Genomic DNA, 57,671 nt, shown 5'->3' on the forward strand with positions numbered 1-57,671 from the left:
GCTTACTTACAATCAAGCTTAGCAAGTCAAACTCAAAAGCAGTTTGATAAAAAAATTGAGCCGAGTGAAGAGGATTTATTCTTTGACGCGGCCGAATTTGGTTTTGAAAATTCTTTTTTAGGTTTGTAATAAATATGCCTTGATGCAGTGCTATATTGCATCAAGGTTTTAATTTTAAAATCTTCTAATGAGCATAAATTAGCAAAATCCAGGATGTAAACTTACAGGATTGTACACCAGGATGTAGGTTCAGGCTCAATATTATTGTCCTGCCGGAACGTAGCAATCCATGCTAAAGAACTTAATTGCTCAAGCTCAGCATAATTTCTCATGAACTCTTCTGAGGGATAAGTGTATATGGATAATCCTGTTTCTATGAGTTGGTGCATAAGTTTTAATTGCTTTATGGGACAGGACAATAGATAAGAGTTTAGTAACATTAGACCGTACCGATAGGCCAGGGCACTGGTATGTTGCAGATTTTGATCCTGATGTTGTGAAAGGTTGGTGCTGGCATCTGCCCATTCCACTAAAAGCCTTATTGCTTCTGCAGCTGTTTCATTATTATGAAGATAATTATATAACAGTTTATCCCATGCCTGTAACTTACTAAACACCACACACCATTGTTTTAAAGGGATAGTTTCAGGAGATGTTCTTATTAACTCATAGGGGGAAGGGAGAACTAAAAACAGTTTTAACGGTGCATCTAAATCCAATCCATACTCTTTTAAAAGTTCTACTAAGGCTATAGGCATCGGGGTAATAGGTTCTGTTGCTCTACAAAAGGCTTCACAAATAAATCGGGCTTCTGGTCTTAATGACATTTCGCCTGTATTAGAAGGTATAAATAATATCTTTTTTAAGCCCTCATAAACTATCTTTTGGTTTGCTTCATTATCGGCTACAGACCAAAGACCTAATAGACGGGCATAGGTTTCTGCCTCTTTAAGTGGGATCGCATCTACTTCATTTTTTATACTGTCATAAAACTGCTGAAAGTAAGCCTGTTTTTTTTCTTCCGGTAAAGGGAAGTTGAAATCAAAGAAAAACTTTTTGAGACAATCTTTAAACCCATATTCCTTAATCCATACGTCTACTAGATCCAAACATTGTGGAAGTATGCGAACAGATAAAAATGCCCAAGCTCTATGACGCTGTTTACGGCCAAGATTTCCATGAGATAAGTAATGAGAAGCAATGAACTCTAATGAGGGTCTATCTAAATAAGGCAGCAGCTTTAACCCTAATTCTGCATGCTCATTGGAAAGCTTAACACCACTCTTAAAATAATTTAGAAAGTTGCTAGTAAGTTGATTAATCGATGCTTTATCAAGGTAAGGTAGAGCGGCGATGATGAATTGATTAGGAAAAGGTTTCCAGTTCTTGCCGTTCTCCGCGTAATTAGTTAAAAAATACATGGCATGTTTATCAAGGCATAAGGCTCTTTTTTCATCAGACATTGACTCTAGAAAAAGATCTAAAGCTTTATTAAGTAATCTAAGATTAAATTTTTTATATGCCTTATAACCTGCTAAATCAGCATCTCTTAACAAGCTGAGCGAAAGGAGTTCATCCAAAATTAGGAACTTATCCTCATCTGAAAGCAAATTAAGCAGAGCATGGGTGTTTTTCAATGAAATCATGGTTAATAAAAGGGGTGCTTTTTTGAGAGCCGTACTAACCGCAGACAGTAATTGTTCATCTTCTTTAAAATAAAGAAATTCAATTATGTCATTTAGAAGCCACGTGCTTTGGCATTGTTCAGGAGGAATGTTGTGTATCGCTTCTTCCGTTAGATGTGCTATTTCTTCCGATAATGAAGAAAATAACTGTGCGCGTTGAAACTCATCCAGGCAGGGAAAAAGCCAAGGCCTGGCTGTACGCCAATCGGGTATAAAATAAGAATATCCTTTTCTCTTATTCATTAGTTCAAAGACTAATGCCTGCTCCCATGTACTTAACACAGGTAAATAGCTTTTTAACTTGTCATCATCTGGAATTAGTATACTCTCAGTATCCTTTAACCATGAGGCGAGAACAAATCTTTGTAATGCCCTAGCCTCAGCAGTAGATTGTTCAAAAAGTGCATCAAGAGCATCAGACTGAATCCAACCACTACCTGAAAGTGCTAAGCGATAAAGAGTCTTAGGTGCTAAAGCACTTTTCAATTGAGCCAAATCGTTCTTCTGTAAAGCTAACATCAGAGCGTCTCTTCCAGACTGGAAAAAACCAGGATCCATAGCGCGCCTTTCTGTTCTAATTTTAATCAGTTTAGCACAGATTCTCTATAGATGTAGGTATGCGGACTGACCTGATTCTTTAAATGCTGATAAGCACAAAATAGATCTTTGTGATTACAAAGTGGGCATTTTTTAAGGGTGCTACTATACTAAAGATACGCGCAAGGATTGCATAAGTAGTAATTAATGTGAGTTCAAAACAAGGATAGGTTAGCGAATGGAATTAACTCATTGGAAACAGGATGTGTCCGTAAAGAGTGTCGTACCATTTAAATCAGGTATTAGAGAAGGAACTGAGTTACACGAATCGGCTTATCCCTTATTAATTGCCTATTTTCATGCGCTTCGTAAGTATAATTCAATATATAATAAAATCGATGAGCTTAATGAAAACACTCATACGCGTAATAAATATAATTACACTTGTGAACATAATTTATTATTCTTCCTTATTAGCACAGAACAATTTAAAAAGATTCGGGAATTATTTCAAAATCACAGGGCAGAATTGGCTCGAGCCTGCTTAGCGCTACATCATATTAAAAAGCGAAAACACCATAAAAAGAGAGCAGCAAATCATTATTTTTTTCAACACTTAAATGCAGCCAATGAAGAGTTATCTAGGTCAGCGTGTAAGAGTGATGAAGCATCTATGCTCATGGACAATCCACACCTGTTTTTCAATAAATGTAGCCTTAATTCAACGCAGCATAACCAAGATTTAGGATGCTTGGCAGATTCCGCATCCTTTGATTACGCTGGGTGCATCAAGGCCACAATTAAAATTACACTGCCATAGATGGAGCAGTAGCCAATTCCACCTCATCTGCTACTTTTCGGATAGAGATATCTGCAGCTAATAGACTATTTCTTCTCAGACCTTCACTAACCGTAACACGGTCGGCTGGTACCTGCCAGGCGGGTTGCGAGGTCGTTGGGATTTGCACAGGTAAAGCGGTTTGTGGCGTTTGAATCGGTGCTCTCCCTGGATTGAGAATGGCTTCTTCGTCCGCAATAGTTTGCTGTTGTGCCGGAGTGAGTGGCAACAGCTTGCCCTCGTAAAAAAAAGGCAGAAGGCGTAACTTTAATACCAAAATAAAAGCATCCCATTTACTTGCCACCTCGGTATAGCCGTTATTTTTCGGATCTATAAAGGTTGCTTTCAACTGAGAAGGAGATAAGGTATTAATTTGGCTTAAATGGGTACGGCGATAAACCTTATTGTCTTCACCAAGAATTATTAGCGGCTGAGGTTGCCGATATTTATCATCAATATCTGGCATGCTTTCTAACCCGCCATATTGAGTCTGCCGTGGGATTTTTCCACCTGCGAATACCCTATGCAGATCTTCTAATGAACTTTGCATACCTGCAATACAGGCTAATTTATTAAAATGGTTGTTGGGGGCATCAAAATCACCATCTCCGCCAGCTTCAACTGGAGGGTCTTGAGGATTTGGAGTTGGATCATAAGGTTTTTTGGTATAAACCGTAATTCGGTTTAATTCATCATGTAGATTATTAACTAAGATACTTCCAAAGGTACCAAAGCGCTCAGGCAATACGGCTCGTAAGTCACCCATTAACGCGCCATGACCTGCAGCAAAATGGTCTGTGTAATAATGGAAGCAAAAATACTCCATACTCAAAGCGAGTGCTTGATAGCGATAAGATAGATCTTGCAACTTTTCTGTTGTTAACCCATTCGTGTTTTCTAAGATGCCGCGAACGATATTAAATTCTGCATTATCCGATTGATAATCTGGATTATCAGCGAGGAGTGTTAACTCATAAGAAATACGGGCATATTGAAGAGCCAGATGATGTCCAATCGTATAAGCTCGTACTGACCATGGAGTAAAATGGGATAAATTCCGATTGAGTATTTCACCATAGTTTTTTACGCGTAAGGCGAACATCAATTGTTGCATATAGGAATTTAAGGTTGATGAAAAGGGAATATACTTGGCACTATTAATTGCTAAAATCGTATCAATATTTTTCTGAGTTACCTCATCATTAGCGAGTCGTTTATACGAGCAAATCAGTTTTTGGGCTTGCTCATCAGTAATTGGCAGTCGATTTAATAATTGTCCGAGCGTTTCACAGGCCCCATCACTATCAAGCGCTGCTTTATTGTATTTAAAGTCCATATTCATGGGCAATTCATAAGCTACTTCCCTACCACCAAAATAATCACCGGACATACCTATAATGATTCCAACAGGTATATTGTTTAGATTAATTGATTTTGGCATGCCATTTTCATCAAGACCTTGAAGGTCTATAAGCGGAGTGCCATCGGGACCAGATTTGACATACGGGTTATTTTTGAATAGCTCCATCCGTAGTCTAGTCGCATTACCTAGTTGAATATGTTCATCTGTATCCATAGCCTCAATCTCCTTATTATTTCTATTTCTTCTCCTAAATACCGCTCTTTTTGGTGTCAATCTATCGTAATGAAATGAGCAAAACACATAGTTGTCCACTCCATAGTGGAACGTCATTCTCCAACACGTAAACTTCTCAGAATGACGTGCTCACTTCTGCGCGAAAATCTTGATGGTTTTGCAGCTTTGAATTTAGGTCCCCTTCCTTCCTAAGGCGAAGGAGGGGATATTGAAATAAAACAGAGGAGAGTATCAAATCAAAAAAGGCACGATTTTGTACGGAACCAACTCACAATATTTACTCCAATAATGACCATATTTCTCAGAGCATCGTTGATCATCACGAAAAGCACGATCGACTAAAAGAACGGTTAGAAAACAAATATAGAAGTAAGGAGAGAAATTTTCAAATAAAGCAGGTACCGACCAAAAAAATGTACCAGCGAGTTCAGGGATGTAATGAAAATGTCGGGCTACACCCCACCAGCCTGAGGCAAGCAAAATAGTTTGCTTTTTATCACCCTCGGTTGTTTGATAATGAGCCACTAAAGTAACCGGTTTTTTACCCCAAACCTTACAATCTCCATCTGTTGCGCGGGTTACTAATCTTTGCTTATCAGCAAGATAATTAATAATAATGCCGGCTGCGCCTAAAATGAAAAAGGTGGCTGCTAACCAAGGACTTAATTGGATGGGATGTAATACTAGGTACATGCTTGGTGAAGTATAGATGCAAGGAACCCATACCAGACAGCCCCAGCAAATATAAAAACCCGCGCGGTCATGCATAATATCTAGGGAGCGTAAGTAGCCCTTTTCCCAAAGATAAAATTTGCCTAAATAAATAAATTGTAAGGCTACAGAAACTAGCATTGAGTTCGAGATACCACTTAATTCGCTTTGTTTCGCGCAATAGGATATCAGGAATAAGCCCCAGCTCATCATCCCGAAGCGGCAGGTAATGAATTTTTTAATGCTAAAACCTAAAACTTTGGGATAAAGTTCGGTTCCCCAATAATAATCAAAAATAAAATTATGGGTAATACCTGAGTCTGTGCTTGATGGAGCAAAACGTCCTTTTAGATATAAGAACAAACAAAAGATAAGACTAAAAATATTTAATGCCCCAAATAATGCACCCAAATTATCATAGAGGATCGATGCTGGAAATAAATGCAAACCGAAGCTTGCTACACAAAAAAGAACCATCGTAGTAATAAATGCTAAAGGGCCATTTTCTTTATAAGTTGGCACATTACCCTTAGGGGTAATTGGGCCATCGAATGCTTTACCTGGCAGTAAACGCATTAATGCTAATTCAAAAACGATAAAAGTAAAAATAATTTTCCAGGCAGTGGCAGAACCCCAAAAATAAGGTTGCCAGACGTTGTAGATGGTTTGAAAAAAGCCTTGCTCACTCATTAAACTCCAGAGTGCCGATAATGAGCCTTTAAGCTCCGTATTGGTATACCACATTAGCATGACAAAAATAGGGCAGGTAAGAATTAACAACAACGGCCCTAGGGTATTGCGAATTTTAAAATACATATGCGTCCCTACATTAGTTATGGAGGGATAAGCGTATCATAATAGAGGAATTTTAAGCTACAATTTATGGCGTTAACTTTATAAGGATAGATATGGACAAAATTAAGTATAAAAAAGTGCTCGCTTTAGGTGTTTTTGCTCTGTTGGGAGCGTCCTTGAGTCAAGCGGCTACGGTGACTAGTGAGGTTACTAACACCGCAGGTGCAGCCCTAGGAAAAATTACTTTTGAGGACAGTAAATTTGGTTTATTAATTAAGCCTGAACTTTCTGGCCTTCCTGCTGGCGCTCGTGGTTTTCATATTCATCAACATCCTGATTGTGGTGATCATGCAATGAAAGCGGGTGGGCATTTAGATCCGGCGGCCACCAACAGCCACCAAGGTCCTTACGGTCAAGGCCATTTAGGTGATTTACCTGTATTAGTAGTTGATAATAAAGGCATGGCCAATACACCTTCGTTAGCGCCTCGTTTAACTACAAAAGATATTCAAGGTCACTCGGTTATGATTCATGAGGGTGGCGATAATTACAGCGATAATCCTGCTTTAGGTGGCGGCGGAGCGCGCATTGCTTGCGGTAAAATTCCTGGATAATGATGCATTTCTGTGAGCACGTAATCATTATTTAAGAGAGCGTGCCTCTACGTTTCAATATTCTGGGAGAAGCTTCAACGGAAGAATGATCATAGGCACTTTCTCCATGCTCGATAATGTCAATGCCCTGGATTTCCTCGCTAGGAGTGGTGCGGATATTCATGATGCTTTTTAGAAGCAATAAAATTAATGTGGTGCCTGCCACGGAAATTGCAATAGCGACTAAAACCGCGATCAATTGATGCCATAGCAATATATAGTTTCCTGCAAGCAAACCATTTTTACCCGCAGGATTTACTACCGTAGTGGCAAAGACCCCCGTTAATAAGGCACCCACCACACCAGCGATTCCATGGCAAGCAAAAACATCTGCGGTGTCATCAATTTTTTTAATATTATTTATATATAACAAAACGAGCTGAGTGATAATCGCACTGAGGCTGCCAATCGCAATTGCGCCCATTGGGGTAACAAATCCACAGGCGGGAGTAATCGCAACTAAACCAATTACCGCGGCAGCAGAAGCGCCCACAGCAGAAGGCCGAGCTCTTCTAAGCCAAGTGAGCAGAGTCCAGGAGGTGACCGATGCGCTTGCACCCAGCATAGTAGTAATGGCTGCATTAATTGCAATCCCATCAGCAGCTAAAGCAGAGCCTGCATTAAAGCCAAACCAGCCAAACCATAATAATGAGGCACCAAGCACAACAAAGGGAATATTATGGGGTTTATCTTTGTTGTGTAATGATTTAAGTCTTGGACCCAAAAATATGGCGGCAACTAAGGCTGAAAAACCTGCACTGATATGGACGACTACACCACCGGCAAAATCAATGGCGCCAATTTGTGCTAACCACCCGTTAGGCCCCCAAACCCAATGCGCTAAAGGAACATAAACGAATAAACTCCATAAACTGACAAATAAAAAATAGGCTGCAAATTTCATGCGTCCCACAAACGCTCCGGAAATAATGGCCGGAGAGATGATGGCAAACATCATTTGAAATAGCATAAATAATGGGGGAGGGATAGCGCCCTCGGCTGGATGAGCGTCCACAAGATGAGATAAGCCCAGATAGGTTAATCCGCCTATCCATTGATTATGTGCACTAAAAACTAAGGAGTACCCTACAATAGCCCATAATAAGGGGATAATAGCGAGACAAATAAAGCTCATTTTAATGGTATTCAATACATTTCTTTCAGGAACAAGTCCAGAATAAAAGAATGCTAATCCGGGTGTCATGAGCATGACTAAAGCACAAGAAATTAACATCCAGGCGATGTGTCCTGTATTCATAATTTACCTTGAAAATAAGTAGCACGGAGTAACTCATGCCAGACAAGCGAAAAATTGAATAACTATTAATCAATATAGACTAATTTTTGAGTTTACTCACCATTTTTATATGAGTATAAGCAACATCACGGACACAGCAAGTTATTTAACTAATACATTCACCATTTCACTTCGGGAGCTATAAAGGGGAGGGTATATTACAGCCATGACTAAGAAAATATATCTTTGGATTTTGGTAGATAACTAACCACACTTAGTCTATGCTGAGTTAAGAATAATTATTAATCAAAGGAGTGATACATCATGAGTTATTCTTTATTGAAGCGCACGGGAATTTTTGCTGCTGCTGCTTTGTTCTCTTTTTCCGTATTTGCTGAAGATCCTGCTGCCGCCCATCCTAAAGAAGCTGCTGATTTTCTAACAATTTGTACTAATGCTTGGATGGAAAAATCAGATGCAGCAAAAGATAAAGTGGACTTCAAAAATTTTGGAGAAAAATATTGTGCATGCGCGGCATCTCAACCTTTGGGTAATGATGAAGCAATACAAAAAGCAATTCATGTCTGTATGTCTCGCACTTTATTGCATGATGCATTGGATGCAATGGAAGACGATGTGGGTTTAAGTAAAGCACAGGAAACTGATTTTATTCAATTTTGTCAAGATCGCTGGAACCTTATTTATCCTAATCTAAGTGCAGAAGATAAAAAGGTTACTATGGCTTATTGCGAATGTGCTAAGCCCAAAGTTATGACTCTGATTAAGCAAGCAGATAATTTAACTGATAAACAATATGATGATGGAGTTAATGACATTGCTGCTGCATGTTCTGAAGATGCCCTAGCAGAAAAGCCAAAAACATCAACATCTACTCCAGCCGCTGCACCAGCAGAGGCTCCTGCTCCAGCAACTACAACTGCTCCTACAGCACCAGCAACTAATTAAGCTTGTACTGTGTAAGTGAACACCCCCTATGACTGTCGTCCGGGGGTTTTTTTTGAGCGTAAGCTAATGATCTTATATTAATTTGAGAAATATCTTACATAAAAAATGAGTTTTTGGCGCAGTGTTCTTTTAGAAAAATTCGCTATACTGTATTTGTTTGGCGCGGCTGGAATCTTGGCTGGAAATTAACCTGCAAAAGATTGCAGCTGTCGCACAAACACGAATCCGTACGTCCTTTCTTACCATTATTTATACATCGCTCTTTGACTAGGTCTTAAGTTAATACCTGGCAATCAGGCTATACTCAGGACAGAGACAACCATTTAAATATGAAATGTTGTTTCACTTTGCGGCGTTAAAAAATGAGAATTAAGCCCAGCACTAGCAAATAAATTCGTGTTAACAGGTTCGGTTTCGAGAGTAGACGTTACTTGATGGCGATGTCCTAACCGTAACATTACTGAGGGTGAATCATTCTTCAGACCAAGATCTTCAACAGAGGGGTTGTTTGCAACCGTAGCCACTATGTCTTGTTGTTTAAAACGATATAAGTTGCTTAAAACTACGGTGGTTTCAAGTACCATTAAGGCAATACCTACTGGCGGAGCTAAAGTAAAACCTACCGCAACAAATAATCCAGATGCCACTAAAGTAATCGTCGAATTATAAGTTAAGCTGATAAAATAGTTTTGAATAATATTTTGCTTTCCTTTTTGAGCCACATCAAACGCTGTGGCAATAGGGAATAATAAGCCTTCCTGAACTACGATTCCGGCATATTGTTTTGCACTGTTATCACCAATCTTTGACTCCACTGCAATTCCTATATGAGCTCCAGCAATGGCCGCTGCATCATTGGCTGCATCCCCAATCATAGCAACTTTATATCCTTTATCTTTTAAACGTTGAATATAGCTAAGTTTAGATATTTCATGATCTTTGGTGGACACCCCAACTGTATTGGCGCAAATATTTTCTTTGGAAATACCTAATAATACAGCATATCGTTCTGCGGTTTCCTGATCTGCACCTGTACAAATATGCACGCTTTTACCAAGATGCTTTAATTGCTTAATGGTGGCAATTGCATCCTCCCGCAAAGGATCCATTAGGGAGATTTGCCCTATGACAGTATTGCCGCGTACGATATAGGTAGAGCCATTTTTAGGATTATTATAGGGCTCATTAATTTGCATAATGTCATTTGCTAGAAGCATGTCCTTATTACCAATAATAAACCGTTCACCGTTGATTAAGGCTTTTATACCTGAGTGATGGTTTTTATCGATGTCGGTTATTTCCAGATGTTCATCGCTAACGTCTTCTTGGCTAAGAATATAATCGGCAATAGTTTTTGCTGCGGGATGATCTGCCTTGCTTTCTAGTAATGCGATATGAGCTAATAGCCTTTTATCACTAATTTGTAGAGCTTGTACCTGCATTTTACCTTGGGTCAGAGTGCCATTTAAATCAAAAACAACCGTATCAATATCCGCTGCGGCTTGTAATGCGGCGCCATTGCTAAATTGAATACCTTGTTCTGCGGCTTTGTTCATGCCGATTTTAACTGCCATGGGGGTAATTAAGCTCAAGGCACAAGGACATGCACTAACCAGAACGGAAATAACGCATTGTATTGCAGGTGCGATACCAAATAATGAACTAATAGCCACGCCCGATATCGTAGCAATTATGAGTAAGCCAGGAATAAAATAATCCAATATCTTATTTGCAATTAATTCAATAGGAGCTTTTTCTTCATCGGCTCTCTTTATTTCTTTAGCCATTAAAGACAGATAAGATTTTTTATAGGTTGCAGTAACACGCATTTCTAAGGACGGAATATGATCTGCTAAACGCATGCCTGATTGCACTATTGCCCCTGCTTTAAACATTTTAAGTTCAGAAGAACCATTGATTCGAGTTGTGTAAAGCAAAGCATCTGTAGTTAATACGCCATCAACAGGAATTATATCGCCTTTTTGAATAGTAATAAGATTATCAGGTACTAATTTTTTAACGGAGATTTTTTTATCGACTTCACCTCTTAATAATACTTTTGAGGGAATACAATCGCGAACATCTAATTTTTTATTAATTTGATCAATTAAGGTATGTTCGATACCTTCTCCTAAGTGCCAAAAGCCTAAAACTAGAGGAGCAGCTTCAAACATCATCGGTAAACCAGGAACCATGGTACTGGCGAGCGATACAATAAGAATACTTAAGGTGCTAATGGAGTATAAAGTGGTCATATCCCATTTGTTTTGGCGAAATGACTGCCAGGCAGACTGGTAAACGCTATGTCCTAAGTACAAGGTCATTAACGAAGTCAGTCCGGTCAGGGCATAGTAGGCGGTAATGGGAATGCTAAAGCCTCCAACCGATAAGACCAATAAACCTACTCCCCAAAGCAGGCCTAAGGTTGCTTTAAGCCAATGGTTTTCATGGTGGTGAGCATGATGATGGTGATCGTGGCTATGGCCATGATGATGACTATGGCTGTGGTGGCTATGCGCATGGTGCATTTTATTTTTCTTTTGTTTACTCATATGATCACTTAGTAGGCGGTTAGGGGTAAATGAAGTCATATCAATGTTGAAAGTGTTATAGTATAACATTTTGGTGTTGAAGGACAAGAAACATTGAATAATTTTTAGTTTAAAAGTAATTTTTGCGGCAAGATTTATACGTAGGACGTAGGTCTACTGTTAAAAAAAATATTTATTGGCATGGCTAGTTGTTTGTAATCAGTACTTTCTTAAGGGAGGGAAAACCTGGCCGCAAGCAACTAATGGCACTTAAGCTCAAGCATGAAATGTAGGCTGGTGCTAAGCATCGCGAAGCCCAGCATGGATGTGGCATTGAGCCTGGGCGCTGGGCTTCGTTGCACTCAGCGCCAGCCTACGCAAATCCCTTAGCTGAGGGCCATTAGTCGTAAGCAACTAGGCTGCCATCTGATTTTCATTATTTTGAAATTAACTTAATTAGATCCGTAACGGCAGTATTTAGAGCAATCTGTTGTGTTTCACCTGTTGCACGAGATTTATATTCCACACAGTTTTGCTCAATGTTTCGCTCACTGACTACTAGACGATGAGGTATACCAATTAAATCATGATCGGCAAACAGGGCGCCTGCGCGCTCGTTACGATCATCCAGTAATACCTCAATTCCGGCATTGCTAAGTTGTTGGTACAAAGCCTCAGCCTGCTCTTTAACCACTTGAGATTTATGACCATTCAAAGGAATGATAACGATGTGGAATGGGGCAATATTTTGGGGCCAGATGATACCATGTTCATCATGGTGTTGTTCGATTGCCGCAGCAACAACACGAGTAATCCCTAAACCATAACAGCCCATTAACATGGTTTCTAATTGGCCTTGCTCATTAATTACAGAAGCATTCATAGCTTTCGCGTATTTATCGCCTAATTGGAATACATGGCCAACCTCAATACCACGACAAGAGTGTAATGTACCTTGGCCATCTGGGCTTGGATCACCTTCTTTCACATTTCGTAAGTCGTAGGCTTGATAATTCGTAATGTCTTTATCCCAAGCGGCATGTTGGTAATGCTTATCTGCTTGGTTAGCACCACAAACAAATTCATCCATAGCAAGCGCATGGTGATCAGCAATTACCGGGATGGATAAACCAATAGGTCCTAGAGAACCAGTCGGAGCATTTAGGGTCTTTAGGATTTTTTCTTCATCAATAAATTGTAACGGAGAAGCAATAAGCGGGTGTTTCGTTGCTTTTACTTCGTTAAGCTCATCATCGCCACGTAAAACCAAAGCAACCATCGGATGCTCTTTGCCGCGGACAATTAATGTTTTAATCATCTCGTTGCTTGAAATATTTAAAAATTTGGATACTTCAGCAATGGTTTTTTGTTTGGGTGTATCAACTAATTCCATTTTTTTAGTTGTAGGATTCGTGGATTTTTCAGGTTTGAGGCTAATGGCTTGCTCTATATTAGCAGCATAATTGCTGACGTCACTATAGAAAATCAAGTCTTCGCCTGAATCAGCCAGCACTTGGAACTCATGAGAAGCAGAGCCGCCTATAGCGCCTGTATCAGCTTCTACTGCTCGATATTTTAAACCCATACGATTAAAAATACGACAATAAGCATCATACATATCTTGATAGGTTTTTTGTAGGCTTTCGATGCCTAAGTGAAAGGAGTAAGCATCTTTCATAATAAATTCACGAGCACGCATTACACCAAAGCGGGGTCTGATTTCATCACGGAATTTGGTTTGAATTTGATAAAAATTTGCAGGCAATTGCTTATAAGACTGCAGCTCATTACGCATAATATCAGTAATTACTTCTTCATGCGTGGGCCCATAACAATACTCTCTATTGTTAGAATCTTTCATGGTGAGTAATTGTCCACCAAAAGTTTCCCAACGTCCGGTTTCTTGCCAAAGCTCAGCGGGTTGTACCGAGGGCATAAGCACTTCCATCGCATTGGTGCGATTCATTTCTTCACGAACGATTTGCTCTATTTTACGCAATACTCTAAGTCCTAGAGGCATCCAAGTATAAAGGCCTGAGCCCAGTTTACGGATCATCCCTGTTCTCAACATCAACTGATGAGAAACGATTTCAGCATCGTTAGGAGTTTCTTTTAGAGTAACTAAAAACCATTGTGACGCACGCATTTCTGCTCCTGAAGTAATTTCGTAAATTCAGGCATTATATACCCAAGAAATGTCAAAATACTATTAAACCAAGGCATAAGGACTACTGTTTTTCTTGATTTTTAAGGGGAGTTACTGGAGTATTCGTTTTTTTGATACTGTCTCAATGAAAATTTTAGATTCAGTTTTATTGAGATGTTGCGCTTAAAAGGATGTACTATGATAAATTCTTCAATGAGTATTTATTATGCCCCTAATAATTACCGGTCTTTAACGCGCGTTGCGGGTAATACTATTGCTAATGATGGATTGCTAAAGGCATTAGCTAACTATGGTGCTCGCTCTACAATATCTCCTTATATAGCACAGGCTCATTTTTTTGACGAATTTAAGAATAGCTATGCGACAGGCACTTCCACTAAAACTTTTTACCCTATTACACAGGGTGATATTCCTGCGTTAAAAAAATCTGGCCTCTACATGCAGCCGGATGTTCTGATTAGTAAAATGATTTGGTCGCGGGCATTTATGAGTCCTGATTCATTTAGTATTTGTGGTCTAGTACATGCCCTAGCGGGTATGGATACTGCTGAAGAGGTTGCGCAATTAGTGCAGGCTCCTTTACAGGAGTGGGATGCAATAATTTGTACTTCTAATGCAGCCAAACGCGTGATGGAGAACTTATTTGCGCAATGGCATGATTACCTGCGAGCACGTTACAAAGAGCCTATAAAAACTAGCTTACAGTTACCTATCCTTCCTTTAGGTATTCATCCGGAAGCTGTATCTGCTCCAGAGCTCCATGAAGTGCATCGCAACAATTTTCGTAGACGATATGATATTGCCGAGCAGGATTATGTGGTGCTCTTTATGGGTCGTTTGTTTTTTTATGAAAAAGCACATCCTATACCTATGTACTTGGCACTGGAGGCTTTGGCCCAACGTATAGGCTCTCAAAGTCGTGTTCATTTTGTGCAGGCAGGGTGGTTTGATAAAGAAGAACATAAAATCCATTATCAAGAAGCAGCTCGCTTATTCTCTCCTTCAGTGAAGGTACACTTTATTAATGATTTGGATACAGAGGCAAAGAAAAAAGCCATTTGGCCTGGAGCTGATGTATTTATGTCTTTATCCGATAATATTCAGGAAAGTTTTGGGATAACCCCTTTAGAAGCTATGGCGAATAAACTACCCGTGGTTGTTTCTGATTGGGATGGTTATCGAGATACTGTTCGTCATAGAGTAGATGGTTTTCTTATCCCTACTGTTTTGCCCCCATCGGGTTGCGGAGCGGATCTCAGCTTGGGCTATTTATCGAAAGGAATTAATTGGTGGACTTATGCGGGATTAACTGCACAAATGGCTGCTGTTGACATAGGTGCTTGTGTGAATGCGCTGTGGCAACTGTATTTAAATCCCGAATTGAGACAACAAATGGGGGCTGCTGGATACAGACGTATTCAGGAAGATTTCCATTGGAATAAGGTCTTACCTCGTTATGATGCGTTGTGGGACGAACTTTCTGCAAGACGACATGCGGCAACAAATAATGATAAAACAGCGATAGCTGCTCCTCCAATGCTTGCAGATCCTTTCCATACTTTTTCAGGTCATGCCAGTGCTGTACTAAAGCCTAATTATTATTTTAAACCTGGTGAGACTTCAATTGCACAATTGGATATTTTACTATCAAATCCTTTAGGGGGTATAGGCGCACAGCAAATTGTGCCTGTCGCATATTTGCAGCAAATTGTTACTGCTGTGCAGCATAAAACAATGAGCACACAGGATGTTGTAGATTTTATTGCTGCTTTGGATAGAACCATTTCTTCAGGAATTGTTGTGCGGAGTCTAACCTATTTACTTAAGTATGATTTTATAAGAATAAACTAGGCTGACTTACAATAGCTACCATTGCGAACAATGAAGCAACCCAGTATTAAGTTATGGATTGCTTCATCACCATCCGCAATAGTTCGTATTTGCATACGATCAGGAACGCTTAGGGTGCAATATTGCTTGTAGTACCATTAGTACCATCAGTTCCAGGTGCTCCTGGGGTGCCATCTATGCCGCTCGGAGAGCCACCTGCTCCAGCCGTGCCAGCTGTGCCTGCAGTTCCTCCAGAAGTTGCGGTAAGCGTTTCGTTAAAGGTTGCGCTAATAGTTCCACTATTAGATTGTATGCCATAAGCATTACCACCATTACCACCATTGCCTGCGTTACCACCATTGCCTCCATTTCCGCCGGGGCTAGTTGTGCCTCCAGCTCCACCATCACCTCCATTGCCACCGGCACCTGCGGTACCCGCATTAAAAGAGCCACTTAACGTGATGGCATTGGTTGATATAGATGAGGTATTATTGATTGAAATACCTAGTGCACTACCGCCAGAGCCACCGTTGCCAGCATTGCCTCCATTTCCTCCTGGCCCAGAGGCAAAGGTATAAGCTGGCTGGCCAATAGCACCATTACCTCCAGATGCGCCATTACCTGCATTAATTGCTCCATTAATATTTAGTGTATTAATTGAGATAGAGGAAACTGAATTTAGTGCGAGCCCGCCAGCAAAACCTCCGTTGCCCCCATTGCCCCCGTTACCCCCATTACCTGCGTCATTTGCAGAACCGGTCTGCCCTACGTTGCCATTACCACCTAGATTACCGTTTCCACCTAATATATTAGAAATGGTAACCTGGTTCATAGTAATTAGATTGCTGTTGTTGATGGAAATTCCCCAGGCATCACCGCCATTACCACCATTAGCACCTGAGCCCCCATCACTGGAGCTACCACTGGTAGGACCGCCTAAACCACCATTACCGCCTAAACCGCCGTTACCCCCAGCAATATCTGTTATTGTGACGTTGTTAATCAGTACATTGGATGAGTTAGTGATAAAGATACCATAGGCAGCAGTCCCATCGTTTCCGGCAGTTCCATTATTGCCTGGCGAACTAAAATCACCTTGTGCTCCATCAGCGCCATTAGCGCCATTAGCCCCTGTATAGCTATAAATACTGAGGTTATTGAGTGTAATATTCTGCCCTGAGACAACGACGCCAGCGTTTTGACTGGTTCCTGCACCAGTAATATTGAAGTTAGTTAATTCATTATTTCCTGGTAAGTAGAGGCTACCTACTAAAGTGGGCCGTGCATTTCCACATAAAGAGGGAACGGTTGTATTATTGTAAGTGAAGGTTCCACCTGAACCGATAAGCTTCGTATTTGGTCCTATGTTTAATTGCCCACCTAAATCATAAGTGTAACCGGAAGCGTTATTGCAATTGCACACATAAACGTAGTTATTGGTATTTCCGCCTGAATTGGCTGCGGTTATTGCCTCTTGAATCGTGCCATAAGGTGTTTCAAAGGTGCCGTTACCCGAAGTTGATTGCCCGGCAACAAAATAAAAGTTTTCCACAGAAGTAAACGGTATACTGTATTTACTGGTGTAGGTAAATACATTGCGACGTCTTACAGAGTAATCGGTCATACGCTGATCAGCGGTTAAAGGCTCCGTACCTTCAGGGCTGCCGATGCTCATTCTCACCCCAACGGCAAAGAAGTTACCTTGATATCTATCATAGCCATCACTTAGGGTAAAGGTAAAATGATTATTATAACGGTATTCAAAGCGTCCATAACCGCCATTTATATTTTTACGATCATTACCTATGCCATTGCGATAGTATCCTGCAAAGCCTCGAAGTTTTGGAATCCATGGCACTACGCGCCCAACTTCAATATCGGCCCCACCTTCTGCATGCTCATAAGTTGTCGTTTGAATACCTAATAATTTGTTTCCTCGGAAGCTAAACCCTTCAGAACGACTACTCACAAATTTATTTCTTCTACTGGTAGGTTGATAGAAATGTGCTCGTCCCTCCCAAATGGTTCCGAAGATTTCTGTACCTAAAGTCAATTGAGTAAACATATTATGGTAATTAGTACGATAACGTCCCATAAGGGCATAACCACCAACTACATATTCATTGTTGAGTATAATTTGACGATAACCAAGGCCGATATCGCCGCCTGTTTCATGATGAGTACCTGCAAAAGCCCCATTAATATAAAACATTTTTTCTGCATCGCCAGAAAAAGGGAGAAGCGCATCGTAATAATCTTGAAGGCCATGACCACCTTGGATATTTAACGTTTGTCGTGGCTTCCAGGGCCCACCGAAAGCCCATATTGAACTCATCGGATTTACAGCGGTAGCGATCATAATGCTGGTTAAAACTAAAGAGGGTACAGGTTTAGATATTCTTCTTCTAGGGTACTGCATTGACAATCCTTGTAAAAATCGAAATTCTCTACTTTGACTACAAAGGGAAATTTTATAATGCATTTCCACTGATATTACTAGCTTTTTTATAAAAATGTTTTTTATAAATTCTCTTACCTTCCGCCTCGCTCTGTACTATGATATTGCGTTTGTAAAAAAATGTGTGAAGGATACACCGATGAAAAAATGGTTATTTGTATTTTTATTTATCTATCAAGCCGTAGCGTTTTCAGAATCTGCAGGGAAAGTTTTATTTACTAGCAAAGAAGTCATCGCTAAACGAAATAATCAACAACGAACATTAACGCGCGGATCTGCGTTTTTTGAAGGAGATACGATTAGCACGAGGGATGGTGCACTTGCCCAGCTTCAATATTCCAATGGAACTTTAGTCTCATTACAACCTAACACTGAATATTCTGTAGTTTCCTATCATAAAGCAGCTGCTGTTGGTAATTCAGCCCACTTAGCAAAAGGGGGATTGGAATCGTCAACTGCAACTTCTGATGCAAAAAGAAAATCGCTTTTGAGTACTCCTTTAGTTGCTTTAGCAATTGCAGGAACCAAGTATCGAGCTGCCATATTTTGTAATACCACGAAGTGTAAAAAATTTGCAATTCAAGTTACCGAGGGATTAGTGATTGTTGATAATCGTTATCCTCTCGGCCCAGGTCAGCAACAAAGTAGTGCCATCTATAATGCAAATACCAAGCAAATTACCTACGGCCCCATTAATTGGTCTGCCAATGGTTGGGTAGATTTCCCCTCATCTCAGGCTGGAAATGGTCCGGACTTTATTGATCCAAGTACATTAACGCAAGTTGTGAATGCAACAATTACTAATTCTGCGACGCATACTGTGACAACTACAATCCTACCAATAGTAGGTTCAGGCGCTTGCCCTTGTTGTTAGTTATCGTATTTTTTAAAAATTAATTGGTAAAGTATTACAGGAATTACGAATGAATGGAGTTATGATGAAAAAGCAGGCGTTATTTATCTCTCTGTTGTTGGCTCAGTCTATTGCCACTGCAAACCAACAGCAAGTACAAGCGCCTAATGTTTCCAGATATAGTGTGAACGGTGTTTATGCTTATAACGATTTTAATTTTAATTCGACTACTCTTACAGGCGGATTTAATCGTTATAAAGGGCATGCAAATTTTTATAGTGTAGGTGGTAATAATGTTAGATTAAATGAGTATTTTTCAGCAGGGCTTTCTGCTTACTGGATTAATACGAGCTTGAATTCGAAATTGTTACTACCTGGATTTTCTTATTCTAATACTAATCAGTCCATTACGAATAATAGCATTTATGGTCATGTACTCACGCATATTAAGCCTAGCTTCTTTGTCGATGTTGCTGGAGGTTATGGCCAAAATACCGGGCATTTTCGCACTAGTGTACAATTTCCCGGAATGAGAACAAATTATGCTACCGGCAATAATCGTGGCAATAATTGGTTTATTAGTGGAGCAGCTTTATATAGTAAACAGTTGAATAATTTTAGTCTGAATGCCAATGTGGGCGTTTTACATATGGAAGTAAATCAACGTCCTTATAATCTTGATTTTGCCAATTTTATTGCGACCCAGTTTGTTGATAAACTTCGTACTGATGCAACCTTTATTTTGGAAAATGCGGAAATAGGCTATCAAGCAACGCCAATGATTCAACCTTTTGTTAATGGTGGTTTATTACAGGTAGCAAACTTTAATAATAACCAACGTGGTGTACCGGTTGAATTTGTAGGACCTGTTCCTGGACTTAATTTGGATAAGAATGGGTATAAAGTGGGTGGGGGAGTGAACCTATCTTACAAGCAATACTCACTTCGTGTTGAACAGCAGTATTTTAAACGCGGAAGTATTTATAGCAGTAACCAGACTACGGTTTCCTTAACCGCTAATTTTGCATAAGTAAAACGTGTTTGCCTCTCAATAGCCTAATTATATAGTCTTAGATTATTGAGAGGCGCGTCATCCTTCGTTATAACTCCTCAGGATGATGTACCTTCGCATCTTTTAGCACTTTAGCGATTTTAGATGCTAGATGAGTATTCTTTTCACCGCCTAATTGTGTCAGCTCTTTGGCATAATCACTATAGTGTACAACACCACTTTGAACATTATAAATTGCACCAACAACTGCTACATCATCTTTTTCAATCATGTCTTGTAGCGTTGGGCTATGCTCATATATATTTTGTAACGTATTCGCTACGTTAAGCTCAGTAACATGTTTCACAAAATGAGTATTTTGACCATCTCGTTCGGATTTAGTTTCGGTTTCGGCATTAATAGCGGGTTTTATTTTTGCCAGTAATTGTGTGATGTGCCCTTGCTCTACACCATTACACGCCGATTGGATTGCGCCGCAACGAGTGTGTCCTAAAACAACGATTAGTTTTACACCAACAACATTACAGGCATATTCGATGCTTGCTAAGACATCTTCATTAACCACGTTACCTGCTACGCGCACACAGAAAATATCACCAAAAGTCATATCAAAAATCGTTTCCACAGGTACTCTGGAATCAATACACCCTAATACAATAGCAATGGGATGTTGTTCTTTTGCTGTATATTGGACATCAAGATGAGTTAATCTGTGAATGCGCTCATCAGCTAAAAAGCGACTATTTCCTTCATTTAAAATGCGAAGTACTTGAGCCGGAGAGAGGTTAGATTGTACATCGTAAGTGGTGACATTAATAAAGTTAATGTAATTATGAATCTTATAATGCTCTTTGAACCCGGTGAAGTTTATTGATATTTGTTTTAGAGGTGCTTGCTCCTCTTTAAATTCTTTCAATAATTCAGAAATTTCTTTATCAATATATTGGGTATAATGAGCATCAATGATCAACTGAGAACCATTAGGTATTGAGTCAAGTTCTGCAATTAGCGTCGATTTATTGAGGAACGTTACTTGCTGTGGTAGAACAAGTCGGCTGGTTACTCCCTTAGGATAAATTTCTTTAATAATATCAATACGAGCTTGGCTATTTGATTTTAATATGTAAAACAAACTCACAGCCAAACCGATTAAAATACCTACTAGAAGATTAAAGGCAATAATCCCAATTACTGTGGCGATAAATGGAATAAAACGATCGCTTCCTTGAGCGTAAATTGAACGATAAATGGCAGGCTTATTTAATTTATATCCCGTATACATAAGAATTGCTGCTAATGAGGATAGAGGGATTTTGTTAAGTGTTCCTGGAATTAACATTACAGCAAAAAGAATAAATAACCCATGTAAAATAATGGACATTTTTGTTCTTGAACCGGCTTGAATGTTAATAGAGGTTCGTACAATAACGGAGGTAATGGGGATACCACCAAGTAGACCTGCCGTCACATTTCCTACACCCTGAGCTACTAATTCGCGGTTAGGGGAGGCGTGGCGTTTTTGTTTATCCAGACGCTCTCCGGCTTTAAAATTAAGTAAAGTTTCCAGTGATGCAACAATAGCAATAATAACCGCATAAACATAAACCTGTGCATTATTCCATGCTGCCCAGTTTGGATGTATTAATTTACTAATAAAGTCAGAAATGCTTTCACTATGGGGAATATTCACCAGTTGAGGCGTATCTTGCATTAATTCGGAGTCAGCCCACATATAAATTTCATTTAAGAGCACTCCTAGAATTACCACAATAATTGGGGCGGGTATTTCTTTAAGTACTTTATTTTTGGTTTTATCAAAATAAATTAAAATAGTTAAAGAACAGAGTGTAATTATCATTGCCCCGGTATTAATATGGTTATATAAGGCAAGTAGAGGGCTTAAGGTAATAACATCGGTAGTTTCCAATAAGTGGGTTTTTAGTTCATTAAAATCGCTTGAGTGAGTAAATGCTAAGGGTAGCTCTTTAATAATTAATAAAATACCGATAGCGCAAAGTAAGCCTTGCACCACATTGGAGGGAACATAATCTGCTACAAAGCCGGCTTTTAGGCTGCCGATAATTATTTGCAGCATGCCTGCAAGCAGCAAGGCAAGTAAAAATGAGTTAAAGTCACCTATATGCGCAACAGCAGTGACGACAACGGCTGCCATCCCGGCCGCGGGGCCACTTACGCTGACTTGTGAGCCACTTAATGCGCCCACAATAATTCCACCCACTACTCCACTTATAATGCCTGAAAATAGGGGGGCTCCAGAAGCAAGAGCAATTCCTAAGCAAAGGGGAATCGCTACTAGAAAGACGACTATCCCGGCGACTAAATCAAACTTGAGATAGCGCTTGCTGTAGATTCGAAATTTTCGAACATCAAACATCGTTTCTGCTTGCATCAGATAGTATCCTTTAAAAATTATTTACTCTATTTTTCCTTCAATCTTTACCTAATTTATAGGTTCTGCCATTTTAGACTAAAGTGTAAGCGATTAAAACATAAATGTTACAGAAATGTAACTATTATGTAACCAGTTTGTTAAGATAGAAGCGATTAATTTTAAATAAATATGCAGTGCCCATTCTCCCCGATTATGTTGGATGGAATAGGTATGGCCTTGAACATAGTTAAGGGATAAATAAATAGAAAGCAAGTAACTAGTGGCACTTAAGAGAACCCTCTCCCGCGTCCAACAGCATACCCTATTTTGAGATGTTGCGCGGGAGCCTTTTCTCTTAGCCTGGCGACTATTAAGGCTCTTAGGGAAGCGCTATAGTTGCAAGCAGCAGGCTACATAGAGGGGCGTTTAAGATTCTTCCGTAGCGAATTCTTCTGAAGAAAAAAGTTCATCCGCTTCGTTCCTATTCTCAGTAATCAATTCATGCTCAAGATTTTTAAAGTTCCACATGCTTTGATCCATAAGCTGGCTTGGTTTAATGCTTTGTAATGCATGCAAAATATTGCTTGGAACTTTGGGGTTTTCCTCGGCAAGCTGGTCAATTAAACGCGCTACTTTTTTACGCATCAAATTTTCTTGTGAGCCACAAAGGTTACAGGGGATGATTGGAAATTCCTGCTCATTAGCAAAAGTAATGATATCTTTTTCTTGCACATAACTTAATGGACGAATAACAATGTGCTTTTTATTATCGCTTAACAACTTAGGCGGCATTGAGCGAACATCACCATTATATAAAATAGACATCATTAGAGTACGAATTAAATCATCACGATGGTGGCCTAATGCAATTTTATTATAACCATTTTCCTCGGCATAACGATAAATAATACCGCGGCGCAAGCGTGAGCATAAAGAGCAATAGGTTTTTCCCTCGGGGACCTTTTCTTTCACGATACTGTAAGTATCACGTGTTAAAATTTCATGTTTAATGGAGCGATCAGCAAGCCATTGACGAAGAGTTGAATCATCCCAGCCTGGTTGCGCTTGATCTAACGTAAACGAAAACAGCTCAAATTTATTACCTGAACGACGGCGTAAGTGATCAAGAATAGTTAACAGCGTGAAGGAATCCTTGCCTCCTGATAAACAGACCATTACGCGGTCACCGCGTTGGATCATATTAAAATCTGCAATGGCCTTGCCAGTATAGTGCAGTAGCTTTTTTTCTACTTGAGACGGATTGGACATGATAAAACCTTTATTTGCTTGTCTTGTTGGCTAAATTAGTGTTAACACGCATTGTTGCCAGCCATGAATTGACGAGTTGCAGATCATTAACATTTAATGAACCGGCCAAGTATTTTAAAGTCAAAACAGAATTAATCAAGTTGTATTGATCATTTGCTAATTGCTGTTGCGCTTCGAATAAACGTTGTTGTGCGTTTACTACGTCAACCATAGTACGTGTACCTACTTCAAATTGAGCTTCAGTACTTTCTAAGGAGTTTTGCTGCGAGATAATGGTTTGTCTGTCTGCTTTTACTTTGCTAATCCCATCAATAATCGTGTTGAAGGCAATACGGCTATTCACCACCACATTACGATAAGCTTGTTCCATTTGCTCGCTACTTCCTTGGAAGTTATGCTGTGCTTGGCGTGTTTGGGAACGAACTAATCCTCCTTGGAAAACAGGGAAGTTTAATGCCAAGGCTACATTTGCTTGTTTCTGGCTTTTGGGAAGTAGGGGATTACTATCAGAACCAGGAACCTGGTTAAAGGTTTGAGTACTATTCCCCTGTAAAGCAATAGTAGGCCAGTTACCTGCAGAAAGTGCTTTAACATTTTCTCTTGCCACTTCCAGGTTATATTTTGCTGCAAATAATTTATAATTTTGCTTTAAACCGGTATCAACCCAAACGTTAACGTTATTCGGCTCTGGTTTTATCAAAGGAATTTTACCATCACGCAAAGGCGCTAATGCTTCATAGACGTGGTTGGTTAATTTTCTTAAATTTTCGTACTGATTTATTTTATTATTACGAGAGGCAATAACCGTAGCTATCGATTGATCATAAGCGGCTTTAGCTTCGTAAACTGAGGTAATTGCATCCAGACCTACTTGAAAACGTTGCTGGGCCTGCTCATATTGACGTTTGTTCGCTCTTTTTTTCGCTTCGGCAAATTCTAAAGTGTCTTGCGCATAAAGGACATCGAAATAGGCTTTTGCAGTGCGCAAAATTAAGTCCTGGGCGGCATCGTTAAATGTGGCTTGAGCAGCTTTCACATAGGCTTTAGCCTGACGTACTTTCGCCCATGATGCATAATTAAATAATGCCTGCGATGCGGTCACTTGCCAGGTTCCTGAATTATAATATTGTGAATTAGCTCCGCCAAAGGCAGGAGAATTATATTCAAAATAATTACGATTTGCTTGACTAGAAAGAGAGAGCTGTGGGAGTAATGCGGCTCGAGCCTGAGGAATTGCTTCTGCGTTGGCCATGTACGTATCATAGGCATTCTTGAAAATTGGATCATTTGCAAGAGCCTGTTGATACACATCCATTAAGTCTGTTGCATAGGCAAATGAAGACAGTCCCATGGTTATGAGAGAGCAGAACAGCAGCTTTTTCATTATAAGATTCACCCTAAAAATACAGAGTCCGTCTTCCTGCGGCTTTGTGTTGATAATTGTTCTTTGATCACCCACTAACATTTAATTAAGGTGCATTGCCATTCCCATGCAGGCAGGAATGACAAATAATGCCTTATCTAAATAGTCAGCATATTCATTTTTTATGTTATTTAGAATATGAATTCTTTTGGCTTGAGCTGATCAACTAATAATGGAATTCCGGTTTCCAAAATTACTGATTTTTGCCAATTTCCTTGGTGATCTAATTGATGTAATACACCTTTCATTACAGGCAATTTTCCTTCAATGGCAAATAGTTTTCCGCCTGGTAATATTTGCAACATGTGGGTTTCAGTTAGCTTTTCTAATGCGCCAGTAAATACCACCACATCATAAGGAGCTTTTTCTAACCAACCCTGGCTGGCGTCACCAGTAATTAATTCTACATTGTCGCAGTTATGTGCTTTTAATTTGCGCGCAGCATTGGCAGTAAAATCAGAATAGTAATCTACACTAATTACGTGTTTACATAATTTGCTGAGTAACGCTGTAAAAAAACCGCTGCCAGTACCTACTTCGAGGACTGTTTCCGTGCCTTTTAATTCTAAAGACTGAAGAATGGTCCCTTCCTCTAAGGGAGTAAGCATGCGTTGACCATGTCCTAAAGGAATCTGCATATCTGAATAGGCAAACTGAGTATATTGCTCAGGGACGAATTCATGTCTTGGTATAATATTATACAAGCTTAGAATAGACTCTTCTAAAACATCGCCAGTTCGTAGCTGTTGTTTAACCATGTTAGTGCGTGCGTGTTGATAACTCATTTGCTCTACCGTGTTCATTGTGTTTAATGGGTTAAAACTCTGCGACCATCTTAGCAAAAAATTAGCTTATGTGCTAAGAAATAATGTCCGAATCCTTAATTTCGTGGTGACTGTGGTTAAAGTTTGTTATGATCCATAAATTTATCGTAATTCACTTCGAAAAAGCAAATGCATTTCTTTGCTTGAATAGGAGCGATGCAACTGTTGTTTCTAAGTAATAGATAGGAGAGAACCGTGCTTGACCAATTTAGCGATTTTTTGCAAGGCCAATTAGAACAGCTGAAAAGTGAAGGACTCTACAAATCCGAGCGTATCATTGATAGCCAACAACAGGCTGACGTGACCGTAAACCATAAAGAAGTGATTAACCTTTGTGCGAACAACTATTTAGGCCTGGCAAATGATCCACAATTAATCGCTGAAGGGCAAAAAGCACTCGAGCACTACGGTTATGGTATGGCTTCAGTGCGGTTTATTTGTGGAACTCAAACACCACACAAACAATTAGAACAAAAAATTAGCCAGTTTTTAGGGAAAGAAGATACCATATTATATTCTTCTTGCTTTGATGCGAATGCTGGTCTTTTTGAAACCTTATTGGGTGAAGAAGATGCGATCATTAGCGATGCTTTAAACCATGCCAGTATTATTGATGGTGTACGTTTATGTAAAGCTGCTCGTTATCGCTATGCCAATAATGACATGAAGGCCTTAGAGGAACAGTTAATTGCAGCCAAAGGCGCACGTTTTCGTTTGATTGCTACCGATGGCGTGTTTTCTATGGATGGTATTCTTGCAAATTTACCTGCTATTTGTGAGTTAGCTGATAAGTATGATGCGATGGTCATGGTGGATGATTCACATGCCGTTGGTTTTATGGGGAAAACAGGTCGTGGTACTCCTGAGCATTTTGGCGTTAGTGAGCGCATTGATATTATTACTGGTACCTTAGGTAAAGCTTTAGGAGGCGCTTCCGGCGGGTATACTTCGGCGAATGCAACGATTGTTGATTGGTTACGTCAGCGCTCCAGACCTTATTTATTTTCTAATACCCTAGCCCCAGTTATTGCGCATACCTCTTGCGTGGTTTTAGATAACTTAATGAAAGACAGCCACCTATCAGAGAAATTGAAACGTAACAGCAAATACTTCCGTGAAGGAATGTCAAAATTAGGTTTTAAGTTAATTCCGGGTGAGCATGCCATTATCCCAGTAATGTTAGGGGATGCAAGTTTAGCTGGCCGTATGGCTAATCGCTTGCTGGAGTTAGGTATTTATGTAGTTGGTTTTTCTTACCCAGTGGTACCTAAAGGTTTAGCTCGTATTCGTACGCAAATGTCAGCAGCGCATGAATTGCATCATTTAGATAAAGCCATTGCTGCATTTGAAACAGTAGGTAAAGAGTTTTCGGTTATATAATAGGGACATAATATTGGAGCGTCTTCGCGCTATAGCGACTGAAGGATAATTCACTATTTTGAGGTAATTAAATGAAATCGTTAGTCAAAGCTAAAAGAGAGCCTGGAATTTGGATGGAAGATGTTGCCGTCCCTGAATATGGCGTTAATGACGTTTTAATTAAAATTAATAAAACAGCAATTTGCGGTACTGATATTCATATTTATTCTTGGGATGATTGGGCGCAAGCGACTATTCCTGTTCCTATGACTGTAGGGCATGAGTTTGTAGGTGAAATCGTTGCTTTAGGTCAGGAAGTTCAAGGTTTAAATGTTGGGCAACGTGTTTCAGGTGAAGGGCATATTACTTGTGGTTATTGCCGTAATTGTCGCGCAGGTAAACGCCATCTATGTCGTAATACCTTAGGGGTTGGAGTGAATCGCCCTGGATGTTTTGCTGAATATTTAGCATTGCCTGCATCCAATGTCATCGTTCTTCCAGACAACATTACGGATGATCAAGCATCAATTTTTGACCCATTTGGGAATGCTGCTCATTGCGCTTTGTCTTTTGATGTCGTGGGTGAAGACGTTTTAATTACTGGCGCAGGCCCCATAGGAATTATGGCTGCGGCAATTGTCCGCCATATTGGTGCTCGCCATGTGGTGATTACCGATGTGAATGATTATCGACTCGATTTAGCCCGTAAAATGGGTGTTACGCGTGCGGTAAATGTTAAGTATGAAAAACTTTCTGATGTGGTGACCGAACTCGGTATGAATGAAGGGTTTGATGTGGGTCTTGAAATGTCAGGTAATCCATTAGCTTTAAATGAAATGATGAAAGCTATGACTCATGGTGGTCATGTCGCCATGTTAGGTATCCCGCCACAAGAAACCCCGATTGATTGGAATCAGGTAATTTTTAAAGGGTTAGTCATTAAGGGTATTTATGGTCGTGAAATGTTTGAAACCTGGTATAAAATGATTGCCATGTTACAAAGCGGATTAGATATTTCACCAGTAACCACGCATCATTTTCCAGTAGATGACTACCAAAATGCCTTTCAAATTATGGCATCAGGCCAATCTGGAAAGGTTATTTTAGACTGGACCTAAATTTTATAGAGTAAGTAAAGCGGAGTTTTTATGTCACAATATATTTTTACCATGAATCGTGTCAGCAAAATTGTTGAAAATCAGCGGTTTATTTTAAAGGATATTTCATTAAGTTTTTTTCCAGGCGCAAAAATTGGTGTGCTGGGGTTGAACGGTTCAGGTAAGTCCACGCTGTTACGTATTATGGCGGGAGTTGATACTCAGTTTGAAGGTGAAGCCAGACCACAACCGGGTATTAAAATTGGTTATTTAGAGCAGGAACCACAACTGCATTTGGATAAAACGGTGCGCGAAGTAGTTGAAGAGGGCGTATCCGAGATGAAGCAGCACTTAATGCGCTTTGATGAAATCAGTATGCGTTTTGCTGAGCCAATGAGTGACGATGAAATGAATGAGTTGCTTGCGGAACAAGGCGAGTTACAAAACATTATTGAAGCTGGGGGGGGCTGGGATTTAGATAGAAAGCTTGATATTGCTGCTGATGCGTTAAGATTACCGGATTGGGATGCGGTTGTTCGCAATCTATCTGGAGGAGAACGTCGCCGTGTCGCATTATGCCGCTTATTACTTTCTAACCCCGACATGTTATTACTCGATGAGCCAACCAACCATTTGGATGCCGAATCAGTAGCATGGCTAGAACATTATTTAGAAGGGTTTCCTGGTACTGTCGTGGCGATTACGCATGATAGATACTTCTTAGATAATGCCGCTGAATGGATCTTAGAATTAGACCGTGGAGAGGGCATTCCTTATAAAGGTAATTACACGGCTTGGCTTGAGCAAAAAGAAGCTCGTTTAGAGATGGAAAAGAAACAGGAAGATTCGCATCAGCGAACCATTAAGGCTGAATTAGAGTGGGTAAGAACTTCACCCAAAGGACGCCATGCTAAGAACAAAGCCCGATTGCAACGTTTTGAGGAAATGAACTCTAAAGAATTCCAAAAGCGTAATGAAACTAATGAGATTTACATTCCACCTGGTGAACGTTTAGGTGATTTAGTGTTCGAGGGTGAGCAAATTACCAAAGCATTTGGCGATCGAATCTTAATTGATAAATTTGACTTCAAATTACCAAAAGGTGGTGTTTTAGGGATTATTGGCCCCAACGGTGCGGGTAAATCAACATTTTTGAAAATGCTTACTGGTCAGGAGCAGCCTGATAGCGGTACTATTCGCATTGGTGAGACGGTACAGTTGGCCTACGTTGATCAGCTTCGTGATGAGTTAGACAATAATAAATCCGTATGGGAAGAAATTTCTGACGGCCACGACATTATGCAGGTGGGTAATTTCCAGATGCCTTCACGTGCTTATGTTGGACGCTTTAACTTTAAAGGAACGGATCAGCAAAAGAAAATGTCCCAACTTTCTGGGGGTGAGCGTAACCGCGTACATTTAGCAAAACTGCTAAAAAGTGGTGGTAACGTGTTATTACTTGACGAACCCAGTAACGATTTGGACGTTGAAACTTTACGGGCGTTGGAAGAGGCAATTCTTAACTTCCCGGGTTGCGCTGTAATTATTTCGCATGATAGATGGTTCTTGGATCGGATTTGCACCCATTTCATGGCGTTTGAAGGTGATTCCCAAATTATCTTTATTGAAGGAAATTATAGTGATTATGAGGCCGATAGAAAACGTCGTTTAGGTGATGCTGCAAATAGGCCTTCGCGAATTAAGTACAAAAAGTTAGAGTCTTAGAGCGTTTGTTTCAGGGGGCACCCTGTAGCGGACTATGTAGTTTTTTAAATTAAAATAAAGGCCAGCACAATGCTGCGCCTTTTAAGCTTAATTGATGTAAGTTAATCTTTCCTTAATAGGGAAAGGATTTATTTTTTGGAGATAATATCTAAATGAAGAAGTTATTTTGGGCAGGTTTGCTGTTATGCCTTGGGTTAACATCCTGCGTAGACTATGATGAATCTACTTTAATCACCGATGATGCAGGTTATGTGCACCGAACCATCCATTACACTAAGGATAAACGTGGTCGTAACTATTTTCCTATGAAAATTAAAGCAACTGGCGAGAAGCGCTTTGTTTTCGACCCTAAAGCTTCTGCGTGGGCTGCTTATGATGAAGAAGGTAATCGTTTATTAACTGGTGCGGGTTCTGCCGGAGTTGATGCTTGTGAGGAAAACTCAAGTCAGTCATGCAGAACGGTAACGGGCATGTTCCGCGTGTATAATAAAAAAGGTATTAACTGCCGTTCAGGTGAATACCCAGTAGATACCCGTGGTGGAGCGAAGATGCCTTACTGCATGTATTTCTATCAAGGGTTCACCATTCATGCAGCCTACGATGTTCCAGAACGCCCATCAAGCCATGGCTGTGTTCGCGTATTCCCAAGTGCGGCAAAATGGTTAAATGAAAACTTTATGAACATTGGTACTAAAGTTATTATCTTAGCTTACCCTGATCAAAATGGCGTGAACCGCTCAAAACCCCAACCATTTTAATACCCGTAAACCCCGTATTACGTTTCGCTAATACGGGGTTTACATCTCAGTAAAGCATAGTCCGTATTAGACATAGTCATAATACGGATATATCAGGCAGGTTAGCTTAATGAGGTTTTCCAACAACAGGCTGACTTTGCTGTGTATTAGGAGCATTATCAGCTGGAGGACGGGTATCAAGATTGGTATTTTCAGGATTATTTACCAATACAGGCTTTTTCGTAGTAACCGTACCACGTGGAGTCGCAATCATTTGAGTAATCCCCAAATCTCCTGTTGGTTTACGATTAACAGTTAAATCAACACTCAACAACTGGCTAACTTTTTCTTTCTCATTTTGATAAACCACCACTAAAGGTAAGGTAACCTTCCACTGATTGTCTTTGGCATCAGTAATAAATCCTTGACCATCCACATGACTGCTAACCGTTAAACTTTGTGATTTAATCGCTTCAAGATTACCTGATTTTTTCAATGCAGTGCTAAAGCCAGTCCACCCTTGCTCAGTAAAACAAGTTTGTAGCTTTTGCATTTGCGCATCTAATGTATTGGGGTCAAAGCTAAATGATTGAATCACGGCTTTCTCCGACCAAGCTAAAACCACAGATTGCTCTACAGTTTTGAGTTGAGCTGGGATTTTATAATTGCAATCAATAACGGCAGTTGGCGCAGGAGCGGGTGCTACTTGCGCTGCGGGTGTTGTTGGGGGCGTAGTAGGCCCTGGCGTTGGAGTTGCTGGTGGGGTTGGATCCGCAGCATATACTTGAGTGCTCATTAGAGTAGCTAATGCACTCCAAAGTATGGTTTTCTTCATGAAATAACTCCTTTAAATTGTGTGCAGCAATTCTGCGATAATAAGCGCCGCCAGCCTGGCTGTTTTTTGATCTTGATCCAAGGGTGGCGAAAGCTCAGCAATATCTAAACTGACTACTTTGCCACTTTGCATGATGTATTTCAAGAGTGGCAATATTTGCCATGGGGTTAACCCTAGGGGTTGTGGAGCACTTACACCAGGAGCAAAGCATTCAGCTAAAACATCCAGGCAAATGGTCAAATAAATATGATCTAAATTCAACATAAAATCATCAAGAAAAGCTAAATGCCACGCGAGGCTTTTCTCATAAATATCTTCTGCAGTTAAATAACGCGTATTTAATTCTGCAGCACGGCGAAACAAGGAAGACGTATTACCCATCTGTTGGATGCCCAGACAACAATAATCAAATTTACGCCGATTTTCTTCGCACCAGTCGGCGATCTGTGAGAAAGGAGTTCCTGAGGTCCCAAGGTGGTCTTTAGGATAAGGGCGCAAATCAAAATGCGCATCAAAATTAATAACTCCTAAGCGGGTGTAATGAGGTGCTAAACCCTGATAATGTGCCCAGGCAATTTCATGACCACCACCAAGAGCAATGGTTTGGTGGCCTTGTTGATGGCAAAAATTAATCAAACTGGAAAATTGACTTTGAGCTAATTCAAGTTCATCGTGTTCGCAGATAATGTTACCTAAATCGACATATACCTTACTATTGGAGCAAGGCAATTTTGCCAATTGAGTTTTTATTTGATCAGGCCCAAACTTCGCCCCAGGCCTACCTTGATTACGCCGGACTCCGGCATCACTAGCAAAACCAACAAAAATCGTTTTTTTCTCTTTACTAATTAAGTCAGTTTGTTGCGTAGGAAATGTTATTTTTTGAAAAAAACGCTCTGCACTGGGAGTATCTTTTCTACCCTGCCATAGTAAGGGGTCGGCATGCCGATAATTGGACAAATTTTCAAACATTAAATTCTCCCTGCATTAGCTAAGCATATTGAAAGTTATTGATTCTATAGTACTTGCACTAAAAAAAGAAATTTTACCATTTAACCCGGTTAAATATGCCAACTTAGCCTAATGTCTGGTATTATCTGTGTACACTTAGATAGCGGATACAGAGGGTATTGTGTTTATTATTACTGGCGGTGGAAGTGGTATAGGAAAAGCTTTAGCCTTATCTTTGGCCAAACGCGGTAACAATGTATTGATCATTGGACGTCGAGAGCAATTATTGAAGGAAACAGCGGCTGCCGCTCCAAACATTCAATATTTCTGTGCAGATGTTGCAACATCAGATGGCTTAGCAGCCATAAAAACGCATCTGAATTCGGTGTCTCAAATTACTGCGCTAGTTAATAATGCAGGAACTCTAAATCCTCTGAGCTTATTAAGAGATGTGGAACCGCAAGAGTGGCAAAATGCGCTCAATACCAATTTAAATGCACCACTTTATTTATCGCAAATGTTATATACCAAGTTAAATCAGGGTCGTGTATTGAATATTGGTTCAGGGGCTGCTTATTTTGCAATAAAAGGCTGGGGTGCATACTGTGTTTCAAAAGCAGCCTTAGCAATGTTGTCTAAGTGCTGGCACTTGGAATCTGAAACAGTTGCATTTGCTAGTGTTATGCCAGGCATTATTGATACGAACATGCAAGCTTTAGCTCGTAGTGATGAGAATCCAGATCATGATCAAGGCAATTTTTATAAACGACTAAAAGAGAAAGGGCGTTTGGTGGCACCAGAAACTGTTGCGGAGTTTTTGACCTGGTTATTGCTGGATGTTGATGTTCATACTTATGGTTCTAAAGAATGGGACATTTATGATACGAGCCATCACGCGGCATGGCTTAAACCGCCACATCAAGTTCTTCATTGGGATTTTTAATGTCTGTCTGCGATAAATTATTAGTTAATGCAACGACTATTGATGCTTTAGGAAATCAATTAACTCAACAGGCAATTGCTATTAATAATGGCCTCATTGCTTGGTGCGGTCCTGAAGCAGAATTACCCGCACACTTTAAAGAGGCTAAAGAACAACTTAATTGTCAGGACCAATTAATTACGCCAGGTCTGATTGATTGCCATACCCATTTAGTTTTTGCCGGGAATCGAGCTGCTGAATTTCAGATGAAATTATCTGGAGTAAGTTATGCAGAAATTGCTAAAGCGGGTGGTGGGATTATCTCTACGGTAAAGCAGACTCGTGCAGCCTCTGAGGAGGAATTAACCCAACAGTCTTTGCCACGGATTTTAGCTTTAAAAAACGAAGGGGTAACCACGGTAGAAATTAAATCAGGCTACGGTTTGGATTTAACTACTGAGCTAAAAATGCTACGTGTGGCTAAACGCCTAGGGGAAATGACTGGCTTAAGGGTCCATAAAACCTTTTTAGGAGCGCATACGGTTGGGCCTGAGTTTACCGGAAACAGCCAAGCGTATGTGGATATGCTATGCCAGGAAATGTTACCCGCTTTATCTGAGACAAACCTAATTGATGCGGTTGATGTTTTTTGTGAGTCAATTGCTTTTTCGCTTGCACAAACTGAACAAATTTTTCGTGCTGCACGTGCCTTAAATTTACCGATAAAATGCCATGCAGAGCAATTATCTAATCTTGGTGCAAGCGCGCTTGCAGCCGAATTTGGGGCTTTATCTTGTGATCATCTTGAGTTTTTAGATGAGCGCGGGGCACAGGCCTTGGCGAAGTCTAATACCGTAGCAGTATTGCTTCCCGGTGCTTATTATTTTTTACGTGAACAACATAAACCCCCGGTGGACTTATTACGCGAGGCAGGGGTAGGGATAGCTATTGCTACCGATTGTAATCCCGGCTCTTCACCCACTGCGTCATTGAGATTAATGATGAGTATGGCATGCCAGTTTTTTGCTTTATCTGTTCCTGAGGTATTGGCTGGAGTGACGACTCAGGCAGCAAAAGCTTTAGGTTTAAGTAAAAAAGTTGGTCAAATTGCTCCTGGTCTGGCTGCAGATTTGGTATTATGGTCAGCAACAGAGGGAGCTGCATTGTGTTATTATTTTGCGTATCCATTGCCTCATCAAACAATGATTGCCGGTGAGTGGATATCTATGAGGGATCTTTGACTTGGGAACTAAACTATGATGAACCAATTGAAATTCATTTTATCGGTGTTATTTATTGTTTTTTCTGTCGCTGCTCATGCAGTTACACCGGCATCACTTAAGAAAGAAACATCGACTTATATTATTGATGTAAAATACCCACAAGGCTTTAAAGACGCCAATGTGAATACAGTAGTAAAAGATTTTATTGAGCAGACGCAAAAAAGCTTTTTTAGTGAACTATCCGAAGATGAAAATGTGGCTTTAGATGTTTCCGGTAAAAGTGGGTTAAATATTACTTATTCTATTCCTTACCAGAAAAATAATGCTTTAAGTGTTCGTTTTAATGTTTCTATTTATCATCGTGGCGCGGCACATCCATTAAATACAACCGCGGTGTTGAATTTTGTTAATAATCGTCAAGTTGAACTGGCTGACTTATTCGTTAACGGTGCTGATTATTTGAAAATAATTTCTGAAATCAGCAGCAAAGAAATTACGGCGAAGGATATCTCGGACGCAAAATGGATCAAAGAAGGGACTAAGCCGGTCGCGGAAAATTATCATGTTTGGGCTTTCTCGCCAAAAGGACTTGAAATTATTTTTGATAGCTATCAAGTGGCCGCCTATGTTTATGGCCCCCAAGTAGTTTCAATTCCTTTATCTGCTATTTCAGCAATGTTGAAGCCTGAAATACAAAAAACAGTTTGGAAGTCTTAATGAGTGATACACCTTTTATAGCTGCCGATAAAAAAGTAGCCGAATTAACTTTTCGGGTCATTATTTTGGCCATAATATTGACTGTATTATTGGCCATGTCAAATGCCTATCTGGCGTTAAAGTTAGGTATTTTAACTTCTGCATCGATTCCTGCTGCCATTATTTCCATGGGAATTTTACGGTTTTTTAAAAACTCCACCGTCTTGGAAAATAATGCCGTGCAAACTGCCGCCTCAGCTGGCGAGGCGGTTGCCGGCGGTATTGTATATACCATTCCCGCTTTGATCATTATTGGTTATTGGAATCATTTTGATTATTTGACTAACTTTTTTATCGCAGTGAGCGGAGGGATTTTAGGGGTTCTTTTCTCAATTCCGTTGCGCCGAATTTTAGTTAATGATCGTAATTTAAAGTTCCCCGAGGGACGCGCTATTGCTGAGGTGTTAAAATCCTCCGTAGAAAAGGCCGGGATTAGCGATATATTAATGGGCGGCGCGATCGGCGGCTTAATTGAGTTGCTACAAACTGGTTTCAAACTTATTGCAAACAGTTGGGGATATTGGTTTGTTGTTAAGCGCTCTCTATTTGGCTTAGGCGCTGGTTTTTCGGCAACGATGATTGGTGCAGGTTATCTGGTTGGGCATGATATGGCAATCAGCATCTTTTTAGGTGCGGTCATTTCCTGGTTAATTGCGCTACCCATAGTAAGCCGTGTTTATCCTGAATTCTTAACGCATTACAATCCAGAACAAGCTGCTTCATTCTTATGGAATAGCGAGATGCGTTATTTGGGAATTGGTGCTATGTTATTTGCGGGCATGTGGACTTTTTTAAAATTAGTTAAGCCCTTATCCAAAAGTATTCAAACCTCATTTAGTACTTTTGTATCAAAAAGCCGTATGGATTTACAAGTACCGCGTACCGATAAAGACATCCCACTGCCTTATCTGCTTATGGGAATAGGAGTGATGGCTTCAATTCTATTTTTATTTTTCCAATTGGTGCTGCCTTTAGCTCAAGCGGGATTAGATAACGATTATTCGCCCACCCTGGTCTTTCTTGCAGTACTCTATGTCTTGTTTATAGGTTTTATTTTTTCGGTAATTACGGCCTATTTTTCAGGAATGGTTGGAGTTACAGCCAGTCCTGGGAGTTCGGTTGTTATTTCGGGAATGCTCTTTGCGGCATGGTTGTTATTGGTTGCCATTGATCATTTTCTACCACTGCCCTTAAGCCCCCAACAGATACAAGCAGCTGAAGCAATTACGATAATGATTGGTTCAGTAGTAACTGGAATTGCGGCTATTGCAAATGATAATACTCAGGATTTAAAAGTAGGGCAGTTGGTGGGAGCAACTCCATGGAAACAACAGCTCATGCTCTTGCTAGGGGTGGTAGTGTCTTCTTTGGTTATCCCTCCGGTAATGCAGCTTCTATTTAATGTATATGGTATTGCAGGGGTAATGCCGCATCCGGGAATGGATGTAAGTCAATCCTTACCAGCACCGACGGCTGCTTTGATGGCGGCAATCACTGAGGCAGTGTTTCAAAATTCATTACCTTGGAATATGATGTTTGTTGGTTCTTGCGTTATTTTAGCAATTATTTTCCTAAACCATGTTTTTAAAATCAAACGCTACCTTAACCTATCTATTCTTGGGGTCGCTATAGGTATGTATTTACCTCTTTCCTCCTCTTTTCCATTATTCGTTGGCGGAATGATTGCCTTATTTGTACAAAGACATTTACGCCGTGTTCAAAAAGATAAAGAAGAGCAAGTCACAAGAAAACAAAAAGGGACTTTAATTGCCTGTGGTTTAGTTGCAGGCTCAGCAATTATTGATGTACTACTCGCTATTCCCTTCTCTATTGCGCAAAATCCTGATGCATTGCAATTGGCAGGAGTTGGCTGGAAAAATGCCAGTGTTTATTTAGGTGTTTTATCTACTTTATTATTAGCTTGGTGGATTAATCGCCGCGTTTGCTCTGGAAAAATTTAAGAAAGTAGCCTGTATTAGAGAGAATTTTAATACGGGCTCAAAGGTTATATACCTTTAACGATGCAGTCAATTTTATAAGATAAGCTGGGCTTAACAGCCCAGCCTACGGGAAAATATTACAATGATTCGATACGAATTTTATGTTGTAATAATTTTTCTTTAGCTTGTTGCGCTTGCGCCAGCTTTTCCTGTTCTTTCGCAATAATTTCTGCAGGGGCTTTATCAGTAAATTTAGGGTTTTCCAATTTACCCGAAGCCAAGCTAATGTCTTTTTCCAGCTTTGCTAATTCTTTAGTTAAGCGACTTAACTCTGCCTCTTTATCAATTAAATCAGCCATTGGAATTAACAGCTCAATTTCTCCAAGGACTGCGGTTGCAGAAACAGGAGGTTTTTCACCAGCATCCAGGTAGTTAATTTGTGTTAACTTACTTAAAACTTTTAAAGTATGCTGATACTTTTCCATACGCTCTTTGAGTTCAGGAGTGTAGTTACGAACATATAATGGAATTTGTTTTCCTGGAGAAATCGACATTTCACTACGAATAGTACGTATCGCCTGAATTGCTGATTTAAGCCATTCCAATTCTTCTTCAATGGTATCATTGATGAACTCCTCATCCACTTGCGGATAGCTGCTTAGCATGATGCTGGCGTTGCCATTCTCGCTGGTAAGTTTTGAGGTACGCTGCCAAATTTCTTCCGTAATAAACGGCATTAATGGATGCAATAATTTAAGAATTTGATCCAGTACGTGGAACAAGGTTCTGCGGGTACCGCGTTTTAATGGAGCTAATGCGTGCTCATCCTGAAGAATGGGTTTGGATAACTCCAGATACCAGTCACAGTATTCATGCCAGACAAATTCATAAACAGTATTGGCTAACAAATCAAAGCGATAGGTTTCAAAATAATGATGAACCTTGCTAATGGTTCGTTGCAAACGCGATAAAATCCATTCGTCTGCGGGACTGTATTGGAAGGCACCATCTCCGAAATCAACCTGTTCTTCATCTGTATTTAATAATACATAACGAGCAGCATTCCATAATTTATTACAGAAGTTGCGATACCCTTCAACGCGACCCACATCAAAACGTACGTTACGCCCATTTGATGCTAATGAGCAGTAAGTAAAACGTAGCGCATCTGTTCCATAGGCGCTAATGCCGTCAGGGAATTCCTTACGTGTCGCCTTGATAATTTTATCGCGAACCGATTGCAACATTAAATTTGAGGTACGCTTTTCGATTAATGAATCCAAATCAATGCCATCAATGAGGTCGAGTGGATCCAACACATTGCCTTTTGATTTAGACATCTTATGACCTTCGCTATCGCGAATCAAACCGGTAATAAATACGTCTTTGAATGGAACTTTACCTGTAAACTTTAGACCCATCATAATCATACGAGCAACCCAGAAGAAGATGATGTCAAAACCTGTAACCAATACGGAAGTAGGGTAGAACTGTTCCAGCTCAGCAGTGCGCTCTGGCCAACCTAAGGTTGAAAAAGGCCACAAGGCTGAGGAAAACCAAGTATCCAAAACATCTTCGTCTTGTTTTAATAAAGTGCCTTCTTTAATTTTGTATTTAAAGCGAACATCATTTTCACTGTAACCTACATACACATTACCATTGCTGTCATACCAAGCTGGAATACGATGGCCCCACCATAATTGACGGCTAATGCACCAATCCTCAATATTTTCCATCCATTGGTAATAAGTTTTGCTCCAGTTTTCGGGAATAAAACGAATTTCCCCATTTTTCACTGCAGCAATAGCTGGTTCTGCTAATGGTTGGATTTTTACATACCATTGATCGGTTAATAATGGTTCAATGATTACATTGGATTTTTCACCACGAGGCACTTTCAGTTTATGTGCTTCAGTTTTAACCAGGAAGCCTTCTGCCTCTAAATCTTTAATAATTTGTTCACGCGCTACAAACCGGTCCATGCCCTGATATTTTAAAGGCGCATTTTTGTTAATCGATGCTTTTTTAGTAAATACATTGATTACGGGAAGTTGATGGCGTTTACCCACTTCATGATCATTAAAATCATGGGCGGGAGTGATTTTAACACAGCCACTAGCAAATTCTTTATCAACATAGTCATCGGCTATGATGGGAATGGTGCGATCACAAAGAGGTAATTGTACCTGTTTGCCAATTAAGTGTTTAAAACGTTCGTCCTCAGGATTTACCGCAACCGCAGTATCACCGAGTAAGGTTTCAGGGCGCGTGGTGGCAACAATTAATGATTCAGTAGTACCTACCACAGGATAACGAATATGCCATAAAAAGCCATCTTCTTCCTCAGACAATACTTCCAAATCAGATACTGCGGTACCTAGTTTAGGATCCCAGTTAACCAGGCGAGTTCCTCGATAAATTAAGCCTTCGTCATAAAGTTGTACAAATACTTTTTGCACTGCGGCGGATAAACCTTCATCCATGGTGAAGCGTTCTCTAGTCCAATCAACAGAGGCACCTAGACGACGCATTTGTTGGGTTATGGTATTACCTGATTCTTCTTTCCATTGCCATACGCGCTCTAGAAATTCTTCACGGGTCAAATCTTTCCTGTAAGTACCCATAGCTTCTAATCGGCGTTCAACAACCAATTGTGTTGAAATACCCGCATGATCAGTACCAGGTTGCCATAGGGTTCTGTCACCGAGCATCCGGTGATAACGAGTTAGGGCATCCATAATGGTATGTTGAAAACCATGTCCCATATGCAGGCTGCCGGTTACATTCGGAGGAGGAAGCATAATACAGTATCTTTTGCCGTCGCCTTGGGGTTGAAAGTAGTGATGGCTTTCCCACGTTTTATAACACGCGCTTTCAATGGCTTCGGGGGAGTAGATTTTATCCATGATATAAACCTGTACTGATAAAATCAGTGATAGTACCACAGGTTAGGGGGGATTTTACATGGTTCAGGGTATTTTGTGCTGGTGATTGGCAGGAAATGTAGCCCGTATTAGGCGTAGGCGTAATACGGGATGCTGAGGCGTAAATCCTCGTATTGCACTGCGATAATACGAGCTACGTTTCTAGGTACCCTCGGGGATTAGATCTTCTTCCTTTTTAGTACGATGATCTTCAGCAATATAAGTGTACATAGTAGGTACTACAAATAAAGTAAAGCAGGTACCAATTAAAAGCCCGGCAGCGATAACCAAGCCAATATCAAAACGGCTTACCGCACCGGCGCCACTAGCGATTAATAAAGGTAATACCCCAAACACCATCGCGGCTGTAGTCATAAGAATAGGCCTTAATCGAATTCCTGCCGCTTCTTCCACTGCTGCTCGCCGATCCAGATTTTTTTCTCTCTGCAATTGATTAGCAAAATCCACAATCAGGATTCCATGTTTGGAAATTAGTCCAATAAGAGTAATTAAACCAACTTGAGTGTAGATGTTAATGCTTGCCAACCCTAAGTTTAACGGAATTAATGCACCGCAAATTGACATAGGAACACTAATTAAAACAATTAAAGGGTCTCGGAAGCTTTCATATTGAGCAGACAGAACCAAGAAAATAATAATAATTGCAAAGACAAATGCAAATAACAGAGCATTACCTTCCTGCATAAATTGTCTAGACGCTCCACCATAATCAGATGAGAAGCCTTTGGGTAAGGTTTCCTTTGCTGCCTCTTGTAAGAAATGCAATCCATCACCTAAGGTTTTTCCAGGCATCATCACTGCTTGTATTGTTGCCGAGTTGAGTTGTTGGAAATGAGATGCGGCATTGGGGGCGGTTTTTTCCACTGCGGTTACTATCGTAGAAAGGGGAACCATAGTGCCATTAATACTTTTCACATAAATACGCCCCAGTTGTTCAGGTGACATACGGAAGGAGCGATCCAGTTGCGGGATAACCTGATAGCTACGTCCTTGCAAATTGAAGTAATTAACGTAATTACCGGAAAGAGCGCTGGTTAAGCTGCTTCCTACCGCTTGCATATCTAATCCCATCTCGGAGGCTTTAGAGCGGTTAATTTTTAACTCAATTTGCGGTTGGTTGAATTTCAGTGAGTTATCAACATAAATAAACATACCGCTTTTTCGCGCTTTATCAGCAAGCTGGTTAGAAACTTCAAAAAGACTTTGGAAATCATTAGTTGTTTTAATCACAAATTGCACGGGCGTACCACTTCCTCCGCCAGGTAGGGGAGGGGGGATAATAGCAAAAGTATTTAAACCGGCCACTTGCGATAATTTATCTTGCAAGGGTTGCTTTAACGCAAATTGGCTTTTTTTGCGCTCATTCCAAGGTTTGAGCACCATCCCAGAAACAGGCTGGCTGCTATTTACCGTAAAATAGTTTCCAGTTTCAGGGAAGCTTTTATAGATTTCATCAAAGGGTTTTGTAAAGGCTTCAATGTAGTTGATGGTTGCAAATTGCGGTGCGGTTCCAATTACAAAGAAAAAGCCCTGGTCTTCTTCAGGCGCAGTCTCTGCCGCACTATGGGTATAAAGATAAGGCAGCATTAAAATCACAACGATGGCAAATGGTATCATAATGATTCGGGTGTCTAGGAGACTGTGGAGCACGCGTTGGTATTTTCCTTTTAGCTTATTAAAAAAAGTATCAAGAAAATGGACGAATTTCCCACTACCAATATCTGCCGTTAGCACTTTAGAGCACATCATTGGAGAGAGTGTTAATGCAATTACTCCGGAAATAATTACCGCACAGGCTAACGTAAAGGCGAATTCTTTAAATAACGCTCCAGTTAATCCACCCATAAAACCAATCGGGGCATAAACCGCAGCCAAAGTAATAGTCATCGCAATAACTGGGGTTGCAATTTCGCGAGCGCCAATAATTGCTGCTTCAAAAGGTGTTTTACCTTCTTCGATGTGACGGTGAATATTCTCCACAACCACAATCGCATCGTCGACTACCAAGCCAATGGCGAGTACGAAGGCGAGTAGGGTCAGCAGGTTAATACTGTAACCTAACATGAGCATCAGCGTGCAAACCCCAATTAATGAAAGTGGAATGGTTACGATGGGAATAAATACGGAACGCATGGAACCTAAGAACAGGTATATAACCACAATAACAATTGCCGCAGCTTCAATAATTGTATGAATCACTTCATTTAAAGAGGCACGAATAAAGTCTGTAGCATCATAAACAATGGTGCCGGTTAATGAGGGGGGAAATTCCTTGGTTATTGAAGGCAAAAGCGTCCGCACATCGCTAATTACGGTAAGTGGATTTGCTGTTGGTGTTGGCGTAATCGAAATAAATACCGCTTTTTTACTGTTAAAGGTTACAGAAGAATCATAACTTTGCGAACCCAGTTCCACATGAGCGATATCATGCAAACGTACGATAGAGCCTTTATCGCTTTTAACGATAAGATTACTAAATTGCGAGGCATCATTCAGGTCAGTTTTAGCAGTGATACTCAGTGCTACGTATTCACCCTTAGTGTTTCCTGCCGCGGTTAAAAAGTTATTTTTTGCAAGCGCTGCGGATACATCAGCAGGAGCTACATTTAATGCCGCCATTTTTACAGGGTTGAGGAATATTCGCATGGAATAGGTAGAGCCGCCGAGAATTTCTGCTTTAGCTACGCCGTCAACGGTTTGTAATTGCGGTTGCACTACACGAGTTGCGTAATCAGTAATTTGTTGAGGAGTCATTTCTGTACTGTCTAAACTGATGTACATCAAGGCTGTTGATGAATCCGAGGCTTTTAAAATGACAGGCTGTTGTGCCTCTTTAGGAAGCTGGTTAATGGTTTGCTGCACCTTACTCATCACATCGGTAAAAGCAACTTGCGGATCAAAGTTTAATTTGATATTGAGGGTAATGGTACTCATGCCTTGGGTACTTGAAGAGGTCATATAATCTATACCTTCGGCACTGGCAACCGCATTTTCTAAGGGTGAGGTAATAAATCCGGCGATCAAATCGGCATCTGCGCCGGGGTATCCCGTCATAATGGTGATAACGGTATTATCCATACGTGGATATTGGCGAATTTGCATGTCATGCATGGCATTAAGGCCAAAAAGGAAAATGAGCAAGCTAATTACCATGGCAAGTACAGGCCGCTTGATAAAAAGATCGGTAAATTTCATAAATTATCCTGACAAAAAGTAATTCATTTTGCAGGGTTAGGATTTTAAAATTAAATCCAACCCATAAACCCCATTGGAATTAAGTCAACTTAGCTGTCATTCCCGTTAGTCGGGAGCTATTTCTTGATGGTTCCTTGTTCTTTTGAAATAGACTCCAACTCATACGGGAATGGCAACAATTCTGTGACTTAATTAGTAAATGGAAACAGCCCCTATCTTTTATTGGCCCAGTAGATTGGGAGTACTGGTTTCATTGAGTTTGACTTCATTATTGATTACAACAGGAGTACCGTTTTGTAATTTAACCTCTCCGGCACTAACAACTTGTTGCCCTGCTTTTACCCCTTTTTTAATTACTGTGTAATTTCCATGTTGTTCACCAATAGTGACAAAAACACGGTTTACAGTAAGCATATCGGAACCATCTTTATTTTTCTTACCTTCTTTATCTTTTTCAATGATATAAACCGAGTTACCGTAGAGACTGTAAGAAATTGCTGTTGAGGGCACTACTACGGTATGGGCTTTTGCTGCTTGCTCTATTTCTATTGCGGCAAACATGCCAGGAACAAAAGCATATTTTTCCACTTTATTACGCATATTGGCATCGGTATCACAAGAAACAACTAGTTTTGTGCTATTTGCGTCCTGATGCGTTTTAACCAGCGGCGAACCAGCAGGATTTTTAATTGCGCTTGCTGGGCAGTTTGCCAGAACCCCTTGTACTAGAACATTATGGGTATTGAGATCAACTTTGGAGTTAATTGCTGAAACTTTCGCTTCAAAAAGAAGATCAGGAAACTGCTCTAAGGAAAAGGTAATGGTTTGATTCGGATGCACCTTTTTATAAAGTTGCTCGGGAAGATAAAAGTCTAAATACAAAGGATCCAATGATTGCAATGAAACAATCGTTGTTTGTCCTGGATTAACAAATTGACCCACATTAACTTGGCGGATACCCAAGCGACCAGAAAATGGCGCTGTAATATGTTTTTGATTAATTTGTGCTTGCGTTTGATCCACTTTCGCCTGTGCTTGATCAAGCATGGCTTTTGCTTCATCCACATTGGAAATAGGCGTTGCTCCGCGCTTAAACAAATCTGCTTGGCGTTTATAGCTCAGTGTTTTCAGCGCCAGATCGGATTGGTTAAATTTTAAGACAGCTTGATCAATTGAATCATCCAAAGTAACTAAGGGTGCGCCTTTTTCGACGTATTGCCCTGATTCAAAATCAATTTTAACCACATTTCCTGAGGCTTGCGAGCCCACATCAACACCATTTAAGGCAACGAAATTACCTACGGCATTGAGCGTGGGAATCCAATTGATTTCTTTAGCAACAGCAGAGGCAACGGCAACGGCTGGAGGTTGGTAACTGGCAAAAAACCGTTTAATCATAAACGCCTTAATGAAATTAAAAGCAATAATTCCGCCAAAAACAACCAACAAGGCAATGCCCATGATAGTTAAACGTTTTTTCATCAAGTGCCCCTACAAATTTAAAAACGGCGTAAATATATCATGAAAGAGGGACTTTATCCTCGTAATTGGATTAATTTTATTTAATATGTTGACAACATGTTGCATTGACTATGATACTTTGTTTTTCTTTGTGACGAACAACACGCTTTGCTGCAATGGTCAAAGTTTAAGGTGTTTCTACTTAAGTTTGCACAATGTGAAGCCTGATCGTGGTTACAAAAAAAACCTATTGACTAAATACAATACTTTGCTACTATGCGGCTTTCATAACGAAAAAGGGGAAAACCATGAAGTTGAAGTCCTTGTTGTTTGTAATTTGTTTAGGCTTCTTTAGCAATCTTTTTGCAGTGACTGCGCATATGCATCCAAAGGCAGATGCCGCTGATAAAAAGTCAATCGCTAAAGAAACTATGTTTCCTGGCTATTGCCAAATCGAAATTATAAACGACAGTTTCACTGACGTTTATGTATATGGTACTTTTGATGATGGTAGCACAATCGACTTCAGTATCTATCGCTACGAAGCGCCTCATTACATTAACTTATTCTACTATTTCTACTGCCATAGCGGTATGTACTTGACAATTCAATCTCCGTACGGAGTTGTTTATTCTGGTTGGACCAATGTAGATAGTACTATTCATGTAGTTCCATTCTTAAAAAATGGCGTTAAAGCTGAAATATCTCATAGATAATTTTTAATAAAAATTAATTTAATAAGGAAGTTGCATTTAGGTGTAGCTTCCTTTTTTTTTGTATGTGGAGTCATCCAATGAAACGTTTTATACCTTGCATGCTGTTATTACCCTTGCTGTCTTCCTGTGTTCCTGAGGGAGGATATTACGAGCCAGGTTATTATCCGCCTCCACCACCCCCACCTTATGTTGAAATACATCGTTATGAAGAGCACCGTCATTATGAACATGGTCCTCGCCATGGCTACCGGCCAGCTCCCCAAGCTCGTGTATATCAAGCTCCAGCTAATGTGCATGGTAGTGGCAATGCCCGTAGTCATGGTTTTACGCGCGGAGGGCAAGCAGTAGTTATTAATCCTCGTCAGCCACATGGACGTCCACAACCACAGGTTCAGGCACGTCCACAACCACCGGTTCAGGCACATCCACAACCACCGGTTCAGGCACATCCACAGCCGCAGGTTCAGGCACGCCCACAGCCGCAGGTTCAGGCGCATCCGCAAGCTCAAGCGAATAACCCGCGTCCGGCGAATCAACCTACACCTTCTGGTGCTAAAGTAATTGTTCACCCGAATACAGTCGAACAGCAAAATTAAAAACGTAGCCCGCATTAGCATGGTGTAATGGAGTATAATGTGGCACATCATCCCGTATTATGGCTTCGTCTAATACGGGCTACTAAAAACCTTAATCATTCTTCTAAAGCATAAGTATTGCATTCGTATCCGGTTAAATTTTGTGGTAGTCTTAGCTGCGTTTTTTTTATTTGAGGAATTCCAGTGATGCGTAACCTATTTAAAATTCTCCATCTCGGGTTTTTATCTTTAATTTTGGCTGCTTGTGTTGCGTCACCCGGTAGTGAAAGCACAGGGGAGTTTCTGGATAGTTCCACGACAACCACCAAAGTAAAAGCTACCTTAGTGAATGAATTAGGAACGACTGGACTTTCGATACAAGTTAAAACCTTTAAAGATCAAGTACAACTAAGTGGTTTCGTTCCTACTGAGCGCTTAAAACAAAGAGCAGGCTCTATTGCTGCGGGTGTCGATGGTGTGAGCAGCGTTATTAATGATATTGTTGTGAAACCCTGATGTTACTATTTCCAGGCTAAGGAACTTACATATGTTTGACGGAAGCTATACTATAGAAAATTTTGATAAAGAAATATTCCAAGCAATTGTTGATGAAGAGCGTCGCCAAGAAGATCATATTGAACTTATTGCATCGGAAAATTATGTGAGCCCACGCGTGCTCGAAGCCCAAGGTTCCGTATTGACGAACAAATATGCTGAAGGCTATCCCGGTAAACGCTATTATGGTGGCTGTGAATATGTTGATGTGGCCGAAGCTCTGGCCATTGAACGGGCAAAAAAATTATTTGCGGCAGATTATGCCAATGTGCAACCACATTCTGGTTCTCAGGCTAATGCTGAAGTGATGATGGCGTTATTATCTCCTGGTGATGTTATTTTGGGTATGGCATTACCTCATGGTGGTCATTTAACCCATGGTTCTAAGGTTAATTTTTCTGGAAAATTATATCAGGCAGTGCCTTATGGCGTGAATGAAAAAACGGGATTACTTGACTATGATGAATTAGAGCGCTTAGCCCTGGAGCATAAGCCTAAACTAATCATCGCAGGTTTTTCAGCTTATTCACGTGTTCTTGATTGGCCACGCTTTAGAGCGATTGCGGATAAAGTTGGCGCTTACTTGATGGCTGATATTGCGCATGTTGCCGGCTTAATAGCTGTCGGTTTATACCCATCGCCGATCCCTTATGCTGATGTAGTGACCACAACGACACATAAGACATTAAGAGGTCCACGTGGTGGTTTGATTTTGTGCCGTGCCAATGAGGAAATTGAGAAAAAATTAAATTCTGCCGTATTTCCCGGCATGCAAGGTGGCCCATTAATGCATGTTATTGCTGCGAAGGCTGTTGCTTTTGCAGAAGCCTTATTACCTGAGTTTAAAGCCTACCAAGAGCAAGTTTTATTGAATGCAAAAACAATGAGCTCGGTTTTAATCAGCAGGGGGTATAATATTGTCTCTGGCGGCACTGATAATCATTTACTTTTAGTTGATTTAATTAATAAAGATATTACTGGGAAAGACGCTGATGCTGCTTTAGGCCGTGCTAATATTACCGTAAATAAAAATTCAGTACCTAATGATCCACGTTCACCCTTTGTTACCAGTGGTTTAAGGTTGGGAACCCCTGCAGTTACCACTAGAGGATTTAGGGAAAAAGAAATTACTCTCCTATCAAATTGGGTAGCAGATATTCTTGATAATATTAACAACGAAGCGACCATAGCGCGAGTTAAAGAAGAGGTATTGCGTTTGTGTCGTGAGTTTCCGGTTTATAGGTAATCATGTATTGTCCATTTTGTCATGCAGAAGAAACCAAGGTTGTCGATTCGCGTTTAGTGGCTGATGGTGCTCAAGTACGTAGAAGGCGAGAATGCTTGGAATGTCATGAACGTTTCACAACTTTTGAAACGGCAGAATTGATTATGCCTTTAATTATTAAACGCGATGGTCGGCGTGAAGCGTTTAGTATTGATAACTTACGTTCTGGAATGTTACGCGCGCTGGAAAAAAGACCGGTCAGCGTTGATTCTTTAGAAGAGGCAATCATTGCCATTACTCAAGAAATTCGCCGTAGAGGCGAGCGGGAAATAGATTCCCGACTCGTTGGTGAGTTAGTTATGAAGGCTTTATATAGTTTGGATCATGTTGCTTATGTGCGTTTTGCTTCAGTATATAAGCGCTTTAAAGATGTGAGTGACTTTAGGCAGACAATTGATCAGATGAAAAAAGATTAGGGTTTGTTTCTAGCAAAATGCAAACAAGCCCAAGATAAAAAAGGATTTTGAGGGGGCTAGCTTAAAAGCAGTAGATTTTTAGGTTTCAGCAAATACAAAGTATGTGTTCACGTAACGGCAGCCAGCCTTAGCTTATGATTTCTCCGTAAGCTGACACGATAAAGTATGGCAGGAAGGTAATTTGTCATCATTGCAAGTTTAAGTGAAGCGATGATGGCAGTTTTTTATTTTAACGCATGCTTAGTGGGCACATACAACAAAATTCATGAGGTAATAGTGGAAAAGCAGTCTATAAGTGGAAAACGAAAAGCTCGAAAGTTAGCGCTTCAGGCACTTTATCAGTGGTTAATGTCTGGTGCTGATTTATATGAAATTGAAGCACAATTCCGAGTGGCAAATAATATGGAAAAAGTAGATGTCGATTATTTTTGCCGTCTATTATATGGTATTCCTGAGAATGTTCAGCAGCTCGAAGAGCGTTTTACTCCATTTTTAGATAGAGAAATAACTGGCTTAAATCCAATTGAGTTGACTGTTTTACGTATAGGTTCTTTTGAGTTAATTAACTGCCCAGAAATTCCTTATAAAGTAGTTTTAGATGAGGCCATATCGTTGACTAAAGAGTTCGGCGCGCAAGATGGATATCGGTACGTTAATGGAGTCTTGAATAATCTGGCTCAACAAGTTCGCTCAGTTGAAATCAGTCTCGATCATGGTAATGGATGAATTTTCTCTAATTGATAAGTTTTTTAAGCCTCTGGGCCTTAAGCGTGATGATGTTTTATTAGGTATTGGAGATGATGCTGCGTGCTTACGTGTTCCTAAGGGAATGAGCTTATTAGTAAGTACAGATACTTTAGTGGCCAACGTACATTTTCTTCCTGAATGGAATGCATATGATATTGCATATCGTTCGGTTATGGTTAGTGTGAGTGATTTGGCAGCTATGGCAGCTCAGCCTTGTTGGGCCACTTTGGCATTAACTTTACCTAAAATTGAATCTTCTTGGCTTGAGTCTTTTGCGCGTGGGTTAAGTGATTCGTTAAAGCAATTCAATATCGCTCTAATTGGCGGGGATACCACCCGTGGTCCACTTTCAATTAACTTTACCGTGTTTGGGCAAGCACCTTACAACCAGGAAATACGGCGTAGTGGGGCGCAGCCTGGCGATATTATTTTAGTTTCTGGGGACTTAGGGGCTGCTGCTTTAGCAGTCAAGTTCCTTGATGCTCCAGATTTACCACCATCTGATCATTCTGCATTAATGCATAAGCTATTGCACCCACAGCCCCGTATTGATTTAATCGATTTTTTACGTCTTTATGCTACTGCTGCTATAGATATTTCTGATGGGCTTAGCGCAGATCTTAATCATATTTGCAGTGCCAGTAGAGTGGGGGCTTGCCTTAATTTAGACACTATTCCCATAAATCCTTTAGTGAAGCACTATTATCATGACAAAGCAGTTGACTTAGCTCTTACAGGCGGTGATGATTATGAGTTATGTTTTACTGTGCCTGAGAGGAAATTCGATTCACTGATGAGTGCATTGACGCAGGCTGGGGTAGTTTGCTATCCCATTGGCGTAATTGAAAAAGAGCCTGGGCTAAGAATTAAAACGGCTGAGAATTTGTGTCATGAAATAGTCCCACGAGGCTATTCGCATTTTTAAATCTAAAGAGGGTATTAACTTAAGGCCGACGTTATTCCGAATAAATAAGGACCTCTTAGAATTAATGTAGGACTTAAATTGATGCCATTACGTGAACAGTTTGCAACTGTAGTGAGAATAATATGAAGCAAATCAATTTAGCAAATCGTGTTTGGCAAGACCCTATTTATTTTATCGCTTTCGGTTTCGGTACTGGTTTAATGCCTAAGGCTCCAGGAACCTGGGGTACTTTAGCTGCTATTCCTGTTTATTTATTATTAATGCATTGCAATCCAGCCATTTATCTTATTCTAACTGCCTTGGCATTTATTTTAGGTGTTTGGGTTTCTGATAAAGTAAGTAAGGAATTAGGAGTACATGATTATAAAGGGATCGTTTGGGATGAGGTTGTTGGTTATTTATTAACTATGTTTATGGCACCGCATGGATTCAAGTGGATGCTTTGTGGTTTTATCCTGTTTCGTATTTTTGATATTTGGAAGCCTCAGCCTATAGGCTACATTGACGAAAAAGTAAAAGGTGGCATGGGGATTATGTTAGATGATGTATTAGCCGCTATACCTGCCTGGATCATCATGCAGTTGTTAGCTTGGAGTTTTGCATGATGAATGAAAATCATAAAGAACTAATTAGTATTGGGTTAACTGTAGGTATTGTTGCTCTTACTTTATTTATTATTCATCGTTTTATCCCATCGATGATTTGGGCGGCGATCATTGTTATTGCTACTTACCCCCTGTATAAAAAATGGCGGCATATGTTTGGCAATAAAGACAATCTCGCGGCCTTTCTTTTTACTACACTAATTGGTTTGCTCTTTCTACTCCCGCTAAGCTGGTTAGTACGAATTTTAATTACTGAAATTCAGTATTTCATTAACTTTTTACAAAATTTAAATCAACAAGGTGGGGCTGCACCGGAAGTTTTAAAAAATTTTCCGTTCCTTGGCAATGAATTGGTCACCTATTGGGATAATAATATTGGCCAGCCAGGTAAAATTCGAGATTTTCTTTCTAATATACACTTATCATTAACTCCGACCAGCTATTACGTCAAGCAGATAGGTACAAACTTAGCTCATCGCAGTGTGCAAGTAGGCTTCACTTTATTAACCTTGTTCTTTTTCTACCGTGATGGGGATCAATTATTAACTCAAGTTTATCAGGTAGGGGAATATTGTTTAGGAAACAGATGGTTCCGTTATGCAGATAGGCTACCCAAAGCATTGAGTGCAACTGTTAATGGCACTATTGTTGTTGGGCTTGGGGTTGGGATATTAATGGGCATTTGCTATGGGCTAGTAGGGTTTCCCGCACCAACATTGACGGGATTTATTACCGCTTTAGCTGCTATGATCCCTTTTGTTGTGCCTATTGTTTTTGTGACCGTGGCACTAATTTTATTTTCCGCAGGGAGTATGATTGGTGCGATCATCGTTTTGGTTTGGGGAACAGTAGTAATGTTTATTGCGGATCACTTTGTCAAACCTGTACTTATTGGGGGAGCGATTGAGTTGCCATTTTTGGCCGTACTCTTTGGTATCTTAGGTGGGGTTGAGACTTTAGGTTTATTAGGTTTATTTATTGGGCCTGTGGTAATGGTACTTTTTGTTACTTTATGGCAAGAGCCTCAAGCAATGCCCCATGTTAAGACCAGAAGGTCTATACACCATTAAATTTTACTGCCGCAGGAAAACCTGGTTGCAAGCAACCAGGTTAATTTTTTATTTATAACTGCATGAGTCAAATCGATAGATTACCCCAATACTACCCATTTGAACTTGGAATGATCTTCCAAAGGTATTAACGCTTGCTGTAGACATATAGCGATAGGCTGCGTTGAGCGCGTAATTCTCGGAGAAATTATAGGTTAAGCCCACAGTCCCTTGATAAGTGAACACATTCTTGCTGGCATTAAACGAGAACGCATCAAATGGGCCTGAGGCATTTAAATCAAGTTTTAAGAAGGAATAACCAAGACCCCCTCCAATGAATGGAGATATGGTTTCCAGAAACTCTGGGAAATCAAAATAGAGGTTAGCCATGAGCACATTAGCTGATGTTCTACCACCATAGGAGTTAAAATCAAAGCCGGTAAGGCGGAAATGATTGGGATTTGCAGAGATGTAAGTATATTCAAATTCGTAACGTACAGGATTAGTTTGAAATCCTAGGCGACCCCCTGCATTATAGCCATTGCGGTAACGCACGTCAGAAAGATGGGAACCTAAAATATTTCTATTTACGTTCGAAGATAAATGGCTGTAGCCTCCAAAAGCACTGATATACCAGCCGTCAACAGCAGTAGATGCTGATGCAATGCTTGAGGCTAATAAAGCAGTAGAAAATAGTACCGATCTCATGACTTCCCTTTATTATTATTTTTGTTAAGCCATGTTATCGTGTTGCCTTAAATTTTCAAGTCTTTAAATTCAAAAAAATATAACAAATATTTAAGGGTACTCGATTAGCGCAGCGTGCCTGGTTTGCTCATAATTTCACCTTGGAAACAAAAAAATAGGTTTAAAAAGCAAAAAATTTTTATCACTACTATAATGAATTAACCATATTGATTTCAGTACATCAAAATGGCGCTCTTTTATTCAGCTCTTCGCTATTGAAAAACACGCTAACTGTATGAATCGTCTACTTGTTTCAAATTAACATTGGTGCAATGATAAAATTTTTACATATTGAAATGGAGTTTCAAAATGACTAATAATAAAAAAAAACCGCTAATGGAAATACCCGCTACAGTTATTGAAACGCTAGTGGATCTTATCTCTGATCCGACTGAAGAAGGTCGTAAAAAAATAATCGACCTTGCTGAGCAAGCCAAAGTAAAATACAAATATTGGCTTTTTTATTTTACACGTACCCGTGATATCAATAGCTTTATTACCGACTTGAATACTAATGACTCCTACTTTCGCTGGGAAGCAGTTAAAAAACTTTTAAGCGAAGGAGAATGGAATAATGGTTCTTATAATTTTTACTTTCTTTTAGAGCTTGCTTGTGCCATTGAAGGATATGAATCTTTGGAAGAGCAGGAACAACTTTCTTTTGTGCATAAACTCAAAGAACCAATTATGAACCGATTAAATTATTTAATTGGAGACCATAAGAAAGCCTTGGAGGAAGAAAAACGTCGTAAAGAAGAACTGCTGCAAGCAGGGCTTGCTAAACAACGTCTATTAGATTCAGTGCTTATTGAGCAAGACCTCGAAGTTGCCAAAAATAAAGCAGCAACAGAAGCAGATAAAAATGTTTTTTGTCTTGTAAAGGATGCAAACCAGTGGAAGCTTTCTTTGGTTGATGCGACAGGTAAGGTGTTTCCATTAGAAATAACCTTGGAACTTAAATTATTTCTTTCCAGGAAGAAAATTACAGAAATAACCAAATTAAGTTCTGAGCAGTTGGAACATATAGTAACCGAGTGTCAGAAGGCAAAAATACAATTGCTTGATCGTTTACAAATAATGATAAATCCAGAGCAAAGTAATACGGATATTGTAAATAAAGGCATCAATTCAGTCTTTGTTTTACGGATTGATCCGCCTAAAGCTAATCTTTGGTGGATAAGCAGTTTAGGTGCGCTGAACTTTATTGAGCTCAAAGATTATCCTTTACTGAATGAATGTTTAACTAACAATCTTGGATTGCTGCACGATAATAATTTTAATGAGGCAACTCAAAAAGAAATGGAGCACTCAATAAAGCTGCATCTATTGGGGGTAAAAACAGCTAAAGCCTTAAATTCAACCACTGTTTCTCAGATGAATCGGCGGTTAGGCAGCATTTTTAATCGACAAATGGGCCAAGAAAATATCGAGGAAATAAAGCAGAATGCTCATGAACGTGCGCTTGATTTGCTTCAATGTATGATTAATCCACAGCAAAGAAATAGGGATTTGCAACGTATGCACATTACCTCGACTTTTATTCTACGCCATACAGAAAAAGAGCATTCTCTTTGGTGGGCAAATAGTTTAAGTCGTATTAATCAAATCAGTTTAAAAGATTATCCTGAGTTGCAACATTGGCTTGAAACTCATCCTGCTCCATTTAATGCAGAGGATGAATTAACATTTAAGAACTATTTGTTAACCGTTAATCCCATCCATGAGCTCGACAAGAAGAGCTTCCAAAATATTAAGGATATGCTTGAGAATAGACTAAAGGGGCATGTTGAAGAACAAGTGGAGCCAGCGCAGGAAGCTATAAAAGCACCTTCTAAGATCGATGCTTCATTTAATGAGGGAGCGCAGAAGGTTATTCCTCAGCCTTTAAGCAAGGATAGGTATACGGCGATCAGCCAATTGCCTAATATTTGGCACGAGAAGAGGATAAGAAATGAAGCTGTAGAGAACGCAGAAGAATTATCGCGTACGCTTAACGCGATATAACACATTTGCTCTGAAAAATGGCCGTCATTGCGAACGCAGTGAAGCAACCCGAACGATGCTTCACTGCGTTCGCAATGACGAAATTTACATGGGCTAAATAGTCACTGACGCTAACGTTATTTAAACCCTACCATTCAAACCCATTAGTTATCGGATAACGCCAGTCTTTACCAAAGGCTACCGCACTTACCTTAATTCCTGGGGCAGCTTGGCGTCGTTTATACTCATTCCGTTTAATCATTTGAATTACTTTATCCACTACCTCAGGTTTAAATCCTTGTTGAATTATCTGCACAGGACTTAAATTCTTTTCCATATATGCCACAATAATGGCATCTAAGGTTTCATATGCAGGCAAACTGTCTTGGTCAGTTTGGTTATCCCTTAGCTCTGCAGAGGGTGGGCGCGTAATAACACGCTCAGGTATTACTGGAGATAAGGTATTACGATAATGGGCTAACGCATAAACTTGAGTTTTAAGTACGTCTTTTAACACCCCAAAGCCTCCGCACATATCGCCATATAAAGTCGCATATCCTACGGCAGATTCACTTTTATTAGAGGTGGTTAAAACCATTTTCCCCGTTTTATTCGACATAGCCATTAACAATAAACCGCGAACCCGAGCTTGTATGTTCTCCTCTGTAAGATCAGCGGGACGTCCATGAAACTCAGGTTGTAAGGTGCTCATTATCGCCTCAAACGCAGGTTCAATAGATAACATGGAGTGAGTAACGGATAAAGCCTTCAATTCGAGCATGGCATCTACTACGCTCATTTCTGCTGTATAACGTGAAGGCATAAGCACAGCATGTACTCGTTCGGCGCCTAACGCATCTACAGCAATGGCTAAGGTGAGCGCAGAATCAATACCACCTGAAAGGCCCAGTAAAACGCCTGGAAAATTATTTTTATTCACATAATCTCGGGTGCCACAAATTAATGCCTCATAGAGTAATGCCTCTTGCGTTGGTAAAGGGGCAATCGGACCGGAAAGTTGATTGTCTTGTAATTCCAGCGTACATAAATCTTCTTTAAACGCGGGAGCACGTGCACATACAGTGCCTTGTTGATCTAAGGCAAATGAATGCCCATCAAATAATAATTCGTCTTGCCCACCAATTTGATTTACATAAGCAATAGCAACCCCTTGTTTGGCAAAGGATTTTAATAAGGCTTCGCGTTTATAATATTTTTGTTCGTCAAAGGGTGAGGCATTTGGAATAAGTATAATAGAAACACCCTGTTCAATTAAATCTTCGATGGGGCCAGATTGCCATGCATCCTCACAAATGCAAATACCTATCTGATAATTCTTTATTTTTAGAGTGCATGGCTTTCTTTCACCTGCAGTGAAATAGCGTGCCTCATCAAAAATTTCATAATTAGGTAGCTTTTGTTTGTGATACTCTGTAATTATTTGCCCTTGATGCAAAATGCTCACGCTGTTGTAGCATTTTTTTTGATCTATACTTGGATGACCAACCAGTACATAACAGTCTTTAGTTATGCTTTGGATTTGTTTTAAATGCTCCATCACCGAATGATGAAATTCATTTCGAAAAAGTAAATCTTCCGGAGGATAGCCTGTTAAGGCCAATTCAGGGAAAACAATGACGTCATGGTCATCTTGCTTGTTTTTTATGATTTCAATAATTTTATCCCGATTAAGGGCTAATGCGCCAACAGTGGGATTGATTTGAGCCATAAGAATTCGAAGCGTGTTTTGCATGATATTAGATTTAACTTTGAAAGTAATGGGCATTAAATTATTACAAAGTGTGTGTAAATGAAAGATATAAGTGTTAATTAGCTTGAAAATTGCATAAAATAAATGCTTTTGCCCAGTAAATCCAAATATTATGTTAAATGAAGCACTATCAAAAATGCCAGAAGCGTTTGAGGCCAAAATATTATTGCGTGGACAAGAATATTTTGAGAATGGCCATGTGCTGAATATTCGTTTCAGTGATGGGCTGTTAAAAGGACGCGTTAAAGGCAGTTCCAGTCAGATTTACGATGTGCACATGGATTTAAAAGCTTGGCCGGGAAGACGCGCGAATTGCACCTGTGCTTCACAAATCAACTGTAAACACGCTGCGGCCTGTTTATTTGCCTTACGTGATCAAACCAATATGGTGTCACAGCCTGCCAATAAGCTAGATAAACGTTTAGATAGCTGGTTAAAAAACCTGCGAGCCCAAGAGGCGGCTGTGGTTAAGACCCATGAGTCCACGCATCATTTAACTTATATCATTGAACTTCGACTTGATGGCTATGAGCATAAAGTTATTATTAAACTTGCTTTGGCTAAATTATTAAAACGCGGTGGTTATGGAAAGATGATCACCTTTAACAGTCTTGCGGAGTCTAAAAAGCAGCATTTTATCGGCGATGATAATGAACTGGTTGCCCAATTACTTTTTAAATGTGGCGTAACAGGCTGGTTTGATTCATTAAGCATTCGTAATAGTGAATTATTAGCACGAATTATTGCAACAGGCAGAGCTTTTTTTGCCCATGATCAGGAGCAGGCAATTCACATGGGCGAAACCTATGAGGGTATTTGCCAATGGGTTTTAGCGCAAAATGGCAGCCAGAATTTATTGCTGATGCATGATAATGAAGCGGTTAAGCCCTTATTATTAGATGAAAGCTGGTATTTTGATTATGACGAAGGAGTCATGGGCTATTTAAAAACTCCTTACCCAATAAAACAACTCGGGCATTTATTAGAAGCACCTCCCATTTCTATAGAGCAAGCGCCATTACTGGCAAAAAAGATGGAGCAGACTTGTCCGGAATTTCCAGTACCACAAGTTTTTACTATCCAGGAAACGCGCCAAGTTGCTCCTATACCTATGCTGATTCTCGATGCAGTCAGTGAAGATCAGGAAGGTCCATCCTGGTTTGATGATGAGAAAGAATTAAACGCATTATTTACAGCACGGGTTTTTTTCACTTATAACCAATCACGAATTGCGGTTAATGAAGACTGCGATACGGTGGTGGCTCAGGAAGATGGCATTTTAATTCATTATCAGCGTGATAAAAATTTTGAAGCGGAAAAACTAAACGAATTATATCAAGTTCTTAAGTTGAGAATGCCTAAAGGATGGGAGA

The 57,671-nt window shown here is 40.1% G+C and carries 44 protein-coding genes (2 of these 44 cut by a window edge); 26 read left to right on the plus strand and 18 right to left on the minus strand.

Annotated features, from left to right (window positions below; genetic code table 11):
• On the plus strand, window positions 1-129 hold the 3' portion of the coding sequence (locus BN3124_RS09355) for a hypothetical protein (protein WP_058534545.1). 8,247 nt of this gene lie to the left of the window's left edge; the window shows 129 of its 8,376 coding nt (coding positions 8,248-8,376); its start codon lies beyond the left edge, outside the window; it ends in the stop codon at window positions 127-129.
• A 92-nt stretch (window positions 130-221) separates the two neighbouring features.
• Here the strand turns inward: BN3124_RS09355 and BN3124_RS09360 are convergent, their stop codons facing one another.
• Window positions 222-2,243: a hypothetical protein gene (locus tag BN3124_RS09360; protein WP_058534546.1), complete on the minus strand. Its 2,022-nt coding sequence runs from the start codon at window positions 2,241-2,243 to the stop codon at window positions 222-224.
• Window positions 2,244-2,460: 217 nt separating this feature from the next.
• On the opposite strand from BN3124_RS09360, the gene BN3124_RS09365 reads away from it, so the two are divergent.
• Window positions 2,461-3,042 (plus strand): hypothetical protein, encoded by a 582-nt coding sequence (locus tag BN3124_RS09365; RefSeq protein WP_058534547.1) that lies wholly within the window; start codon window positions 2,461-2,463, stop codon window positions 3,040-3,042.
• On the opposite strand, the gene BN3124_RS09370 is transcribed toward BN3124_RS09365, so the two are convergent.
• Both BN3124_RS09370 and BN3124_RS09375 read right to left on the minus strand, forming a co-directional pair.
• Window positions 3,029-4,636, minus strand: a complete 1,608-nt coding sequence (locus BN3124_RS09370) for a hypothetical protein (protein ID WP_058534548.1) — start codon at window positions 4,634-4,636, stop codon at window positions 3,029-3,031. The two genes, BN3124_RS09365 and BN3124_RS09370, sit on opposite strands and share 14 nt — an antisense overlap.
• Before the next feature lie 252 nt (window positions 4,637-4,888).
• The gene (locus BN3124_RS09375; protein WP_058534549.1) at window positions 4,889-6,184 is read right to left on the minus strand and encodes a phosphatidylethanolamine N-methyltransferase family domain-containing protein; all 1,296 of its coding nucleotides are present in this window, start codon (window positions 6,182-6,184) and stop codon (window positions 4,889-4,891) included.
• Window positions 6,185-6,276: 92 nt separating this feature from the next.
• On the opposite strand from BN3124_RS09375, the gene BN3124_RS09380 reads away from it, so the two are divergent.
• Window positions 6,277-6,777: a superoxide dismutase family protein gene (locus BN3124_RS09380; RefSeq protein ID WP_058534550.1), complete on the plus strand. Its 501-nt coding sequence runs from the start codon at window positions 6,277-6,279 to the stop codon at window positions 6,775-6,777.
• Window positions 6,778-6,808: 31 nt separating this feature from the next.
• Here the strand turns inward: BN3124_RS09380 and BN3124_RS09385 are convergent, their stop codons facing one another.
• Window positions 6,809-8,074, minus strand: coding sequence for an ammonium transporter (locus tag BN3124_RS09385; RefSeq protein ID WP_058534551.1), 1,266 nt, complete (start codon window positions 8,072-8,074; stop codon window positions 6,809-6,811).
• Window positions 8,075-8,377: 303 nt separating this feature from the next.
• Between BN3124_RS09385 and BN3124_RS09390 the strand changes: the two genes are divergently transcribed.
• Window positions 8,378-9,019, plus strand: a complete 642-nt coding sequence (locus BN3124_RS09390; RefSeq protein WP_058534552.1) for a hypothetical protein — start codon at window positions 8,378-8,380, stop codon at window positions 9,017-9,019.
• Window positions 9,020-9,342: 323 nt separating this feature from the next.
• Here the strand turns inward: BN3124_RS09390 and BN3124_RS09395 are convergent, their stop codons facing one another.
• On the minus strand, window positions 9,343-11,547 hold the full coding sequence (locus BN3124_RS09395; protein ID WP_230849159.1) for a heavy metal translocating P-type ATPase: 2,205 nt from the start codon (window positions 11,545-11,547) through the stop codon (window positions 9,343-9,345).
• Between the two features lie 439 nt (window positions 11,548-11,986).
• Window positions 11,987-13,696 carry a proline--tRNA ligase gene (locus BN3124_RS09400; protein ID WP_058534554.1) on the minus strand — a complete coding sequence of 570 codons (1,710 nt, stop codon included), beginning with the start codon at window positions 13,694-13,696 and terminating at the stop codon, window positions 11,987-11,989.
• A 198-nt stretch (window positions 13,697-13,894) separates the two neighbouring features.
• On the opposite strand from BN3124_RS09400, the gene BN3124_RS09405 reads away from it, so the two are divergent.
• On the plus strand, window positions 13,895-15,568 hold the full coding sequence (locus BN3124_RS09405; RefSeq protein WP_058534555.1) for a glycosyltransferase family 4 protein: 1,674 nt from the start codon (window positions 13,895-13,897) through the stop codon (window positions 15,566-15,568).
• Window positions 15,569-15,677: 109 nt separating this feature from the next.
• Here BN3124_RS09405 and BN3124_RS09410 read toward each other — a convergent pair whose 3' ends face one another.
• Complete coding sequence (locus BN3124_RS09410; protein ID WP_058534556.1) at window positions 15,678-17,966, minus strand: inverse autotransporter beta domain-containing protein; 2,289 nt, start codon at window positions 17,964-17,966, stop codon at window positions 15,678-15,680.
• Window positions 17,967-18,144: 178 nt separating this feature from the next.
• Between BN3124_RS09410 and BN3124_RS09415 the strand changes: the two genes are divergently transcribed.
• Both BN3124_RS09415 and BN3124_RS09420 read left to right on the plus strand, forming a co-directional pair.
• Window positions 18,145-18,879, plus strand: a complete 735-nt coding sequence (locus BN3124_RS09415) for a FecR family protein (protein WP_058534557.1) — start codon at window positions 18,145-18,147, stop codon at window positions 18,877-18,879.
• A 49-nt stretch (window positions 18,880-18,928) separates the two neighbouring features.
• A complete protein-coding gene (locus BN3124_RS09420) occupies window positions 18,929-19,888 on the plus strand; it encodes an autotransporter outer membrane beta-barrel domain-containing protein (RefSeq protein ID WP_149865241.1) in 960 nt (319 codons plus the stop codon).
• A 70-nt stretch (window positions 19,889-19,958) separates the two neighbouring features.
• Here BN3124_RS09420 and BN3124_RS09425 read toward each other — a convergent pair whose 3' ends face one another.
• From BN3124_RS09425 to BN3124_RS09440, 4 genes are all read right to left on the minus strand, one after another.
• Window positions 19,959-22,280, minus strand: a complete 2,322-nt coding sequence (locus BN3124_RS09425; protein ID WP_058534559.1) for a bifunctional SulP family inorganic anion transporter/carbonic anhydrase — start codon at window positions 22,278-22,280, stop codon at window positions 19,959-19,961.
• A gap of 408 nt (window positions 22,281-22,688) precedes the next feature.
• Window positions 22,689-23,531: a tRNA 2-thiocytidine(32) synthetase TtcA gene (gene ttcA / locus BN3124_RS09430; protein WP_058534560.1), complete on the minus strand. Its 843-nt coding sequence runs from the start codon at window positions 23,529-23,531 to the stop codon at window positions 22,689-22,691.
• Window positions 23,532-23,541: 10 nt separating this feature from the next.
• Complete coding sequence (locus BN3124_RS09435) at window positions 23,542-24,915, minus strand: TolC family outer membrane protein (RefSeq protein WP_058534561.1); 1,374 nt, start codon at window positions 24,913-24,915, stop codon at window positions 23,542-23,544.
• A gap of 170 nt (window positions 24,916-25,085) precedes the next feature.
• Window positions 25,086-25,739, minus strand: a complete 654-nt coding sequence (locus tag BN3124_RS09440; protein ID WP_058535861.1) for a protein-L-isoaspartate O-methyltransferase family protein — start codon at window positions 25,737-25,739, stop codon at window positions 25,086-25,088.
• 234 nt (window positions 25,740-25,973) lie between these two features.
• On the opposite strand from BN3124_RS09440, the gene BN3124_RS09445 reads away from it, so the two are divergent.
• The 4 genes from BN3124_RS09445 (at window position 25,974) to BN3124_RS09460 (ending at window position 30,717) form a co-directional block, all read left to right on the plus strand.
• Window positions 25,974-27,158 (plus strand): glycine C-acetyltransferase, encoded by a 1,185-nt coding sequence (locus tag BN3124_RS09445; RefSeq protein ID WP_058534562.1) that lies wholly within the window; start codon window positions 25,974-25,976, stop codon window positions 27,156-27,158.
• Between the two features lie 71 nt (window positions 27,159-27,229).
• Entirely contained in the window at window positions 27,230-28,255 is a 1,026-nt protein-coding gene (gene tdh / locus BN3124_RS09450; protein ID WP_058534563.1) for an L-threonine 3-dehydrogenase, read from the plus strand.
• 30 nt (window positions 28,256-28,285) lie between these two features.
• The gene (gene ettA, locus BN3124_RS09455) at window positions 28,286-29,959 is read left to right on the plus strand and encodes an energy-dependent translational throttle protein EttA (RefSeq protein WP_058534564.1); all 1,674 of its coding nucleotides are present in this window, start codon (window positions 28,286-28,288) and stop codon (window positions 29,957-29,959) included.
• A 152-nt stretch (window positions 29,960-30,111) separates the two neighbouring features.
• Window positions 30,112-30,717, plus strand: a complete 606-nt coding sequence (locus BN3124_RS09460) for a L,D-transpeptidase (RefSeq protein WP_058534565.1) — start codon at window positions 30,112-30,114, stop codon at window positions 30,715-30,717.
• A 106-nt stretch (window positions 30,718-30,823) separates the two neighbouring features.
• Here BN3124_RS09460 and BN3124_RS09465 read toward each other — a convergent pair whose 3' ends face one another.
• Both BN3124_RS09465 and hutG read right to left on the minus strand, forming a co-directional pair.
• Window positions 30,824-31,531 carry a DotI/IcmL family type IV secretion protein gene (locus BN3124_RS09465; protein WP_078061533.1) on the minus strand — a complete coding sequence of 236 codons (708 nt, stop codon included), beginning with the start codon at window positions 31,529-31,531 and terminating at the stop codon, window positions 30,824-30,826.
• Between the two features lie 12 nt (window positions 31,532-31,543).
• Entirely contained in the window at window positions 31,544-32,503 is a 960-nt protein-coding gene (gene hutG, locus BN3124_RS09470; protein ID WP_058534566.1) for a formimidoylglutamase, read from the minus strand.
• Window positions 32,504-32,663: 160 nt separating this feature from the next.
• Here hutG and BN3124_RS09475 point away from each other — a divergent pair, with 160 nt between their 5' ends.
• Genes BN3124_RS09475 through BN3124_RS09490 form a run of 4 tightly spaced genes read left to right on the plus strand, consistent with a single transcriptional unit; the run spans window position 32,664 to window position 37,344 of the window.
• Window positions 32,664-33,425: an SDR family NAD(P)-dependent oxidoreductase gene (locus BN3124_RS09475; protein ID WP_058534567.1), complete on the plus strand. Its 762-nt coding sequence runs from the start codon at window positions 32,664-32,666 to the stop codon at window positions 33,423-33,425.
• A complete protein-coding gene (gene hutI / locus BN3124_RS09480) occupies window positions 33,425-34,645 on the plus strand; it encodes an imidazolonepropionase (protein ID WP_058534568.1) in 1,221 nt (406 codons plus the stop codon). The genes BN3124_RS09475 and hutI overlap by 1 nt, the downstream gene beginning before the upstream one ends.
• A 15-nt stretch (window positions 34,646-34,660) precedes the next feature.
• Window positions 34,661-35,344 (plus strand): RsiV family protein, encoded by a 684-nt coding sequence (locus BN3124_RS09485; RefSeq protein ID WP_058534569.1) that lies wholly within the window; start codon window positions 34,661-34,663, stop codon window positions 35,342-35,344.
• Window positions 35,344-37,344: an OPT family oligopeptide transporter gene (locus BN3124_RS09490; RefSeq protein WP_058534570.1), complete on the plus strand. Its 2,001-nt coding sequence runs from the start codon at window positions 35,344-35,346 to the stop codon at window positions 37,342-37,344. The genes BN3124_RS09485 and BN3124_RS09490 overlap by 1 nt, the downstream gene beginning before the upstream one ends.
• 116 nt (window positions 37,345-37,460) lie before the next feature.
• Here BN3124_RS09490 and BN3124_RS09495 read toward each other — a convergent pair whose 3' ends face one another.
• The 3 genes from BN3124_RS09495 to BN3124_RS09505 form a co-directional block, all read right to left on the minus strand.
• Window positions 37,461-40,229, minus strand: a complete 2,769-nt coding sequence (locus tag BN3124_RS09495; RefSeq protein WP_058534571.1) for a valine--tRNA ligase — start codon at window positions 40,227-40,229, stop codon at window positions 37,461-37,463.
• 180 nt (window positions 40,230-40,409) lie between these two features.
• A complete protein-coding gene (locus tag BN3124_RS09500; protein WP_058534572.1) occupies window positions 40,410-43,463 on the minus strand; it encodes an efflux RND transporter permease subunit in 3,054 nt (1,017 codons plus the stop codon).
• A 219-nt stretch (window positions 43,464-43,682) separates the two neighbouring features.
• Window positions 43,683-44,945: an efflux RND transporter periplasmic adaptor subunit gene (locus tag BN3124_RS09505; protein ID WP_058534573.1), complete on the minus strand. Its 1,263-nt coding sequence runs from the start codon at window positions 44,943-44,945 to the stop codon at window positions 43,683-43,685.
• Window positions 44,946-45,232: 287 nt separating this feature from the next.
• Between BN3124_RS09505 and BN3124_RS09510 the strand changes: the two genes are divergently transcribed.
• From BN3124_RS09510 to BN3124_RS09550, 9 genes are all read left to right on the plus strand, one after another.
• Window positions 45,233-45,640 (plus strand): hypothetical protein, encoded by a 408-nt coding sequence (locus BN3124_RS09510; protein ID WP_058534574.1) that lies wholly within the window; start codon window positions 45,233-45,235, stop codon window positions 45,638-45,640.
• 77 nt (window positions 45,641-45,717) lie between these two features.
• Entirely contained in the window at window positions 45,718-46,236 is a 519-nt protein-coding gene (locus BN3124_RS17395) for a hypothetical protein (RefSeq protein ID WP_058534575.1), read from the plus strand.
• 186 nt (window positions 46,237-46,422) lie between these two features.
• Window positions 46,423-46,731 (plus strand): BON domain-containing protein, encoded by a 309-nt coding sequence (locus tag BN3124_RS09520; protein ID WP_058534576.1) that lies wholly within the window; start codon window positions 46,423-46,425, stop codon window positions 46,729-46,731.
• A gap of 31 nt (window positions 46,732-46,762) precedes the next feature.
• Window positions 46,763-48,016 carry a serine hydroxymethyltransferase gene (gene glyA / locus BN3124_RS09525; protein WP_058534577.1) on the plus strand — a complete coding sequence of 418 codons (1,254 nt, stop codon included), beginning with the start codon at window positions 46,763-46,765 and terminating at the stop codon, window positions 48,014-48,016.
• 2 nt (window positions 48,017-48,018) lie between these two features.
• Window positions 48,019-48,471 carry a transcriptional regulator NrdR gene (nrdR, locus tag BN3124_RS09530; protein ID WP_058534578.1) on the plus strand — a complete coding sequence of 151 codons (453 nt, stop codon included), beginning with the start codon at window positions 48,019-48,021 and terminating at the stop codon, window positions 48,469-48,471.
• 276 nt (window positions 48,472-48,747) lie between these two features.
• The gene (gene nusB / locus BN3124_RS09535; protein WP_058535862.1) at window positions 48,748-49,197 is read left to right on the plus strand and encodes a transcription antitermination factor NusB; all 450 of its coding nucleotides are present in this window, start codon (window positions 48,748-48,750) and stop codon (window positions 49,195-49,197) included.
• Window positions 49,190-50,143 (plus strand): thiamine-phosphate kinase, encoded by a 954-nt coding sequence (gene thiL, locus BN3124_RS09540; RefSeq protein WP_058535863.1) that lies wholly within the window; start codon window positions 49,190-49,192, stop codon window positions 50,141-50,143. Before nusB ends, thiL begins: the two co-directional genes overlap by 8 nt.
• Window positions 50,144-50,265: 122 nt before the next feature.
• The gene (locus BN3124_RS09545; RefSeq protein WP_058534579.1) at window positions 50,266-50,748 is read left to right on the plus strand and encodes a phosphatidylglycerophosphatase A family protein; all 483 of its coding nucleotides are present in this window, start codon (window positions 50,266-50,268) and stop codon (window positions 50,746-50,748) included.
• Window positions 50,748-51,818: an AI-2E family transporter gene (locus tag BN3124_RS09550; RefSeq protein WP_058535864.1), complete on the plus strand. Its 1,071-nt coding sequence runs from the start codon at window positions 50,748-50,750 to the stop codon at window positions 51,816-51,818. Before BN3124_RS09545 ends, BN3124_RS09550 begins: the two co-directional genes overlap by 1 nt.
• Before the next feature lie 48 nt (window positions 51,819-51,866).
• Here BN3124_RS09550 and BN3124_RS09555 read toward each other — a convergent pair whose 3' ends face one another.
• Window positions 51,867-52,505 carry an outer membrane protein gene (locus BN3124_RS09555; RefSeq protein ID WP_058534580.1) on the minus strand — a complete coding sequence of 213 codons (639 nt, stop codon included), beginning with the start codon at window positions 52,503-52,505 and terminating at the stop codon, window positions 51,867-51,869.
• A 348-nt stretch (window positions 52,506-52,853) separates the two neighbouring features.
• Here BN3124_RS09555 and BN3124_RS09560 point away from each other — a divergent pair, with 348 nt between their 5' ends.
• Window positions 52,854-54,548, plus strand: a complete 1,695-nt coding sequence (locus BN3124_RS09560) for a hypothetical protein (RefSeq protein WP_058534581.1) — start codon at window positions 52,854-52,856, stop codon at window positions 54,546-54,548.
• A gap of 127 nt (window positions 54,549-54,675) precedes the next feature.
• Here BN3124_RS09560 and BN3124_RS09565 read toward each other — a convergent pair whose 3' ends face one another.
• A complete protein-coding gene (locus tag BN3124_RS09565; RefSeq protein ID WP_058535865.1) occupies window positions 54,676-56,280 on the minus strand; it encodes an NAD+ synthase in 1,605 nt (534 codons plus the stop codon).
• A gap of 130 nt (window positions 56,281-56,410) precedes the next feature.
• On the opposite strand from BN3124_RS09565, the gene BN3124_RS09570 reads away from it, so the two are divergent.
• Window positions 56,411-57,671, plus strand: the 5' end (the start) of a protein-coding gene (locus tag BN3124_RS09570; RefSeq protein ID WP_058534582.1) for a DEAD/DEAH box helicase. It continues 2,006 nt past the right edge of the window; the window shows 1,261 of its 3,267 coding nt (coding positions 1-1,261); its start codon is at window positions 56,411-56,413; its stop codon lies beyond the right edge, outside the window.

It is taken from the genome of Legionella saoudiensis, from assembly GCF_001465875.1.
Classification (GTDB): domain Bacteria; phylum Pseudomonadota; class Gammaproteobacteria; order Legionellales; family Legionellaceae; genus Legionella; species Legionella saoudiensis.

Coding starts and splice junctions, on each gene's coding strand:
- tdh (WP_058534563.1), top strand. CDS start 27,230: ATGAAATCGTTAGTCAAAGCTAAAAGAGAGCCTGGAATTTGGATGGAA.
- BN3124_RS09405 (WP_058534555.1), top strand. CDS start 13,895: ATGATAAATTCTTCAATGAGTATTTATTATGCCCCTAATAATTACCGG.
- BN3124_RS09555 (WP_058534580.1), bottom strand. CDS start 52,505: ATGAGATCGGTACTATTTTCTACTGCTTTATTAGCCTCAAGCATTGCA.
- glyA (WP_058534577.1), top strand. CDS start 46,763: ATGTTTGACGGAAGCTATACTATAGAAAATTTTGATAAAGAAATATTC.
- BN3124_RS09360 (WP_058534546.1), bottom strand. CDS start 2,243: ATGGATCCTGGTTTTTTCCAGTCTGGAAGAGACGCTCTGATGTTAGCT.
- BN3124_RS09415 (WP_058534557.1), top strand. CDS start 18,145: ATGAAAAAATGGTTATTTGTATTTTTATTTATCTATCAAGCCGTAGCG.
- BN3124_RS09495 (WP_058534571.1), bottom strand. CDS start 40,229: ATGGATAAAATCTACTCCCCCGAAGCCATTGAAAGCGCGTGTTATAAA.
- BN3124_RS09510 (WP_058534574.1), top strand. CDS start 45,233: ATGAAGTTGAAGTCCTTGTTGTTTGTAATTTGTTTAGGCTTCTTTAGC.
- BN3124_RS09485 (WP_058534569.1), top strand. CDS start 34,661: ATGATGAACCAATTGAAATTCATTTTATCGGTGTTATTTATTGTTTTT.
- BN3124_RS09560 (WP_058534581.1), top strand. CDS start 52,854: ATGACTAATAATAAAAAAAAACCGCTAATGGAAATACCCGCTACAGTT.
- ettA (WP_058534564.1), top strand. CDS start 28,286: ATGTCACAATATATTTTTACCATGAATCGTGTCAGCAAAATTGTTGAA.
- BN3124_RS09505 (WP_058534573.1), bottom strand. CDS start 44,945: ATGAAAAAACGTTTAACTATCATGGGCATTGCCTTGTTGGTTGTTTTT.
- BN3124_RS09500 (WP_058534572.1), bottom strand. CDS start 43,463: ATGAAATTTACCGATCTTTTTATCAAGCGGCCTGTACTTGCCATGGTA.
- BN3124_RS09490 (WP_058534570.1), top strand. CDS start 35,344: ATGAGTGATACACCTTTTATAGCTGCCGATAAAAAAGTAGCCGAATTA.
- BN3124_RS09520 (WP_058534576.1), top strand. CDS start 46,423: ATGCGTAACCTATTTAAAATTCTCCATCTCGGGTTTTTATCTTTAATT.
- BN3124_RS09380 (WP_058534550.1), top strand. CDS start 6,277: ATGGACAAAATTAAGTATAAAAAAGTGCTCGCTTTAGGTGTTTTTGCT.
- BN3124_RS09550 (WP_058535864.1), top strand. CDS start 50,748: ATGAATGAAAATCATAAAGAACTAATTAGTATTGGGTTAACTGTAGGT.
- BN3124_RS09370 (WP_058534548.1), bottom strand. CDS start 4,636: ATGGATACAGATGAACATATTCAACTAGGTAATGCGACTAGACTACGG.
- BN3124_RS09390 (WP_058534552.1), top strand. CDS start 8,378: ATGAGTTATTCTTTATTGAAGCGCACGGGAATTTTTGCTGCTGCTGCT.
- BN3124_RS09375 (WP_058534549.1), bottom strand. CDS start 6,184: ATGTATTTTAAAATTCGCAATACCCTAGGGCCGTTGTTGTTAATTCTT.
- BN3124_RS09400 (WP_058534554.1), bottom strand. CDS start 13,696: ATGCGTGCGTCACAATGGTTTTTAGTTACTCTAAAAGAAACTCCTAAC.
- BN3124_RS09410 (WP_058534556.1), bottom strand. CDS start 17,966: ATGCAGTACCCTAGAAGAAGAATATCTAAACCTGTACCCTCTTTAGTT.
- BN3124_RS09435 (WP_058534561.1), bottom strand. CDS start 24,915: ATGAAAAAGCTGCTGTTCTGCTCTCTCATAACCATGGGACTGTCTTCA.
- BN3124_RS09465 (WP_078061533.1), bottom strand. CDS start 31,531: ATGAAGAAAACCATACTTTGGAGTGCATTAGCTACTCTAATGAGCACT.
- hutI (WP_058534568.1), top strand. CDS start 33,425: ATGTCTGTCTGCGATAAATTATTAGTTAATGCAACGACTATTGATGCT.
- BN3124_RS09565 (WP_058535865.1), bottom strand. CDS start 56,280: ATGCAAAACACGCTTCGAATTCTTATGGCTCAAATCAATCCCACTGTT.
- BN3124_RS09420 (WP_149865241.1), top strand. CDS start 18,929: ATGAATGGAGTTATGATGAAAAAGCAGGCGTTATTTATCTCTCTGTTG.
- BN3124_RS09385 (WP_058534551.1), bottom strand. CDS start 8,074: ATGAATACAGGACACATCGCCTGGATGTTAATTTCTTGTGCTTTAGTC.
- BN3124_RS17395 (WP_058534575.1), top strand. CDS start 45,718: ATGAAACGTTTTATACCTTGCATGCTGTTATTACCCTTGCTGTCTTCC.
- nrdR (WP_058534578.1), top strand. CDS start 48,019: ATGTATTGTCCATTTTGTCATGCAGAAGAAACCAAGGTTGTCGATTCG.
- thiL (WP_058535863.1), top strand. CDS start 49,190: ATGGATGAATTTTCTCTAATTGATAAGTTTTTTAAGCCTCTGGGCCTT.
- ttcA (WP_058534560.1), bottom strand. CDS start 23,531: ATGTCCAATCCGTCTCAAGTAGAAAAAAAGCTACTGCACTATACTGGC.
- BN3124_RS09440 (WP_058535861.1), bottom strand. CDS start 25,739: ATGAGTTATCAACACGCACGCACTAACATGGTTAAACAACAGCTACGA.
- BN3124_RS09365 (WP_058534547.1), top strand. CDS start 2,461: ATGGAATTAACTCATTGGAAACAGGATGTGTCCGTAAAGAGTGTCGTA.
- BN3124_RS09460 (WP_058534565.1), top strand. CDS start 30,112: ATGAAGAAGTTATTTTGGGCAGGTTTGCTGTTATGCCTTGGGTTAACA.
- BN3124_RS09545 (WP_058534579.1), top strand. CDS start 50,266: ATGAAGCAAATCAATTTAGCAAATCGTGTTTGGCAAGACCCTATTTAT.
- BN3124_RS09395 (WP_230849159.1), bottom strand. CDS start 11,547: ATGCACCATGCGCATAGCCACCACAGCCATAGTCATCATCATGGCCAT.
- BN3124_RS09425 (WP_058534559.1), bottom strand. CDS start 22,280: ATGCAAGCAGAAACGATGTTTGATGTTCGAAAATTTCGAATCTACAGC.
- hutG (WP_058534566.1), bottom strand. CDS start 32,503: ATGTTTGAAAATTTGTCCAATTATCGGCATGCCGACCCCTTACTATGG.